We start from the raw sequence: 56,739 nt of genomic DNA, 5'->3' as shown, positions 1-56,739 counted from the left end.
AACTGGTCGCTGCGCCCGGCCAAGACCTGATCAGAGCTCGGGCGGCGGCGGCGCTGGACGGTCGGCGTCCGGTGGCCCCCACGGCAGCCCGTACCGCTCGCAGGCGCGGCGCAGCTCCTCCAGATCGGGCGGGAAACCCACCTGGCGCAGCACCCGCCCCGCCGGGCTCCACACCACCAGCCGCGGCATCCGGTCGGCCGACTCGTCGATGCCGACACCGCCCACCCGGTCGCGGGTCAGATCCCACTCCACCCGGCCGCGCCGCGTCACCACCGCCAGGCCGGCCGTCGACACCCGCAGCTGCGCCCGGTTGCGGTCGTACAGCCAGTACCCGGCCAGCCCGATCAGCACCCCGGCGGGCATCGACCAGCTCGCCGTCACCGCGAACCCGCCCAGGTCGGGCCCCAGCCAGACCGCGCCCAGCACCGCCACCATCTCGCACAGCAGCATGCTCACCAGGTAGGTGCCGACCCGCGACCTGCGGGTCGCGTCCAGCAGCGAGCCGGGCGCGCTCGCCGGGCTCTCCGGTGCCTCCGCCTCTTCGGGCTCGGCCGCCGCGGCGGCCTCGGCCCGCCCGCCGGACACGGCCGCCACTGGGGCCGGCTCTGGCTCCGCCGACAGCGTGGCGACCGCCGAATGGAACGCCGCGCTGAGATAGGCGTCGTACTCGGCGTCGGTCACCGGCAGCCCCGCCCGCCGCGCCGACTCCCGCAGATCCGTGCGCGCGATCCGCAGCGCCGACAGCGGCGCCGCGAAGAACTCCTCGCCCTCGGCGTCGTACAGCCGGACCCAGGCGTGCCCGGCGATGGTCAGCAGCTCGATCCCGCCGATGCGGTCCTCCGGCATCCGCAGCACCACCTCGCCCGCCGCGTCCGCCCAGCCCAGCCCGCCGTCGGCCACCACCAGCCGGCCGCCCGGCACCCGCGCGAAGATCTCCGGCAGCCCCTCCAGCCCGTACTCGGGCGTGCGCGGCGGCCGCCGCCCCGGCGTGATCACCCGGTGGCCGTGGTCGTCGAGCGCGTGCGCGAGCTGGAAGGCGTCCAGCCCGTGCGCCGGCAGCCGGGCGACCATGCGCAGCCGGTGGTCGAACGCCAGCACCGCCGGCTCGGCCCGCCGCGGCTCCCCCGACAGCGGATCGGCGCGCAGCCCCGGCCCGACCACCAGCGCGGCGATCGACCCGGCCTGCACCCGCACCGGCCGCCTGCCGCCGCGCACCTGGAGGCCCGCGGCGGAGATCGTCCACTGGATCCGGACGGCGCGCAGCAGCCGCCGCCGCGCCGCCAGCATCCCCGTGATCGCGGCCAGCGCCCAGCAGCCCGCCGCCAGCCGGGCCCCGAACCCGCCGGCGCCCTCCACCGCGATCCGCACCACCATGACCGCCCCCAGCGCACCGCTCAGCGCGCCCAGCAGCGCGATCCGGCGCCGGCTGGGCAGCGGCTCGGGCGTCGCCAGCCGGGCCTCGCCGGTCTTCTGCGGCCCGTCCTCGGCCGGCTCGTGGGCGGCGGCCAGCAACCGCGCCTCCTGGTCGAGCAGCCGCTGCTCGGCGACACTATGGCGCGGCAGCCCCAGCGCCATCGCCTCGTCCGGCACCGCGCCCGGGTCGGCCCCCGCCGCGTCGGCCAGCTCGGCCGCGTCACCGTCCAGCAGCTGGAACGGGATGCCGATCCGGCGCGCCGTCACGAAGAAGGGCAGCAGCTCCATCCCCATCGAATCGAGGCTGCCCACCGCCGTACGGCCGAACTTGTGGACGACCGTGAGCACCCCGTCCCCGGTCGTGACGGCCAGGCTCTCGATCCGGGACCGCTCGTACCGGACCATGCTCAGCCCACCCGGACCGATCCGCTCCAGACCCGTCTCCGACAGCCGCCAGTACGGCCGCGGCCGCCGCCGCCGCGCCTCCGGGGCCGCGCCCAGCAGCCACGGCACCGCCACCACGGCGACGATCAGCGACACCCACAGCCAACCCGGACGGATCGGCATCAGGGCCAGGACCACCGCCAGCAGGGCGAACGGCCCCACGGCCACCGGACGCCACCGCCCGCCCGGCCCGCGCAGGCCCACCAGCTCATGCTCCACAGTCCGCATCCTCACACGGGTCCGGGCGGGCCCGTCCTCTCCTCGTAACGATCCGACCGCGACCGCACCCTTTTCCCGCCCGGAGGTCAGGTGCGCCGCACGCCCCCGTCATGATCGCCTGCGCACCACCAGGAAGCCGATCACGCAGGCCACGCCCAGCGCCGCGAACAGGCCCATCGACTCCGACGTCGAGTCGCGGCGGCCCTTGTCGGCGTTGCCGTCCGGGGCCGGTGAAGGGCTCGGCGGCAGCGCCGACTTCGGCAGCCGCACCCGGTGGACCTTCTGGTTCGCGCCCTCCGACCCCGACAGCAGGTACCGGCCGTCGGCCGAATAGGTCACCGACTCGCCCTGCTCCTGCGAGGGCAGCCCCACCGACGTCAGCGACCTGCCCGGACGGCCGTTCCCGTCCACGTCGTAGACGCGGGCGCCGAAATAGGTGCGGATCGTGCACGTCCGCCCGTCCGGCGCGAACGCCGCGTCCGTGACGAGGCCCGGCGCGTCGGCGATCCGCCGGAGCCGGTTGCGGCTTCCCGTGCTCAACTTGGCCGGGGCCTCGTAGATCGCCGCGCCGTTGAACAGCTTGCTGACGACGTAGAGCCGGTTCGTCCGCGGATTGATCATCAGCGCCTCCGCGTTGCGCGGCCCGTCCTCGTAGGTGAACCGGAAGGCGGTCGCCCGCAGCGTCCGGGTGCGCAGCTGCTCCGGCTCGGGGATCCGGTACACGGTGACGTACGGCCAGGCGCCGCCCATGTTGTCGCCGATGTCCGCGACGTAGATCGCCGGGCGCCCCTGCCCGTCCCGGCCCACCGCCATCGCCTCCCAGTCGCGGGCACCCGCGCCGCCGAGCGTCAGCACCGCCTTTGTGGACCCGTCCGGGCCCAGCGCGAAGATCTGCGCGACGGCGCCGGAGTCGTTGTGGGTGTAGGTGATCCCCGGATGCCGCCGGCTCGTCGCGAGCCCGCTCGACTCCGTGATCCGCGGATCGGAGACGGTGAAGGAGTCCTTGCCGTCATCGGCCGCCGCGGGCGGCCCGCAGAACACGCAGGCCCCGACGATCAAGCACGCGGCACCGGCCCGGAGCGGAAACGACGACATGCTCTGATCATCCCCCGTTCCGCGGCTGATCACGTCTCCTCAGCCGAGCAGGGCACCGACGACCACGGCCAGGATCAGCGCGGTCAGCACGGTGGGCAGCAGCCAGCGAGGCGCACGGTTCACGGATCCGAGCTTATTCGCCCGTACCGGCCACTCGAACCGCCCCCGGACGCCCAGGAGTGCGTCAGGCCTTGAGCCGAGCCCAGACCCATTTGCCGCCCCTGGGGTCGCGGGTGCAGCCGGAGCTGTCGGCGAGGCAAGACCGGCCCATGATTCCCAGAGCATTCGTCAAGCACGTCCTGGGGTCATAAGTCAAGCATCTCCTGAGCTTAGACAGCGGTGGCATGGTTGCGTGTTCCACCTGGCTTGGCACGGTAATCCCTGTATCGAATCGCGTGCCCGCGTACCACAAACAGGGAGATCTCCAATGTCGAACCTCATTCGCAGCGCCAAGTACCACGCCGAAGCCACCAGCGTCGTCGCTTGTATCGTCAGCGTCGTCATCGGCGGCGGCGTCGTGGCCTTGGCCTGCAACACCGTGGACGGCGACTTCAACTTCGTCACGTACGCCGTCGTCACCTTCATCTGCGCCGTTGTCGGTGCCGTCATCGCTGCCGTCAACGGCCGCATCATGTGCACCCTCGTCGGCTACCGCTACAGCTGGCTCGACTTCTGGGTCGCCGTCTCCAGCATTGCCGTCGGCGCCGTCATCGGTGGGTTCTTCGAGTTCCCCTACATCCCCGACGTCGTCTTCGGCTTCACCTTCGGCCTGTGTGTCGCCTGCGGCTCCTTCATCGCCTTCCTGGCCGAGGGCGACTAGAGCCCCATCCGCAGGGGCCCGGCATCCATAGCCGGGCCCCTGTTCCGTTGGGGTCTGTCCAGTTATCCGTACAGTCCCTATTCCACCGACATTCGTCTCGGGGAGCTGGCGAAGGGTGAGTGCGCGGTTCCACCACTCGCCGATTCCTTGCGCTGGTGGCGCCAGGGGCATCCCGAAAGGAACAGAAGCGTTGAATCTGACCGTCTACTTGGGAATGCAGACGTTCCACCCGGTGACCTGGCCGCAGGCGAAACGGATCATCACCGACCTGGTTGAGCAGCCAACGCATCTGAGAAGCGCAGAGTCGTCAGAGGACAGCGTTCCCGCGTCCGTGCTCAAGGTATTCGCCGAGCTTCCGAAGCCCGACTGGCCCCATGGCGGCCAGACTGCGGAGTTCACTCTCTCCGCCCCGAGCCACGAACCAATCGCATTTCTGCCGCGTTTCGACAGCTACCTCCACGTCGCAGTCAATCCCGAAACCGGCTACGGCGCCCTCAAATGGATGGTCACCGAAGACTCCACCGTGTTCATCGATTCGCACATCGCCGATCAGGTATGGCTGTCAGACAGCCCCCGCCCGCCCATCACCGATCCCAACGTCTTCGCCGACCCCGGCTATCCCCGCTACCACCACCCCCGAAGCACCCTGCCGATCAACCGGATCCGTGCTGCGGTCGAGGAGTTCTGCCGCGCTGCGACCGGACACCGGCCAACCTGCATCGACTGGACTCCGGGCAAGCTCGATGGTGAACGTCTCGACACACCACGGCCGAGGGACGAGTCCGTCGACCGCTGTCTCGACCCGTGGTGCGAACAGGACTGCGGCCCCTCACATCACTGCTGACCGACGAGCGCCGGGCCACCGATCAGCAAGAGTTCAAGACCGGACTGACGGCCTCGCGATCCTGCCAACCCCCTGGCGACCACTGGTCTGCGTGACTGAGGTAAGCGCGCGGGCGAAGGCGCGGGTGGCGGCCGTCTCGCGATCTCGGTGCCGGACCAGTCCGAGGACCGAGGGGGCCAGGCCCGCCACGTCCACGAACGTGACGCCGCGGCGCCCCCGGTGCTGCTCGGCCGTGGAGCGGCACAACAGCATGCCGCCCCGCCCCGCGGCCACCAGGGCCATCCCTTCTTGCAAAGTGCTCATGACCGGCCCGCGCGGGATCGGCGTCCCTCCCGGCGTCGTCGAGGGCGACTGCGCGCGCCGCCAGTACCGCGGCGCCGGTCCGTCCATCTCTATGAGCGGGAGACCGGCCAGTTCCTCGGCCTCCAACCCCTCCCGTCGAGCGAACCGGTGGCGCGTGGAGACCGCGACCGTCTGCGGCTGCTCGGAGAAGGCCGGGCCGAGGAGGAGATCGTCCTCCTTTACCGGGAGCAGCACCACGGCGGCGTCGACCTCGTGCCGCCGGACCGGGCCGAACGGGTCGGTGAACGGGATCTCCACGATCTCTGTGGCACAGTCCGGGTACCTGTGCTGGAACAACGAGATGGCGTCCATGACCTCGTCGCCGGCCGTTCCCTGGAAACCGATGCGCAGAAGCCCGTTCACGCCCCGGGCCGCCTCTCGCGCACCGTCGAGCGCCGCCCGCAGCCTCTCGTAGGCCGGACGTGCGTCGGCCAGCAGCCGTTCTCCCAGGGGAGTGAGGGCGACGCGGCGGCTCGTTCGCTGGAAAAGCCGCGCCCCGACCCGGCTCTCCAGGGAGCGGATCAGCTGGCTGACCCGGCTCTGGGAGAGACTGAGCTGCTCTGCGGCCCGTCCGAAGTGCAGTTCGTCGGCCAGCGCCAGGAAGGCCTCCAGTTCGCCGATCTCCAGGACGCCCACGCCGCCCTCCCCGTTCTATGAGCCCGGCTCATAGAAGGATGAATGATCGCCCGTTGTTCCCGCGTGCCCCGCCCGATTGCCTGGGAAACATGACATTGGTCGACGAAACCCCAGTACAAGCCCGGCGCGGATGGGCAGGCACGGCGGCGCTCGCCGCCGCGACGTTCACCGTGGTGACGTCCGAGATGCTCCCGGTCGGGCTGCTCACCCCGATGAGCGACTCACTGCGCACCACCGAAGGCATGGCTGGGCTCACCCTCACGATAACCGGCCTGGTCGCGGCCGTCTCCGCGCCGCTGCTCACCGCGCTGCTGCGGGCCTACGACCGCCGAACGGTCCTGTGCGCGCTGATGGGCGTCCTGGCGCTCGGTAACGCCGCAGCCGCCTGGTCGCCCGACTTCGCCGTCATGGTCGCGGCCCGCGTACTGGTGGGCATCGGGATGGGCGGCGTGTGGGCCATAGCGGCGCCCCTCCCGGCCCGCCTCGTCCCGGCCAAGTCGGTAGCGTCCGCGACCTCGCTGGTCTTCAGCGGGATCGCCGTCGCCTCCGTACTGGGCGTCCCGGCCGGCACGTACCTGGGCGCCCTGCTGGGCTGGCGCGCGGCCTTCCTGGTAGCAGCGGCGCTCGCGGTCCTGGTCCTGCTCGCGTTGGCTTTCTTGCTGCCTGTCTCGCCTCCCGAACGGAGCGTCCCCCTGACCGGCGTCTTCCGGCTGCTCGGTGACGCTCCCGTGCGCACCGGCCTGCTGGTCGTGGCCTTCCTCGTCACCGGGCACTTCGCCGCCTACACCTACGTCAGGCCGGTACTGGAGGACGTCTCGGGGGCCGGAGCGGCGACCATCGGCACGCTCCTGCTCGTCTATGGCCTCGCGGGCGTGGCGGGCAACTTCGCCGCGGGCGCCGGTGCCAACCGCTCGCCCCGCCGCACCCTCCAGCTCATCAGCCTCGTCCTCGGCCTGACCGTCCTGGTGATCCCCGCGGCCGCAGGCCCCCTCCTGGCAGCCGCCGTCCTGATGGCCGTGTGGGGCCTGGCGTACGGCGGCGTCTCGGTCGGCACGCAGACCTGGCTGCTTGCCGCCTCCCCTGATGCCCGCGAGGGCGCCTCATCCCTCTTCGTCGCCGCGTTCAACACCGCGATCGCGCTGGGCGCCCTGACCGGCGGCCTGCTGACCGACACGATCGGCATCACCGCACCGATGTGGCTGGGTGGAGCCTTGGCCCTTGGCGCCCTCCTCACCGTCACCGCCGGCCGCGCCCCGTCCGGGCGGCCCTGACCGGCCCAGGAACGCCCGCGCCACCGCCGACAAGGCGCCGACCGCTACGTGCACTGGTCCACCGGCACCGCCCGCCTCCTCCCGCGCCTGCTCAAAGGCCGGATGCTGGCGCTCCGGGCGGCACGTCGGCTGGCAACGGCCGTCGTCGGCGGGTGAGCATGAGTCTTGAACCGGCCTCGGATGAGCTGCATCTCATCCAGCATGTGCGGATTGTTCGGGTTGCTGCGTTCCCCTCGCGCCGGTCGTCCTGAGCGGGCCTCGGACGCCCTGGTGATGCTGGGCATGTTCGCCGAGGAACGCGGCACCGACTCGGCGGGCATCGCGCTTGTCACCGGCCGTCCTGTCGGTGGCGCCGATCTTCCGGACGGCCACACCGGCGACCGCAACTCCGACCTCCGGTACGCCGGAACCCACGTGGTCAAGGGGCGCGGCGCGTTCTCCGCCATCTGGCGCCCCGACCTCCTTGCCGGGCTGGACGCGTCCCCCCTCGTGATCGGCCACACCCGCTGGGCCACCCAGGGCTCGCCGTTCCACCTGGCCAACGCGAGCCCGCTGATCGTGGACGGCGTCGTCGCGACCCACAACGGCGATATCGAGGCCGGCGACCTGCGCGCCCTGTACCCGCTACCGCCCGCGACCGGCACTACGGACAGCGAGCCGATGTTCCAGCTCCTGGCCCGCCGCCGCACCCCTGCCGACATCGCCGCCGCGCTGAGCACCGTGGTCGGCCGCGCCGCCCTGGCCTGGACCGGCCGTGGCCGCCCTGACCGCGTCCACCTGGCGAGGGCCGCCCTGAGCCCGCTCACCATCGCCGTTGATACCGACCAGAACTTCTTCTGGGCGTCCAACCCACGCTGGTTCCGCGAGCTCGAACGACACAGCAGCATCCGCTTCGCCAGAACGGCCATGCTCCGCGAAGGCACCTACATCCAAGTGGGGCTGCGACTCGGCCGCCCTCGCCTGCTGGCCTACAGGACCTTCACGCCCACGGCGAGATCCTGGGACCTGGACGACCGGGTCTGGACGGGCTTCACTCAGGCCGACATGGAGCAGGACAGGGCGAACCTGCTCCATCGAGTCGTCGCCCCACCCCTGCTCCCCACCGCCGCCTAGGCCATACTGCACCGGATGATGTCCGAATCGACCAGGGGGACCGGGCGGATGAGCAGCGTCCTCAAGATCCTCTACCTGACCGTCCACGTGGCCCTGTCCGCGCTGGTCGCCCTCCTGATCTACGGCGGCTTCGTGATGGCCGACTATCGCGACGGCAGCAGCACCACCCCGGGCGGCATCCTTGCAGGGTTCGTGACCTTGCTGGCCTGCGGGATCATGGTCGTGCCGCTGATCGCCGCCGTGGCCACCAAGTGGGTGAGCCGCTGGTGGCTGGTCCCGCACTGGCTCTTGGGCGGAGCCTCCCTGGCCCTGACCGTCTACGCCTGGATGTTCGAGGAGGTCGGCTCCTCCGACCTGAGCTGACCCAGGCCCACCTCAGCCCCGCTAAGGGCGGAGCCCCAACGGGGGTGCGCCCGCCCCGCCCGGGCGTCGCCCTCTGGGGGCGAGGGGCGGGGCCCCATGGGGGTGTGGGGGTGGCCCCCCCAGGTAAACTTAGAGGCGTTCGACCACGTAGTCCACGCAGGTTGTGAGGGCTTCCACGTCTGCCGGGTCGATGGCCGGGAACATGCCTACGCGGAGCTGGTTGCGGCCCAGCTTGCGGTACGGCTCGGTGTCGACGATGCCGTTGGCGCGCAGGATCTTGGCCACTGCGGCGGCGTCGACCTCGTCGGTGAAGTCGATCGTGCCGACGACCTGGGAGCGCTGGGCGGGGTCGGTCACGAACGGGGTGGTGAAGGAGGACTTCTCGGCCCAGGTGTAGAGGCGCTGAGCGGAGTCGGCGGTGCGGGCGGTGGTCCAGGCGAGGCCGCCCTGGGCGTTCATCCACTCGATCTGCTCGGCGAAGAGCAGCAGGGTGGCGACGGCCGGGGTGTTGTAGGTCTGGTCCTTGGCCGAGTTGTCCACGACGGTCTTGAGGTTGAAGAACTCGGGGACGTAGCGGTCGGAGGAGGCGATCTCCTCGATGCGGGCGAGCGCGGCCGGGGAGGCGAGCGCGACCCAGAGGCCGCCGTCGGCGGCGAAGCACTTCTGGGGGGCGAAGTAGTAGACGTCGGTCTGGGCGACGTCGACCGGCAGGCCGCCCGCGCCGGAGGTGGCGTCGACCAGGACGAGGGCCTGGTCGGCGGTGGTGCCGGCGGGCCGCTCGATGGGCATGGCGACGCCGGTGGAGGTCTCGTTGTGGGTGAGGGCGTAGACGTCGACGCCCTCTTCGGCGCGCGGCAGCGGGTGGGTGCCGGGGTCGGACTTGAGGACCGACGGGTCGGCGAGCCAGGGCGCGCCCTGGGTGACCTTGGCGAACTTGCTGGAGAACTCGCCGAACGTCAGGTGCTGCGACTTCTCCCGGACGAGCCCGAACGCGGCGGCGTCCCAGAACGCGGTGGTGCCGCCGTTGCTGAGCAGGACCTGGTGGCCCTCGGGCAGCGAGAACAGCTGGGCGAGGCCCTCGCGGACGCGGCCGACCAGGGACTTCACCGGCTTCTGGCGGTGCGAGGTGCCCAGGTAGGTCGAGCCGCTCTCGGCGAGGGCGGCGAGCTGCTCGGGCCGGACCTTGGACGGGCCGCAGCCGAAGCGGCCGTCGGCGGGCTTGAGGTCGTCGGGAATGACAATGCTCTCGGTCACTCGTACGAGGGTAGTTGACCTGCGCCGGAGTTCGCGGGTCGGGTTCGCATACCGAGACGCGCGTCACCTGCGGCGGCGGAGTGCCCAGGCGGCGAGGGCGGCGAGTCCGGCGAGGCAGAGCGCGGCGATGACGGCGGGCGGGTAGATCCAGGGGTCGTCGCGGCGGCGGGCCTCGAGGGCGGTGGCGATCGAGTCGTAGGCCAGGAACGCCAGGAGGAGCGCGACGGCGGCGAGGGTGATGCGGCCGGAGATCGCGTTGGTGCGGGGCTCTTCGCGGCGTTCCTCGGACGCCCGTGGTGCGCCGACCGAGGGCGCCGGGCCGATGTCGCCTTCGAGGGGCTCGTCGTCATCGGTCATGCATCAATGATGGCAAGGACCTTCCCAAGCGCGCCGGATGCTGGGTTTGATCGAGGTCGTCGAGCGTGGGGGAGGCGGCGCGTGAGTTCGGGACCCGGCGCGGAGCGCTTGGAGGGCGTGCTCAGCCTGTTCGAGCGGATCCGCGAGCGACCGCGGCGGCGGGCCGGTGACCGGCTGCGCCCGCTGCTGATCACTTTCGGGACGGCGGCGGAGACCCGGCAGGTCTCGCACGCCCTGGTGGAGCGCTGCATGGCGGACCCGGGGCCGTACGCGCACATCACCTCCGACGTCCCGGCGTTCACCGATCTGGCGCTGCTGCTGCGGTACGTGAGCCGGGAGCTGTCGGCGCACCGGCCGCGGTTCGAGCCGGGGCTGCGGTTCCCGATGCTGAGCATGGTGCTGTGGTTGCTGGAGCTGCGCCGGATGCGGCTGGAGCAGCGGGGCCGGGACGGGGACCGGCGGTTCACCTCCGACGCCCAGCGCCGCCTGTGGCAGCTGGCGGGGGAGCTGGAGGCGGCCGCCGAGGACAAGGACCGGCGGACGCTGCTGGGCCGCGGGATCCTGCGCCGGCGGCAGATCGTGGTGCCCGCGGAGCGGCCGGGGCAGCAGGGGCGGCTGGCGTCGGCGCTGTCGCATCTGGAGCAGGTCGCGCCGATCGGGGTGGCGCTGGTGGCGCTGATCAGCGCGACCGCCGCGAGCACGCTGGACCTGGCGGCGGCGATGCTGGCGGGCGGGGTGGGGCTGTCGTTCGTCTTCGGGCAGGTGCTGGCGCGCACCCGGGACCGGGCGGGGCGGCGCCGCTACCGCTGGTTCACCTCGTCCGAGCAGACGTACCTGCGCGGCAACCGCTCCAGCGACTTCCTCGGGTTCGCGCTGGACGTGTTCTACCGGGAGGAGGCCGACCCGGGGACGCCGCTGGACGGCGATCTGGAGCGGCTGCTGGTGGCGGCGTTCCTGCAGGATCTGCGGCAGTCGTACCGGCGGACGATCTGGCGGGCCGCGTGGGCGCGGGTGCGGTACCCGGCGGTGGTGATCGACCTGCTGCCCGCGGACCATCCGGGACGGGCCGCGTGCCGCCGTTTCGTCGAGCGGGTGGAGGAGCTGCGCCGGGCCGAGGAGCGGTTCGATCCGCTGGTGGTGGCGGTGGCCACCGGTTCGGCGGAGGAGGCCGCCGAGCTGGCCGGGGCGGTCCGTTCGGCGCCCGCCGAGCAGGTCGTGGTCGATCTGGGCGAGGTGCGCGAGCAGGAGGACGGCCACCGGTTCTGGGCGGCGCACCTGGCCGAGCAGCGGCGGGTGGCGGTGCTGGGCACCCGCCGCGAGTTCCGGGTGGACGTGGGGAGCGGCGACGGTTCGTCCACCGAGCCGGTGTACCGGGGGCGCCGCCGGCCGGTGCTGACGCATCCGGCGCTGCCTTGGGTCATGGCGGCGGCGATCCTGGCCGCGTCCGTGTCGGTCATCTCGTTCCAGGCGGTGCGGTACTGCGCGCCGTTCACGGTGTGGCACGCCCCCAATGGCGAGTGCGTCGGGATCAGTGACGGGGCGTATGTGTTCAACGACCGGCTGGCGGGGGTGGAACGGCGGATCCGGCGGGCCAACGAGCAGGTCGTCGAGTCGCACAAGCCGTATGTGACCCTGGTGTACCTGGGGCCGATGACGACCGACCCGGGCAACCGCAATCCCGAGGCGGACCTGCTGGCGGGCAACCACGGGGAGCTGGTCGGGCTGTCCATCGCGCAGGAGCGGCACAACCGGGCGAGCGGGCAGCCGCTGCTGCGGATCCTGCTGGCCAACACCGGTTCCCGGTTCCGGTACGCGGGCGCGGTAGCGCGGCGGATCAGGGAGCGGGCGGCCGAGGACGGCACGATCGTGGCGGTGGCCGGGTTCGGCCACAGCCGCGTGCAGACCGGGCACGCGATCGACGAGCTGTCCAAGTCCGCCCTGCCGATGATCGGGACGACCAACACCTTCGACGGGACGAGCCAGGCCAGGGGCCGTTTCTCGCCGTACTACTTCCGGTTGGCGCCGCCCAACCGGCGGCTGGCCGAGCACGCCGCGTTCTGGGCGCGCAACGGCCAGGCGGGGGTGCGGGCGCGCAGCGCCGACGTCTTCTACGACACCAGCCCGGGGGACCTTTACAGCAGGAACCTCGCCGAGGACTTCGCGCGGGCGTTCGCCCCGGGGAGGGTGAACATGCGGTCGTACTCGGATCGGAGCCAGGTGCCGGCCCGGGTGCTGGAGGCGTGCTCGAACCCGGCCGACCTGTTCTACTACGCGGGCCGTTCGGACGAGTTCAGGTCGTTCATGAACCGGCTGGCCAACACCGACTGCAAGGGGCGGCGGGTCGTCCTCGCGGGCGACGAGGTGACCAAGTACGTCAGCGACAACGCCGGCGACATCGGCCGTACGGATTCGATCCGGCTCTATTACAGCCCGCTGGCGGCCAAGGAGGCGTGGACGGAGCGGTGGGTGGGCGCGCAGCCGCTCCAGCTGTTCTACAGCGCGTTCGATCCGGTGGTGGAGGAGCTGGTGGGGGCGGGCGCGTCGGCGAACGTGCGGCCGTCCCGCACCCATGCCGCGCTGGGGTATGACGCGGCCCGCACGGTGATCAGCGCGGCCGAGCGGATCTACGGCGACCAGAACCGGACGCTGCCGACGGCGGCGGCGATCCTTTCCGAGCTGACCGAGCCGGGCGAGGGCGCGCTGCCGCAGGGCGCCACCGGGCTGCTGCGGTTCGGGCCGCGCGCGGAGGGCCATCAGATCCGGGCCAAGCCGGTGCTGCTGACGACGGTCGGGACGGACGGCCGGCTGCGGGCGGTGGCGGTCTGCGGGGAACTGGTCCGCGGCGGCCGGGGCACGCCGGGCGCCTGCCCGCCCGGCTGATCGAACGTGCAGGCCCCTGGAAAGTTCCAGGGGCCTGCAGCGCGTGTTCTTGTCTAGGTTCGAGGGCGGGCGGGAGGAAGTAGGAAGGCTGTTCGGGTCAGCCCGCGTTGCGCTTGAGGGCCTCCGCCGCTCCCGTGACGTCGTCGATGTTCCGGGTGCCGGGGCCGACGTACTTGGCGCTGGGCCGGACGAGCCGTCCGGTGCGCTTCTGCTCCAGGATGTGCGCGGCCCAGCCGGCGGTGCGGCCGCAGGTGAACATGGCGGGCATCATCGCGGTCGGGACCTCGGCGAAGTCCAGGATGACCGCGGCCCAGAACTCCACGTTGGTCTCGATCGGACGGTCCGGGCGGCGCTGCCGCAACTCGGCCAGCGCCGCGTCCTCCAGGGCCTTGGCGGCCTCGAAGCGGGGGGCGCCCAGTTCCTTGGCGGTGCGGCGCAGCACCCGGGCGCGCGGGTCCTCGGCCCGGTAGACGCGGTGGCCGAAGCCCATCAGCCGGTCACCGGAGTCGAGGATGCCGGCGACGACCTTGTGGGCGTCGCCGAGCTGCTCGACCCGCTCGATCATCGGCAGCACCCGGGCGGGGGCGCCGCCGTGCAGCGGCCCGGACATGGCGCCGATCGCGCCGGAGATGCTGGCCGCCACGTCGGCGCCGGTGGAGGCGATGACGCGGGCGGTGAAGGTGGAGGCGTTGAGCCCGTGCTCGGCGGCGGACACCCAGTAGGCGTCGATGGCCCGGACGTGCTTGGGGTCGGGGTCGCCGCGCCAGCGGATCATGAACCGCTCGGTGATGGTGGTGCCCTCGTCGATGTGGTGCTGCGGCACCATGGGCTGGGAGACGCCGCGGGCCGACTGGGCCACGAACGACAGCGCGGTGACCGAGGTGCGGGCCAGGTCGGCGCGGGCCTCGTCGTCGGTGATGTCGAGCAGCGGGCGCATGCCGTAGGCCGGGGCCAGGATCGGCAGCGCGCTCTGCACGTCCACCCGGACGTCGCCGGAGGTGACCGGCAGCACGTGCGGCTCCGCCGGGGCCAGGCCCGGGTCGAAGCTATTGTCGACGAGCAGTCCCCAGGCGTCGCCGAAGGAGACGCGGCCGACAAGGTCCTCGATGTCGACGCCGCGATAGCGGAGGGCGCCGCCCTCCTTGTCGGGCTCGGCGATCTCGGTCTCGAAGGCTACGACCCCCTCGAGGCCGGGTTTGAAATCGGACATGTGTCCTGCCTTTCGTCTCCCAGAGTGATAAGGCGGTGCCGTGCCATTGAACCTTGTCCGGTTCTACTGATGAGTACCCAGGTCCCTATGAGATGCACAAGCGCAGGTGAGAGGGGCGTACGCGGTGGAAAAACCGACACCGGATCCGGCCGGTCTCCGTAAAACCTACGAGGGCGGGGAGTTGGCGGAGACAACTCTTCCGGCCGACCCCCTCGACCTGTTCGCCGCCTGGTTCGCCGACGCGGCGGGTCTGGCGGCGCTGCCGGAGCCCAACGCGATGGTGCTCGCGACGGCGTCCGCGGAAGCTTCCCCCAGTATTCGGACAGTTCTCCTCAAGGGTTACGGACAGGACGGGTTTCGCTTCTTCACCAATCTGACCTCCCGCAAGGCCCGGGACCTCGCGGCGAACCCGAGGGCGGCGCTGGTGTTCCCGTGGCATTCGATGCACCGCCAGGTGATCGTCGACGGGCCGGTGGCCGAGCTGCCCCGGGAGGAGGTCGCCGCCTACTTCCGGACCCGCCCGTACGGGTCGCGGCTGGGCGCGTGGGCCAGCGAGCACCAGTCGGCGGTGATCGAGGGGCGCGAGGGACTGGAGCGGCGGTGGGCCGAGCTGGCCCGGCGCTGGCCCGATCCGGCCACGCGGCCCGACGCGCCGCAGGCCGGCGAGGAGGGCGACGACACCGTCCCGCTGCCGGACTTCTGGGGCGGGTTCCGCCTGGTGCCCGAGTCGATCGAGTTCTGGCAGGGCCGTCCCAACCGGCTGCACGACAGGCTCCGCTACCGGTGCGTGCCCCCGGGCACCCCTGGACGCGACGCGGTATGGAGGGTCGAGAGACTTTCTCCGTGAAAGCCGCAATTCGTCAGTGGGTCCGAGGTATCGCCATCGACGTCCGGCCCCTGCGCTCGCTGCCGTTCCGGCGGCTGTGGCTGGGCCAGGGCGTGTCGTTCGTGGGGTTCCAGGTCACCGCCGTGGCCGTGCCCGTCCAGGTGTACGACATGACCGGGTCGTCGCTCTGGGTGGGCGCGCTGGGCGTGGCCAACCTCGTCCCGCTGATCGTCTTCGGGCTGTGGGGCGGCTCGATGGCCGACCACATGGACCGGCGCGGGCTGCTGCTCATCTCCTCCGCCGTGACCTGGGTCGCGACGCTGCTGCTCCTGCTCCAGGCGCTGCTCGGGGTGGACAGCGTGGCGCTGATCATGGCATTGGTGGCGGTCCAGGCGTCGGGGTTCGCGGTGGCCTCGCCGACCCGCAGCGCGATCATCCCGCGGCTGCTGGACCGTTCCCTGGTCCCGGCGGCGAACACGCTGGCCTTCACCGCCGGCACCGTCGGGATGCTGGCCGGACCCATGTTCGCCGGGGTCATCCTGGCCCGCTGGAACTACTCGGCCGCGTACGCGCTGGACGCCGCGCTGTTCACGGCGGGCCTGTACGCGGCGCTGCGGCTGCCGCCGATCCCGCCGCTGGGCGAGGTCGCCGGCTCGCCCGGCCTGCGCTCGGTGATCGAGGGCCTGCGCTACCTGGCCACCCAGCCGGTGCTGATGATGTCGTTCGTCGTGGACATCATCGCGATGGGCGTGGCGATGCCGCGGGCGCTGTTCCCCGAGGTGGCGGAGACCCGGTTCGGCGGGGGCGAGGCGATCGGGTGGCTGAGCGCGGCCATCGCGTTCGGGGCCTTCGGGGGCGGGCTGGTCTCCGGCTGGATCGGCCGGGTGCACCGGCAGGGGATCGCGCTGGTCGCCGCGGTCGTGGTCTGGGGACTGGCCGTGGCGGCGGCCGGGCTGGCACGCGACCTGTGGCTGGTGGTGCTGCTCCTGGCGGCCGGCGGCGCGGCCGACCTGGTGACGTCGGTGTTCCGGCAGACGATGCTCCAGACGTACGCGCCGGACGAGTTGCGCGGACGGCTCCAGGGCGTCTTCATCGTCGTCGTCGCCGGCGGCCCGCGGCTGGGCGACGTGCGGGCCGGGGCCACCGCGGCCCTTGCGGGCGCGACCGCGTCCTGGGTGGGCGGGGGGCTGGCCTGCGCGGTGCTTGTGGTGGTCGCGGGACTGTGCGTCCCGGCCCTCCTCCGGTACGACACCCGGACGTCCACCATGAACGTCCCCGAGAAGCGGGAACCGTCCCCGGAGGCGCCCGCCGACCGGTGCTCCAAGCGACACGACTAGACGAGAGCGATGGCGGCCACCCTTAGGTCTTCGACCAGCCCTGCGAACGTCGCCTCGCGGTCGTCGGCGCGCAGCACCGCCGACGGGTGGATCGTCGCGAGCAATCGGACGCCGGTGTCCTCTCCTCGGCCGCGGGCGGTCTCGTCGGCGACCCTGGCCGCGGACGGGGTGCCGATGAGGTCGAGATCGGGCAGGGGGAGCAGTTCGCCGCGCTGCTTGGTCACCCGGAACGAGGACCCCAGCAGCGCCTTCCCGGCCGTCGCGCCCAGCGCCACGACCACGTCCGGCTCCAGGACGCGCAGCTCGGCCAGCAGCCACGGCCGGCAGGCCCGCATCTCGCCGATGTTCGGCGTCTCGTGGATCCGGCGCTTCCCGCCGCCCTCGGGCCGCCTGAACTTGAAGTGCTTGACGGCGTTGGTGACGTACACGTCCCCGCGCTCGATCCCGGCCTCCGCCAAGGCCTCGTCGAGCACGCGTCCGGCCGGGCCCACGAACGGCTCGCCCCGGCGGTCCTCCTGATCTCCGGGCTGCTCGCCCACCAGGACGGCCCTGGCGTGCTCGGATCCGGAACCGAAGACGGTCTGCGTGGCGTCCTTATAAAGGGGACAGCCCTGGCAGCCCGCCGAGGCGCGGCGCAGCGCGTCCAGATCCTCCCGTGACTCCGGGTCGTCGGGCAGGTACGGGGTGGCGTCGGCGGAAGAACTCGCGGTCATCGTGCGTTGGTCCGTACCCGCACACCCGGGGATATGCGCGCTTGGCCTCCCTGAACACGGCGGGCGAAGTAGACTCGAGTTTCACAAGACTGGAGGGAGCTGTGACCTCACACGGCCTGATCGATACCACGGAGATGTATCTCCGGACGGTCTTCGAGCTCGAAGAAGAGGGGATCATTCCTCTCCGCGCGCGCATCGCCGAGCGGCTCTCGCAGAGCGGCCCGACGGTGAGCCAGACGGTGGCGCGGATGGAGCGCGACGGGCTGCTGCGGGTCGAGGGCGATCGCCACCTGGAGCTCACCGACAGCGGACGCGGGCTGGCCACCCGCGTGATGCGCAAGCACCGCCTGGCCGAATGCCTGCTGGTCAACGTGATCGGCCTGCCCTGGGAGGACGTCCACATCGAGGCCTGCCGGTGGGAGCACGTGATGTCGGAGGAGGTCGAGCGGCGCCTGGTCGCCCTGCTCGACAACCCCACCACCTGCCCGCACGGCAACCCCATCCCCGGCCTGGACGAGCTCGGCGGCCACGGGGAGGAGGCCGCGCCCGGCCCCCTGTCGGTGATGACCGCGGTCGCCTCCGAGTCCGGCGCCCCCGCGGTGATCCGGCGGATCAGCGAGCAGGTGCAGAGCGACAGCGACCTGATGCTTAGACTCAAGCAGATGGGGATCCAGCCCGGGCGGGAGGTGACCCTCCGGGAGAGCGACGACGGTGTGCGGGTGACGTGTGACGACGAGGGCGGCAGTCCGGCGACCGACCTCCCGAAGGACATCGCCGAGCACGTGTTCGTCAGCAGGCGATGAGCCCGGCGCGACCCGGCGGGGGCACCGCCGGCCCCCCGGCGATGGACCGCTCTATACCGAAGATCTCCATACCGTCGTGCCGATCTCGCGTATCCCCGCGGCGACTTCGTCGTTCAATACCGAAGAGGCACGCGCGGCGTTCGCGGTGCGACGCCCGGTGAGCGCGCTCCCGGGGTCGCGTGCGGCGCCGCCTGCCACGGCGGCGGCAACGGCAAGGGCAATGACGGCGGGAACGGCATCGGGAGCCGGACGGCAGTGGCTTCGGTAAGCAGGGTGAGCACATGAAGCGTTGGGGGGAGTCGCCGTTCGACGCACACCTGCCGCCCGAGACCGTGCTGAACCAGATGGAGATGGCGGTCATCGTCTGTGACCGGTTCAGCAACGTCATCTACGGCAACGCCTTCGCGCGGCAGTTGTTCGGCTTCGGCGGCGAGGACGTCATCGGGCAGTCGGTGCTGTCGCTGGGCATCGCCGAGGAGGACCACGAGCAGGCCACCGAGCTGGCCCGGCACGTCCTCAAGGGCAACGTGTGGGAAGGCACGTTCTGCAACCTGCGGGCCGACGGCACCACCGTCTACACGCGCGCGCACGCCGTGCCGCTGCGCCACCCGTCCGGCGCCGTCGACGGGATCGTGATCTTCGCCCGGGAGGCGCTGCGCAGCAACCAGCGCGAGCAGGACCGCTACGGCCTGCTGGAGCGCATCGGCGAGCGGCTGAGCGGCTCGCTGGAGCTGGAGACCACGCTGCGCCGGGTGGCCGACACGCTGGTGCCGCAGTTCGCCGACCACTGCTTCATCGACCTGTACAGCGGCGACCGGCTCTACCGCCGGGTCTCCCGGCACGCCGGCTCCTGGGAGCCGCCGCCCGGCACCTGGGCCGAGGTGGGCGAGCCGGTGTCCTACCCGCCCGGCCACTTCAGCGCCAAGGCGATGACCCGGCGCGACGCCGTCCTGGTCGAGGACATGGTGCAGCACCGCTTCTCCGCGCCCAGCGAGTCCAGCAAGCGGCTGGGCGACGAGATGGGCGTCACCTCAGTGATCTCCGCGCCGCTGCTGGTGCGCGGCGAGCTGCTGGGCGTGATGAGCCTGGCCCTGTCCAACCTCAGCCGCCGTCCCGACCCGCACTACGACGGCTTCGACCGCGACCTGCTGGGCGCGATCGCGTCCCGGGTCGCGCTGGCCGTCGACAACGCGCTGCTGTTCGAGGAGGAGCGGGAGACCGCGCTGGCCTTCCAGAAGCACCTGCTGCCCGGCGAGCGGCCGCCCCGGCTGGACGGCCTGCAGATCGCCTGGCGGTACGAGCCGGCCCGCCCGCTGGAGTCGCACGGGCACGGCATCCAGACCCAGGTCGGCGGCGACTGGTACGACGTGATCCCGCTGTCGGCGGGCCGGGTCGGCCTGGTGATCGGCGACGTGGAGGGCCGCGGGGCGCGCGCCGCCGCGGTGATGGGCCAGCTGCGCGCCGCGCTGCGCGCCTTCGCCCAGGACGACAAGCCGCCCGCCGAGATCCTGCGCAAGCTGGACGAGTGGGTGCGCACGATGACCCGCCCGGAGCGGATGAGCTCGGGCTGGAACAGCGACGACCTGGTCCGCCCCCCACTGGTGTCGTGCACCTACTTCGTGTACGACGCGTGGTCGCGGGTGCTGGAGTTCGCCAACGCCGGGCACGATCCGCCGCTGCTGATCGTCGACGGCGAGGTCAGCGAGCTGCCGTTCGAGAGCGAGGGCGCCATGCTGGGCGTCCGCGCGCCGGGCATGGGCGGGGAGATCTTCTTCACCGAGGAGACCGCCGAGCTGAAGCCGGGCGCCACGCTGGTGCTCTACACCGACGGCCTGGTCGACCGGCGGCCCCGGGAGGACGGCGACTACCACACCCGGGAGGAGTCCCGGGAGGCCGTGCGCGCGGCGATCGCCGAGGTGGCCGGCGGCGACGTGGAGGCCATCGCCAGGGCCGCGTACGAGGCGGTGCCGGGCGAGATCAACGACGATGTGGCGATCGTGGTGATCCGTACCGCGGGCGAGGAGCTGGCGGTCGAGGAGCGCACCTTCCCGGCCGAGCCGATCATGGTGTCGGAGGCGCGCCGGATGGCGGCCGACGCGTTCGCCGCGTGGGGGATGCTCGACGAGCAGGCCGAGCTGGCCTGCCTGCTGGTGTCCGAGGTGGTCACCAACGTGGTGCTGCACGCCACCGCGACCCCGCAGCCGCGCCGCGAGCTGGTACTGGACGGCCCGCCGCTGGTGCGGTTCAACACGGGCGATTTCGACACGGGCGACTTCCCGTCCGAACCGGGCTTCGACGAGGACGACTGGAACCTGGGCGCCGACCTGGGCCGGCGGGAGCCGCCGACCAAGGAGTTCCGGCTGCGGCTGCGGCACGGCGCGGACGCGATCTGGGTCGAGGTGTTCGACTCCGACATGCGGCTGCCGCGGATCCGCAGCGCGGGCGAGACCGACGAGGGCGGCCGCGGGCTGTACCTGGTCGACCAGCTCGCCACCCGGTGGGGGGCGCGGCCGACGCCGAACGGCAAGGCCGTCTGGTTCGAGCTTCCCGACGCCCCGTGACGCCGACCCCGTAGAACGTCCCGGTACGTCCAGGAACGCTCTGAAACGCCGTGAAACGGCTCAGGGGACGAGGACGGCCGCCCCGGTGAAGGCGCCGGCGGCCAGGTCCTCCAGGGCCCGGTCGGCGTTGTCCAGGGCGTACCGGTGGGTCGTGACCTTCACCGGGAGCCGGGACGCCAGCCGCAGGAACTCCTCGCCGTCCGCGCGGGTGTTGGCCGTGACCGAGCGGACCTGCCGCTCCTGGAAGAGGTGGCGCTCGTAGTCGAGCATCGGGATGTCGGTGACGTGGATCCCGGCGATGGCGAGGGTGCCGCCCCGGTCGAGGCGGCGCAGCGCGGCCGGGACCAGTTCGCCGGCCGGCGCGAAGACGATCGCCGAGTCCAGCGGCCGCGGCGGCGCCTCGTAGGAGTCGCCCGCCCAGGCCGCGCCCAGCTCCAGGGCCAGTTCGCGGGCCGCCCGGCCGCGGGTGAGGACGTACACCTCGGCGCCCTCGGCCAGCGCGATCTGCGCGGCCAGGTGGGCCGAGCCGCCGAACCCCCACAGGCCCAGGCGCCCGCCCGGCGGCAGTTCGGCGCGGCGCAGCGCCCGGTAGCCGATGATCCCCGCGCACAGCAGCGGCGCGGCGGTCACATCGTCGAGCCCGGCGGGCAGCGGGTAGGCGAAGGCGTCCACGGCCAGGGTGTACTCGGCGTACCCGCCGTGCGCGTCCCAGCCGGTGTAGACGGAGGCGGGGCAGAGGTTCTCCGCGCCGCGGCGGCAGAACCGGCACGCGCCGCAGGTGCCGCGCAGCCAGGCGACGCCGACCCGGTCGCCCGGTTTGCGGAGGCAGCCCGGCCCGGTCGCGACGACCTCGCCGACGATCTCGTGCCCGGGGGTCACGTCCGGCAGGTGGACGGGCAGATCGCCCTCGGCCACGTGCAGGTCGGTGCGGCAGACGCCGCAGGCGAGCACCCGGACCAGCAGCTCACCGGGCCCCGGCTCGGGCCTGTCGCGCTCAACGCGCCGCAGCGGCGCGTCCTGGATCGGTCCCGGCTTCCCCACCGCCCAAGCCCGCATGCCCTAACGGTACGCGGTATTTATGCAATCCCGGCCCAGGGCGCTCGCCTGGCGGCTCGCACCCTGACCGTGCTTGGACGAGTGCGACATCGCTTCGCGATCTGCCCGGTGAGGGCATCGCCCCACCGGCCAGGTAGCGCACTCGCGCGGTGCCTGAGGCCACCTTGAGAGGTGTTAGATAGGTTCGGCCGCGACATGCGCCCAGGACTGGGTGAACCACAACTCGCCGCCGATCAGGCGGGGTTTGGCGCCGGTCCGGGGGCCGCCGTCGATCTCGTCGAGCAGCGCGGCGCGGATCCGGTCGGCGGCGCGCGGGTCGCGGGCGCCGGCCAGCCAGGGCTCCAGGGGACGCTCCACGGTGAAGACGTCCAGCCGCCGGATGCTGGCGCCCGCGGAGGTGATCAGCTCGGTGATCGCGGCGATGGACGGGGTGCCGGGATGGTCGGGGTCGCGCAGCCGTTCGATCCGGTCGCGGTCCGGCTGGGCCAGGTTGCCGCGCACCAGATCGGCGATGATCAGCCGTCCGCCGGGGCGGCACACCCGCAGCAGCTCGCGCAGCACGCGCTGCGGGTCGCCGAGGGTGAACAGCGCGAACCGGGTGGTGACGAGGCTGAAGCTGCCGTCGCGGTAGGGCAGCGCGGTGGCGTCGGCGCGCACCCGGACCGGGTCGGGCGTGCCGCGATGGTGCGCCGCGATCTCCTCGAGCGAAGGGCGGGGCAGGTCGCCGTCGTGCGCGGTGACGGCGCTTCCCCGCCGGGCGGCGTGCCCGTCGGCGCCGCCGCTGTGGTCGTGCCCGCGCGCGGGGGGCCCGTGTGGCTCCAGTTCCCCTGCGATCCGCACCGGGCCGGTGCCGAACATCACCGTCGACATCCGCCCGCCGCCGCGTCCGACGGATCGGCGCGGCAGCGCGTCGACCGCCGTGACATGGCGGACCTGGGGGCCGAGCGCCGCGGGCATCGGCCCCGCCCCGCGGGCGACGTCCAGGCACACGTCGTCGCCGGCGGGTTCGGTGAACTCCAGCAGGCGCCGGAGATGCGGGGCGATCGGGGCGCCGGGCTCCTGGGTGATCGTGGCCGGATGCGGCACGTCTGCTCTCCCTCGGCTCCGGGTGGCTTCGTGGTGACGGGGTACGGAACGCTCACGCCGCCGGAGCGCGAGCCGGCGGCGTGAGCCGGGGTCGAAGCCGGTCTCGAGGGATAAGACTCCCGGGCCGGGGCGTTTGTTCGCCTTGTCGGGAGAAGTTTGCCCGCCCCGGGGGGAGAAAGCCTCCGACAAAACGGTCGCCGCCACTAGTTCATGCTCTGGCCCCAGAAGAGCAGCACCACCAGCACGAACACGATCATCACGCTGGCCCGCGCGGGCACCGGCAGGCGCATCCGCGCCGCCGCCCAGCGGACGCAGAACGAGCCCAGCAGCGTGACGACGATGAGGGCGAGGATCCCTTCCATGGCCACCTTCGTTCGAGCGTTCGGGGGGTCCTGGGGTGGGGGCGGGGCACGGGCTTTCGCTATGAAGCCTAGACGGCCGCGCCCGCGAGCACGGGTTCCCGGCCGGAAGTAAGGAGGGAGTTACCCGCCGGTCGAGTTCCGTTCGGTACGGGGATAGCCTCACCCCGTGGCAGATGCGAAGGAAGACCAGGACCAGAAACGCGACCGCGTGGACGATCTCATGCTGCACCTGGCCCGGGGCCGGGTGGCGCTGGGCGCCGTGGCGCTCGCCGCCCCCGGCCTCACCGCGCGCCTGACGGGCATGGGCGGCGGCAAGGACGGTGCCGCGAGCCGCGACCTCGTCACCCGGATGTTCGCCGCCCGGGAGATCGCGCTCGGCGCCGCCTACCTGATCGGCACGGACTCCGACCGCAGGCTGCTGGCGCGCCTCGGCCTGATGGTCGACTCCCTGGACACGCTGAGCGGCACGCGTTCCCGCAAGGGCCTGCCACTGCCGATCACCGCGGCGGCGGTCGTCGGCGCGGGCGGCTGCGCCGCGCTGGGCGCCGCCAAGGTGGCCAAGGACCTCATCCGCTAGCCCGCGTCCTGGTGCCGGACCCCGTGCGATGTAATCTCATACCGACTGACCGAATCTGACTCGGTTTCGGGACGGAACCCAACCCCACATTGGAGGCGCAGTGGCCGAGGCGTACATCGTCGGCGCGGTCCGTACCCCCGTCGGCACCAAGAAGGGTGCTCTCAAGGACGTCCACCCCGCCGACCTCGGGGCGCATGTGTTGAAGGAACTGGTCGACCGCACCGGGGTGGACCCGTCCGCGGTCGAGGACGTCGTCATGGGCTGCGTCATGCAGGTCGGCCCGCAGGCGCTCGACATCGCCCGCACGGCGTGGCTGTCGGCGGGGCTGCCCGAGGGCGTGCCGGGCGTGACCATCGACCGCCAGTGCGGGTCCTCCCAGCAGGCCATCCACTTCGCCGCCCAGGGCGTGCTGTCGGGCACCCAGGACCTGGTCGTGGCGGCCGGCGTCGAGCAGATGGCGATGGTGCCGATGGGCTCGTCGGTCGCCATGGCGCTGGAGAAGGGCATGCCGTTCCCGTACGGCGAGGGCTGGGCCGAGCGCTACGGGAAGCAGGAGATCTCGCAGTTCCGCGGCGCCCAGCTAATGGCCGAGAAGTGGGGCTTCTCGCGCACCGAGCTGGAGGAGTACGCGCTGGAGAGCCACCAGCGCGCGAGCAAGGCCATCGAGGCGGGCTACTTCGACCGGGAGATCGCCCCGATCGCCGGGCTGGCCAAGGACGAGGGCGCCCGCCCCGACACCACCATGGAGAAGATGGCCGGGCTCAAGCCGCTGCGCGAGGGCTGGGCGCTGACCGCCGCGGTGGCCTCGCAGATCTCGGTCGGGTCCTCGGCGCTGCTGCTCGCCTCCGAGGAGGCCGTCCGGCGGTACGACCTGACCCCGCGGGCGCGGATCCACACCCTGGCGCTCACCGGCTCGGACCCGGTCTACATGCTGACCGGCCCGATCCCCGCCACCGAGAAGGCGCTGGCCAAGAGCGGGCTGAAGATCGACGAGATCGACGTCTTCGAGGTGAACGAGGCGTTCGCCCCGGTGCCGATGGCCTGGGCCAAGGACACCGGCGCCTCGCTGGAGAAGACCAACCCCAACGGCGGCGCGATCGCGCTGGGCCACCCGCTGGGCGCCACCGGCGGCGTGCTGATGGCCAAGCTGCTGCACGAGCTGGAGCGCACCGGCGGCCGCTACGGCCTGCAGACGATGTGCGAGGGCGGCGGCCAGGCCAACGCCACCATCATCGAGCGGGTCTGACCCGCGCACGGACCCGGCCGGGCGGGGCTCATCCGGGCCCCGCCCGCCGGCGTCCGCTAGGAGGGGCATGTTCGAGACGGTCCTGTACGAGGTGGCCGAGGGCGTCGCGCGGATCACGCTGAACCGGCCGGAGGCGCGCAACGCGCTCAGCGATCAGATGGTCGACGAGCTGCTCGAGGCGTTCGGGCGGGCGCGGGCGGACGACGCGGTACGGGTGATCGTGCTGACCGGCGCCGGAGACCGGGCCTTCTGCGCCGGGGCCGACCTGGGCGGGCTGGGCCAGGCCCAGCGGGAAGGCCGGTCGGTGGCCGACCCGGACGCCGTCCGGGCGAGCGCCCCGTACCGGTTGTTCACCGCGTTCCCCGGGCTCGGCAAGCCGATCATCGCGCGGCTGGCCGGGCACGCGGTCGCGGGCGGGCTCGGGCTGGCGGCGGCCTGCGACCTGGTGATCGCCGCCGACGATGTGAAGCTGGGCACGCCCGAGGTGAACGTGGGCCTCTGGCCGATGATGATCATGGCGATCGTGAACCGCAACGTGCCGCCCAAGCACGCGTTCAAGCTGTACTACACCGGGCAGCGGATCAGCGCCGCCGAGGGCCGGGAGATCGGGCTGGTCACCGAGGTCGTCCCGCGCGCCGAGCTGGACGCCCGGGTGGACGGGCTCGCCCGCGTCATCGCCGCCAAGAGCCCGCTCGGCCTGCGCAAGGGCCGCGAGGCGTTCTTCGCGATCGAGGGCCGTCCGCTGGAGGACCAGGTGGCGCACCTGCTGGGCGAGCTGGTGGAGCTGGCCGGGTCCGCGGACGCCAAGGAGGGCATCAGCGCGTTCCTGGAGGGCCGCGAGCCGAACTTCCAGGGCCGCTGACCCTCAGGCCGTGGTGAGGCTGAGGGTGCGCTGGATGCGGGCGGCGGTGGCCTGGATGCGGTGCACCGACGCCTCCATCTTCGGCAGCTTGCTCGCGCGGCACGAGATGGCCAGCGCGCCCACGACGCTGCCGGTGGCGTCGGTGACGGGGACGGCGGCGCACCCGGTGCCGAGGGCGTACTCCTCCTGGTCGAAGGAGACCTCGGCCGGGGAGGCCAGGAGCCGCATCAGCCGCCGCGGCTCGGTGATCGTGTGCGGGGTGAGGTCCACCAGCGGGTGCCGCGCGAGGTAGTCGCGGCGGCGGTCCTCGCTGAGCTGGCCCAGCAGGCACTTGCCGATGGCGGTGGCGTGCGCCGCCTCGTCGAAGCCGACCCACAGGTCGACCCGGGGCGCGCGGGGGCCGTCGGCGATGTCGATGATGCTGATCTCGTCGTCGACGTGCATGGCGAAGTAGGACGCGGCGCCCAGCTCGTCGCGCAGCGCGATCAGCGCGGGCCGGATCCGGGCCAGGACCTGCTGGGTCTTGCTCTGGTCGTGCAGCGTCTCCACCCGGTCGCCGAGCACCCAGACGCCGTCCGAGAGGCGCGTCGCGTAGCCTTCGTGCGCCAGGGTGCGCAGCAGGTGGTATGCGGTGGCCAAGGGCAGGCCCGCCTCGCGCGCGAGTTGCTTGGCCGGGGCTCCGTTGGGATGGGACGCCACCGCTTCCATGAGTCGCAGCGCGCGCTGTACCGAGGCGATGAGAGTTGGTCTCCGTGTCTCATCCATCACGCACAGCGAACCCCTCTGGCCTCGTACGGTCAAGGCCTTTGGTGACACTCACCATATTGGATCACTTCTTCCGCTTCCAGGGCGGTGGGTTCGGAAAAGTCGGCGGTCGGATCCGCGGTGGTCGGTGACGGCCGAGACGGTATGGAACGGTCCTTTCGGGAGGGGCTCAGGAGTCTCCATTCCGGTCTGCGACATCGTTGTTACTGGACGTCCCCAAGCGCCTGCCAAAACCCGATCTAAGCCGAATGGAGGGCCTGTCCAAGGGTACGACCCGGGAGTAACTTACGGGTGACGCACGCCGCCGCCGAGGAGCCGGCATGAGCCAGACCACCATGGGGAACAGCACGGGCGGGGCCGTGGACGAGCGCGCCGCCCGCAAGGTCGCCGAAGAGGCGCGGGAGGCCGAATGGCGCCTGCCCAGCTTCGGAAAGCAACTCTTCCTGGGCGATTTCCGGCTCGATCTCGTCCATCCGCATCCGCGTCCGGACGATGAGTCGCGGCGCAAGGGAGAGGCGTTCCTGGAACGCCTGCGGCAATTCCTCGCCACCGAGGTCGACGCCGCCCGGATCGAGCGAGAGGCGCGCATTCCGGACGAGGTGGTCCGCGGACTGCGCGCGATAGGCGCGCTCGGCATGAAGATTCCCGAACGATACGGCGGCCTCGGCCTCAGCCAGCTTTACTACGGCCGCGCCCTGATGCTCGTCGGGTCGGTGAATCCGGCGCTGGGCGGGCTGCTGTCGGCGCACCAGTCCATCGGCGTCCCGCAGCCGGTCAAACTGTTCGGCACCGCCGAGCAGAAGGAGACCTGGCTGCCGCGCTGCGCCAAAGAGATCAGCGCGTTCCTGCTGACCGAGCCCGACGTGGGCTCCGACCCGGCGCGGCTGCGCGCCGTCGCCGTGCCCGACGGCGACTCCTACGTCCTGGACGGCGTGAAGCTGTGGACCACCAACGGCGTGGTCGCCGACCTGGTGGTGGTGATGGCCCGCGTCCCGAAGTCGGACGGGCACCGGGGCGGTATCTCGGCGTTCGTGGTCGACATGGACACCCCGGGCATCACGGTCGAGAACCGCAACGCGTTCATGGGGTTGCGCGGCCTCGAGAACGGCGTCACCCGCTTCCACCGGGTACGGGTTCCCGCCGCGAACCTGATCGGGACCGAGGGGGCGGGGCTGAAGGTCGCGCTCACCACGCTCAACACCGGCCGGCTGTCGCTGCCGGCGATCTGCGCCGCGGCCGGCAAGTGGGCCACCGGGATCGCCCGCGAGTGGAGCCGGGAGCGCGTCCAGTGGGGCCGCCCGATCGGCGCGCACGAGGCGATCTCGCGCAAGGTGGCGTTCATCGCGGCCACCGCCTACGCGCTGGAGGCCATGCTCGACCTGTCCGGCCAGCTCGCCGACGACGAGCGCAACGACATCCGGATCGAGGCGGCGCTGGCCAAGCTGTGGGCCACGGAGATGGCCTGCCGGATCGCCGACGAGCTGGTCCAGGTGCGCGGCGGGCGCGGCTACGAGACCGCCGAGTCGCTGGCCGCGCGGGGCGAGCGCGGGGTGCCGGCCGAGCAGCTGCTGCGCGACCTGCGGATCAACCGGATCTTCGAGGGCTCCACCGAGATCATGCACCTGCTGATCGCGCGCGAGGCGGTGGACGCGCACCTGTCCGTGGCGGGGGACATCATCGACCCGGAGGCGACCCGCGAGCAGAAGGCCCGCGCGGCGGCCCGCGCGGGCGGTTTCTACGCGCGCTGGCTGCCCACTCTGGTGACGGGCGCGGGGCAGCGGCCCGGGGCGTACGCCGAGTTCGGCCCGCTGGCCCGGCATCTGCGGTACGTCGAGCGCGCCTCCCGCAAGCTGGCCCGTTCGACGTTCTACGCGGCCGGCCGCTGGCAGGGCCGCCTGGAGTACAAGCAGGGCTTCCTCGCCCGCATGGTCGACATCGGCGCCGAGCTGTACGCGATGAGCGCGGTGTGCGTGCGCGCCCACGCCGACGCGCGCTCCGGGGCCGCGCCGCTGGCGAGCGGCGTGGAGACGGTCCCGGGGGTCTCGGCGCTGCGGCTCGCGGACGCGTTCTGCCGCCAGTCGCGGGTGCGGGTCCAGGAGCTGTTCGACGGGCTGTGGCGCAACACCGACGCCCTCGACGGCAGGCTCGCCGAGCAGGTCCTCGGGGGCGAGTTCACCTGGCTGGAGGAGGGCGTGCTGGACCCGTCGATCCCCGGCCCGTGGATCGCGCCGACCGAGCCGGGCCCCAGCGAGCGGTACGGCGTGCACCGGCGCATCGGCTGACCGTCCCGCACCCGGCCTGGAATGTACGCGCGGTGTCACCATATGAAAACTATCTGCCTGTGAATGGTGCCTTTGGTGGATATGTTGCAGGAATGCAGTGACGGGACACCCGACGCTTACATCGCACAGGGAGAGGAGGCCGGGTCCATGCTCAGCGTGATCGTCGACGACACGCACGACCCGGCTTGGAATCTGGCGCTGGACGAGGCGCTGGCCCGCTCCGGCACCTCGACGCTGTTCAGGATCTGGCAGAACGCCCCGAGCGTGATCGTCGGCCGCTTCCAGGACGTCGACCGCGCCGTCGACGTCGCCGGATGCGCCCAGGACGGCGTGCGCGTCGTGCGCCGGGCCAGCGGGGGCGCGGCGGTCGCCACCGGCTTGGGCACGCTCAACTTCACCCTCGTCCGCGCGGCCGGAGGCGTGCCCGGCCGCGCCGACGCGCGGGCGTCCGCCACGGCTCCCGCAGGCCCCCGTTCCGGAGCGCCGACCGATCTCGACACGCTCGTGGCCACGGCTGTCGAACGGTTCGGCCCTCCGGCCCCGGCGCTCCGGAACGGGACCCTCCAGACCGCGCGGCTGCGCACCCGGCACGCCGAACTCCTCCACACCGCCCTGCAGGTCACCCCGGCCGGGCCCGAGGCGCGGCACCGCGTCCGGTCCGGCGGACAGGAGACCGCGCCGCCCGCGCTCGCCGACCTCGGGGTCGACGCGCCCGTCGACGCGATCGCGGAGGCCGTGCTCACCGCCGCCGCCGACGAATTCGGGACCGTCCGCGCGCGGCGTCCCAACGCGCTCGAACGGGCCTGCCGCGACTACCTCTACGCCACCCGCTACAGCGACCTGACCTGGCATCTTCTCGGCGGCGCCGACGCGCCCGGCCAGGCCACGGCGGGCACCCGGGGCTGAACCGGGCCTGTCCGGGTAAGGGCTGGTCGGAGGGCGAAAACGACGGCCGCGGCGCTTGGACGCGGTCCCTGTGGATAGACTGACCGACCTTGCGCCCGAGAGCCGGCCCGTGTACGCGAAGATGTCGGCCCGCCGGCCGGGCGAACGCCAAGCGGAACGCCAGCGAGCGCCGAAACGCACCCAGCGAGCGGGAAGTAATGCAGTCACCAGGTCAGAAGAAGTCCATCACCGGAACCCTCCTCAACCTCGTGAGCAGCGGCTCACAACCACGTCCACAGCGCGCAGTGCCGACCGCGGGGGACGGGGAGCTCGTCCAGCCGGCGGCCGGGGAGGGCGCGCTGGAGAACCACCTCGGCGGTGACGAGGCCCGCAACTACCGCAAATACGAGTACGAGACGGTCGCCCCGCACGTCGGCCGCTCGCTGCTGGAGATCGGCTCGGGGCTGGGGCACTTCTCCGAGCAGTTCAGCGGCCGCCTCGACTACCTGGCCGTCAGCGACAACGACCCCTACTGCGTCGGAGAGCTGCGCAAGCGGTACGCCGACGCCGACGACGTCGAGGTGCTCGACCTGGAGCTGCCCGCCGAGGTCAACATCCGGCAGAAGGTCGACACCGTCGTCATGATGAACGTCCTGGAGCACATCAAGGACGACGTGCAGGCCCTGCGCGACCTGGCCGCGGTCACCGAGCCCGGCGGCCGGATCGTCATCTGGGTGCCCGGCTACATGCAGCTGTACGGCGACTTCGACCGCAAGGTCGGGCACGTGACCCGCTACACCCCCGCCACCCTGGCCGCCTCGGTCCGCGAGGCCGGGCTGCTGCCGGAGGTGCTCAAGCCGATCAACTTCCTGGGCGGCATCGCCTGGTGGGTCGCGGTGCGGCGGGGCAGCGTCGGCTACCCCGACCCGCGCCTGGTCAAGATCTACGACCGTACGGTGGTGCCGCTGACCCGCGGCATCGAGCGGGTCGTCCGGCCGCCGTTCGGGCAGACCGTCTTCTGCGTCGCGCGCGTCCCGCGCTGACCGCCCCGGGACGGCCCTGACGGCACCGACCGGCCGTCAGCCCGTCCGGGACGGCTTGAAGAGGGCGAGGCGGTGGGCGGTCGCGGCGGCCTCGCCCCGGCTCCCGACCTCCAGCTTCGCCAGGATGTTGGAGACGTGCACGCTGGCGGTCTTCACCGAGATGACCAGCGCCGCGGCGATCTCGCGGTTGCTCTGCCCCTCCGCGACCAGGCGCAGCACCTCGAACTCGCGCGGCGTCAGGCCCAGCGGCGCCGCCTCGTCCCGGCGGCGCACCCGGAGCCCGGTCTCCTCGATCCGCGCGCGGAGCGGGTGGGCGGCCAGCTCGGCGGCCAGCCGCGCGGCACGGTCCAGGCGCTCGGCCGCCGGATCGTGCTCGCCCCGTGCCAGCGCCGCGTCCGCCGCCCCCAGCAGCGCCTCCGCCCGCTCGAACGGGCGGCCGAGCGCCTCCCAGGCGGCGGCCGCGGCGTCCCAGACCGCCGGGTCGGCCTCGCCCCGCACCCGCGTGGCCTCCGCCTCGAACGCCAGCCGGTAGGCCTCCTGCGCCGGGCCGCGCGTGTCGAGGTTCGCCACCCGCGCCTGGATCTGCGGAAACGCGGGCTTGTCGTCGATCGTCGCGGCGTCGCCCAGCTCGGCGCACGCCGCCGCGCCCACCACCAGGACCGGCCAGGCGAACCGGCCGTCATCGGGCAGGCCCGGCATGTCGACGACGCGGCGCACCGCCGCCAGCGCCTCCCGCGGCCGGCCCTCGGCCATCCGCAGCCGGGCCTCCAGCCGGAGCGTGGCGAAGAAGTCCTGCGCCTTCAGCCACTGCATCTTCAGGTCAATGATCTCGCGGGCCTCGGCCAGCCGGTCCCGGGCGGTGGCCAGGTCCCCGCGGGACAGCGCGATCTCCCCGTCCAGCACCCCCAGCGAGGTGCGGGTGGTGACCGCCGGGTCCTGCTCCACGGCCTGCCGCAGGACGGTGCGCGCCTCGTCCCAGCGGCCCAGTGACACCAGCGGCTCGGCCCGGTTGATGCCCAGGAAGGCGCCCTGGGTGCGGGCCACACCGTACTCGCGGGCCAGCTCCATGCCGCGGTGCGCCACCTCGACGGCCGCCTCGTGCCGGCCGGCGCCCTCCAGGAAGTGCGACTTGATCACGGCCATCCGCAGCAGAACGCGGGGAGTCCCGGCCCGCTGCGCGAAGGCCTCCGCCTCGGTCAGCGCCGCCTCGCCCGCGTCGTAGTCGATGTCGACGCAGAACCGCGTGATGCGCGCGTCCACCTCGGCGGTGAGCGAGCCGATCCGCTGCGCGATCTCCAGCGCCTCCTCCGCCGCCTGCCGCGCCACCTCGATGTCGGTGGTGAGACGCACGTAGCCGGCCAGTGTCGACAGCGTCCGGGAGCGCAGCTCGGTCGGCGGATCGGGCGGGATGCAGCGCACCGCCTCCTGCAGGTCCTCCACGAAGCCGGGCCGGGCTATCTGGTGGCGCATCCGGCCGCGCAACTCCAGCAGCGCGGCGCGCCGCGGCCCGGTGCCCTCGCCCAGGCCGATGGCCTTCAGCGCGCTGGTGGCGAGCTTGATACCGGGCTCGAACTCGCCGGCCAGGTCGGCCGCGGTCGCCGCCTGCTCCAGCACGTCCAGGTGGCCGGCGCCGATCCGGTCGGCCGCGTCCGGCACCCGCTCCCACAGCTCCAGCACGCGCGACAGCATCGCGAGCTGCTCGGCGTACGCCAGCGCCTTGCGCGCCTCGCCCGCCGCCCGCCACGCGCTCACCAGCGCCCACGTCACGTCGTGCGCGGCCAGCCAGTGGTGGCTCAGCTCCACCCACAGCCGCCGCGCCGGGACGAGGCCCGGATCGTCCTCCAGCGCCTGCGCGTACCGGGTGTGCAACCGGGTGTTCTCGCCGGGCAGCAGATCGTCGTGGACGGCCTCGCGGATGAGGGCGTGCCGGAACGCGTAACCGTCGCCGTCTACGACCAGGACGTTGGCGGCGACGGCGGGCCGCAGCTTCCGGGTCAGCCTGGCGTCGTCCAGGCCCGACACGGCCGACAGCAGCGCGTGCTCGATGCGGGTGCCGCCGCCGCTGGCGTCCCGCAGCACGTCCTGGGTCTCCTCCGGCAACCGCTGGAAGCCCGCCAGCAGCAGGTCGCGCAGCGACTCGGGCAGCTCGCCCTGCTTGCCGCCGCCGTCCGCCTCCAGCAGGAACTCCACGAACAGCGGGTTGCCCTCGCTACGCGCGTGGATCCGCTCCACCAGCGCCGCGGACGGCTCCTCGCCGAGCTGCCCGGCCACCAACCTGGCCACCTCGCCGCGCGACAGCCGGGTCAGCTCCAGCCGCCGCACCCGGTCGACCCGGGACAGCTCGGCCAGCAGCGGCCGCAGCGGATGCGTGCGGTGCAGCTCGTCGGTGCGGTAGGTGACCACGATGAGCAGCGGCGCGGCGTCGGAGTTGCGCACCAGGAACGCCAGCAGGTCGCGGGTGGACCGGTCGGCCCAGTGCGCGTCCTCGATCACCAGCACGACCGGGCCGCGCTCGGCCAGCCGCTCCAGCAGGATCAGCACCAGCTCGAACAGCCACGCCCGCTCCTCCCCGGACGCCGCGTCGGTCTCCGGCTCCCCGAACTCGGGCAGCAGCCGGGCCAGCCCGGCGGTGTCGCCGCGGGGCAGCAGCTCGGCCACGCCCCCGGTGCCGATGTCGCGGACCAGCCCGCGCAGCACGGTCGTGAACGGCGCGAACGGCAGGCCGTCCGAGCCCAGCTCCAGGCAGCCGCCGACCAGCAGGCGCGCGTTCCCGCCCCCGGCGCCGCGCTCGATCGCGCCGGCGAACTCGCGGATCAGCCGCGTCTTGCCCAGCCCGGCCTCCCCGCCGACCAGGACCGCACCCGGCGCGTGCGCGAGCGCCTCTTCCAGATCCCCAAGCTCGACCGTCCGCCCGACCAGCATGGGGCGGCCCGTCACGCGCTGCACACTGACCCGCCCACACGTCCGACGGCTCGGCTCGCATCGCTCACGCGGCCTCCTCGCCTGGCGGCTCGGCCATGCGTGAGCTTCACTGCTGTGCTTCCCGGTTCGCATCGCTCACGTCTCCAGGATGCCAGGTGGGTCCGACAAACCCGGACGAATTTCGGTGGGGCTACCACCCCTGGCCGCGGTGCTCGTCCAGGGCGGCGACCGGGCTGGGGGAAAGTCCATGGTGGACGGCGGTACGGAACGGCGCGCCCACGGTCCCGTCCGCGATCACGCCGCGCGCCTGGAAGTTCCGGGACGCCATCATCTCGGCCCGGTCCAGCACCGGCGCCACGGGCGCGCCCGCCGCGTCCAGCAGATCGACCGCCTCGTCCCGGGTGAGCCGCGCGACCGCGTCCGCCACCGCCGTGTCCAGCTCGCGCAGCCGTCCGAGCCGCTCGGTGAACGGCACGTCCGCGTGCTCGTGCAGGCCCAGCGCCCGGCAGGCGGCCCACCACAGCCGCTGCTCCGACACCACGCCCAGCGCGATCCGGCGCCCGTCCTTGGTCGCGTACACGCCATAGCCCGGGACAGGGCCGCCTCCCGTGCTGGAGGCCATCTCGGGCGCCGTCCCGACCCAGTGCGCCATCACGTCCGCCATCCCCAGGTCGACGCGCTCCCCGATCCCGGTCGCCCGCGCCTTGAGGCAGGCCGCCGTGACCGCGAACGCGGCCATCGTCGCGCCCGCCATGTCGGCCACGGGCAGCTCGTGCGACGGCCCGGCGTCCTTGAGGGCCCCGGCGTACGCGCGGTAGTTGACGTCGTGCCCGGGAACCGTCGAGAGCGCGCCCTCCGCCCCGTACCCCGAAAGCGAGCAGTAGACCAGCCTCGGATTGACCGCCATCGCCGCCTCGTGCCCGACCCCGAGCCGGTCCGCCACCCCCGGCCGGAACCCCTCCACGAACACCTCCGCCCTGGCCGCCAGCTCCAGGCACCGGGCCAGGCCGTGCTCGGTCTTCAGATCGAGCACGATGGAGCGCTTGTGCTGGTTGAGCAGGTCGAAGTGGCTCCGGAACATCCGCATCGGCTCGCCCCCGGGCGGCTCGACCTTGATGACGTCCGCGCCCTGCTGGGCGAGCAGCTGGGTGGCGTACGGCCCGGGCCGCCACATGGTCAGATCCAGTACGCGCAGCCCGTCCAGCAGTCCCATCGACCCTCTCCCGTGCGCCGCCGATCAAGGACCACGCTGGCGTGCCGCGGGCATTCAGTCAAGCGAGCGCTTGGTTTTGTGCCGCGCTCCTCGTCGCCGGCTGCGCGGTCGAGGGAGGCGCGTCGGCGGCAGGCGAGAACCGGTCCCCTTCGACCCGGTCAGCACCGGACGAGCGCCGTCCGCTCAGTAGCCGCCGGCAGGGCGCATGGCGTCGAGGAGGCGATGCATGTAGGCGCGGAAGGCGTCGCGCAGGCCGGGGTCGTCGGGTCCGAGCACGGATCCGTCGAGCAGGTGGACACCGCCGATCATGAATCCCCGCAGGCACCAGTTGAAGACGTTCGCCGTCAGCCGGTACTCGGTCCGATCCAGGAGTTGGGTGCCGTCAAAGGCCTCTTCGAGGAGATCGTGCAAAGGGGCGCTGTAGCGTTCTTCGATGTCGGTGAGGTCCGCCGCGTCCGACAGTGAGCGGTGCGCCCACAGGAACAGCACTTCTGGGTGCTCGAAATAGAAGTCCAGTTGGTAATCGACCAGCTGGTGCAACCCGTCCACATCCGGTTTCACCCGGGCCAGCGCCTCACGGGTCGCCCTGGTCAGAAGGTCGTTGGTGTACTCCATGGTCGCGCGGTAGAGACCGGACTTACCCCCCGCTTTCAGCACGGTCCCGTGGTCGACTCCCGCGGCTTCGACGAGCATGTCCGTGGTGGTCGAATCGTAGCCGAGACTCGCGAAGAGCTGCAGTGCCGTCTTCCGCAGACGGGCCTCAGCTTCGCCATCAAAGCCCTCAAAACCCACGTTCCACACCGTAACCCGGACAACCTCCATCCCGCCTATCGACCGTATAAAGCCTATATTGCCAAAATTTGGCAAAACATTGCCGCCCGGCGGCCCTGCGGGCGACCACGGGGCGTCCAGGCCGATCTGGATCGATGGTCGTCGGCCAACGTGCCCACACCCATTTCCCCTCGGGTGAGGTGAATTCGACGCCTCGTTCGTCCGTGAGCGCTATGACGATCGGGAGCCCTAGGCAACGGCCAGGTGAGTCTTCTGCGGCGCTCGCTGTATACCTTGCGGGCACAGGTCGCGGCGCGCACGTCCCGATCAGGCCACCGGGCGGCCGCGGCGCCGCCGCCATCCGCAAGAAGGGAACGCGACGTCTAACATTCATCGTCCATTCGCCGACCTTCGCAGTCAGTGCTTGATCGGTTACCTAGGATCGTTCAAAATAAGCGAAGGAGGCGTGCGCGTGACCCCGCAGACCGATTCTGGGCCGAGTGCAACGAAAGAGCCTATCGGGCAGCGGGAGGTGCCGAGTTGGCCTGAGTTCGACAGTCAGGGGGGAGGGGGTTACGAGGTTGACCACGGAGAATTGCGGGCGATAGCGACGCGTCTCGTGGTGGACCTCAATGAACTCGGGGTGGATATTCCCGGGGCCTTTGAGAATCCCCCCTTCAACGCCGGAAACTGGGCCGGAGCCGAGCAGGTTTCGAAGGTGTTCCGCGGTTTTTCGGATGATCTGTACTGCTACAGCAGCGACGCGATGGTCGAATGCGTGGTGGCCGCCTGCGGCATCGGCACCAGCGGCGAGACCTACGATATCACCGACAACTTCGAATGGCTGACGAGGCAGTCGTTCTGGAATCGGCATCTTGCCGACACCCGCACCTGGAGTGTCGGCCAGCAGAGAAGCAGCTGGAGCAGCCGTGCGGACGGTTACCAGGTCACTGCTTCCTATCCGGCCGCCTACCTTCGCGTGCAGAGCGAGAACCTCGCGATGGAGCACAACTATGACGGCCTCTCCAAGGAACAGGTCTGGGATCTGCTGGCGACGGGTGACGAGAACTCGATGACCGAGTTCTCGAAGAAAATGAATGAGATCGCCGACGACCTGGATTGGCTGGCAGGCAGGCTGGGCTCCACCGCGAAGCAAACACATGAGGTTTGGCGCGGTTCCGCGGCAGAAGCTGCACGGGGGGCGCTGAAGAAGATTTACGACGGCATCCTGCCGTTGGCCGGCACCTACAGTTCGCTCGGTTCGCTCGCTCAGGTGGCCGCCGAAGAGATCGGGACCGCCAAGAAGCAGTTCGAGCACGTGGTGGCCGACGAGAACTGGTTCACCGACATGTTCGAAGACGATGACGACGCGTCGGCCCGGGAGTACCTCAAAAGCATCGACCGGCGGCTCAACGCCAACGTGCTCACCCCCTTCCCCAAGGATGTCAGAATCGAACTTCCAGGCCTGATCGGCCCGGCGGACCGAATTCCTTACCACGTCTGACAGTGCGCTGAGTCGTAGTTCGGCGGTCGTCCCGAGAGAAGCTCGTCGTGTGCGTGGGGTTCGGCGTGGACGCCTACCACGGTGTCAATCACTCGCTCGTGCTGGAGAACCTCGCGGCCCTGGACGCCGCCGGGGCCTATCTCGGGGCGTTCTCGATCCCGCGCGACAGCAGGGAGGCGGCGCTCTACCTGGACGCGGTCGAGTACGCGCATGCCGCGACCCGGGATCGCCCGAGCATCGTGAACGGCTCGATCGCGGCGGCCGTCCGGGGGCAGTTCGGGAACGTGCGGTTCACGTCGCGTACCGACGGCGGTGAGCTGTTCATCAACCCGCTGATGGCCATGTACTTCGCCGTCGACCTCGACGGGCTCGCGCGCCGTTCGCTTTATCTGGAGCGGCTTGAGGGCACCCGGTTGATGCGGCAGATCAGCTCGGTCATCGAGGACTTCAGGGACGAGGTCGCGGGCCGCGCCCGCCTGCCCCGGCAGTATCCGCACTGACCCGGTGCGCCCAAGGGGCGTTTGGTGCCGGAGCCGCCCGTGGGCGATGCTGGGGGCGTGTCAACGGAGACTCTTACCGCGGGTGGCGGAGCGGCGGAGCTGCGCGCCTTCCTGCATGGTCTGCCCGGTGTGGACCAGGTCGGTGCGGAGGAGCGGGCGGCGCGGTTGGCGGCCCGTTCGATCAAGACCTCGGCGAAGGCGGAGGCGATCGATCTGGCGGTCTCGATGGTGGACCTGACCACCTTGGAGGGCGCGGATACGGCGGGGAAGGTCCGGGCGCTGTGCGCCAAGGCCGTCCAGCCCGATCCGGAGGACCCGGCGGTGCCCAAGGTGGCGGCGGTGTGCGTGTATCCCGATCTGGTCGCCGTCGCGGTCGACGCGCTGCGCGGGTCGGGGGTCGGGGTGGCCAGCGTGGCGACCGCGTTCCCGTCCGGCCGGGCGCCCTTGGAGGCCAGGCTGGCCGATACGCGGGCGGCGGTGGCCGCCGGGGCGGCCGAGATCGACATGGTGATCGATCGGGGCGCGTTCCTGGCCGGTGACTACGGCAAGGTGTTCGAGGAGATCGTCGCGGTGAAGGACGCCTGCGGCGACGCGCATCTGAAGGTGATCTTCGAGACGGGTGAGCTGGTCACCCTGGACAACGTCCGGCGCGCCTCGTGGCTGGCGATGCGCGCGGGTGCCGACTTCATCAAGACCTCGACGGGGAAGATCTCTCCGGCGGCCACGCTGCCGGTCACGCTGGTGATGCTGGAGGCGGTGCGGGACTTCCGCGATCGGACGGGCCGCCAGGTGGGGGTCAAGCCGGCCGGGGGGATCCGCACCACCAAGGACGCGATCCGGTATCTGGTGCTGGTGAACGAGACCGCCGGGCCGGACTGGCTGACGGCGCGCTGGTTCCGGCTGGGCGCCTCCAGCCTGCTGAACGATCTGCTGATGCAGCGGCGCAAGCTGGCCACCGGCGTCTACTCCGGCCCCGACTACTTCACCTTGGACTGACCATGGTTTTCGAGTACGCGCCGGCGCCCGAGTCGCGGGACATCGTCGACATCCGGCCCTCGTACGGGCTGTTCGTCGGCGGGGAGTTCACCGACGGGCACGGCGAGCCGTTCAAGTCGATCGACCCGTCCAACGAGGAGCCGCTGGCGGAGGTCGCGTGCGCGGACGCGGCCGATGTGGACCGCGCGGTGGCGGCCGCGCGCACGGCGTTCGACTCGGTGTGGGGCCCGATGCCGGGGCGGGAGCGGGCCAAGTACCTGTTCCGGATCGCTCGGATCGTCCAGGAGCGGTCCAGGGAACTGGCGGTGCTGGAGTCGATCGACAACGGCAAGCCGATCCGCGAGTCGCGGGACGTGGACCTGCCGCTGGTGGCGGCGCACTTCTTCTACTACGCGGGGTGGGCCGACAAGCTGGGTCATGCCGGGTTCGGCTCCGATCCGCGCCCGTTGGGCGTGGCGGGGCAGGTCATTCCGTGGAACTTCCCGTTGCTGATGCTGGCCTGGAAGATCGCGCCGGCGTTGGCGTGCGGGAACACGGTGGTGCTCAAGCCGGCGGAGACCACTCCGTTGACGGCGCTGGCGTTCGCGGAGATCTGCCGGCAGGCGGAGTTGCCGCCGGGCGTGGTCAACATCGTCACCGGTGCGGGCGAGACGGGCCGGGCGCTGGTGGAGCATCCCGGCATCGACAAGGTGGCCTTCACCGGGTCGACGGAGGTGGGACGGCAGATCGCCCGCGCGGTCGCGGGCACGTCCAAGCGGCTCACCCTGGAGCTGGGCGGCAAGGCCGCCAACATCGTCTTCGACGACGCGCCGCTGGACCAGGCGGTGGAGGGGATCGTGAACGGGATCTTCTTCAACCAGGGGCACGTGTGCTGCGCGGGGTCGCGGCTGCTGGTGCAGGAATCGATCGCCGAGCCTCTGCTGGAGTCGCTGAAGCGGCGGATGGGCACGTTGCGGGTCGGCGATCCGCTGGACAAGAACACCGATGTCGGAGCGGTCAACTCGGCCGCGCAGCTGGCGAGGATCCGCCACCTGTCACAGGTCGGGGAGCAGGAGGGCGCGCAGCGGTGGGCGCCGCCGTGCGAGCTGCCGCAGCGGGGGTTCTGGTTCGCGCCGACGCTGTTCACGGGGGTGGCGCAGTCGCATCGGATCGCGCGGGAGGAGATCTTCGGGCCCGTGCTGTCGGTGCTGACGTTCCGCACGCCCGAGGAGGCGGTGGCCAAGGCCAACAACACCCCGTACGGCCTGTCCGCCGGGATCTGGACGGAGAAGGGCTCGCGGATCCTGTGGACGGCGCAGCGGTTGCGGGCGGGGGTGGTGTGGGCCAACACCTTCAACAAGTTCGACCCGGCCTCTCCCTTCGGCGGCTACCAGGAGTCGGGATATGGCCGTGAGGGCGGCCGGCACGGGCTGGAGGCCTACCTGCATGTCTGAACGGTTGAGCGTGCGCAAGACCTACAAGCTGTTCATCGGGGGCGCCTTCCCCCGCTCCGAATCCGGCAGGACGCTGGTGGTCAACGACGCCAAGGGCCGCTTCGTGGCCAACGCCTCCCGTGCCTCCCGCAAGGACGTGCGCGATGCGGTCGTCGCCGCCCGCAAGGCGTTCGGCGGCTGGTCCGGGCGCACCCCCTACAACCGCGGCCAGATCCTCTACCGAGTCGCCGAGATGCTGGAAGGACGGCACGCCCAGTTCGTCGACGAGCTGCGCGCCGCAGGGCTGGGCAAGAGCGCCGCGGTGGCCGAGGTGGACGCGGCGATCGACCGGTGGGTGTGGTACGCGGGGTGGGCCGACAAGCTCGCGGCGGTGAACGGGTCGGCCAATCCGGTGGCGGGGCCGTTCTTCAACTTCTCCACGCCCGAACCGACCGGGGTCGTCGGGGTCATCGCGCCGGATTCGGCGGTGCTGGGGCTGGTGTCGGTGCTGGCGCCGGTCATCGTGTCCGGCAGCACCTGCGTGCTGGTGGCCTCCGAGCCCGCGCCGTTGCCGGCCATCACGCTGGCCGAGGTGCTGGCCACCTCCGACCTGCCAGGCGGGGTGGTCAACGTGCTGACCGGGCGGCGTGCGGAGCTGGCGCCGTGGTTGGCCTCGCACATGGACGTCAACGCGCTCGACCTGGCCGGAGTCTCCGCGGAGCAGGTCCAGCCGCTGGAGGAGGCGGCCGCGGGGAACCTCAAACGGGTGCTGCGGCCAGAGGTCACGGACTGGGCCGATGAGCCTGGAACGGGGCGGATGACCGCGTTCCTGGAGACCAAGACCGTGTGGCATCCGGTGGGCATCTGAGCCTTCATCAGCGGAAATGCGTGTAGAGCGGCACGATCTGTGGAATAGATCTCCCCGAAACTGATCATCACGGGGGGGAGATCAGTGCCTACCAAGACGACATCGCGTACGACGTCGCGCCGAGGTACGGCCGCGCGTACGACGAGCACGAAGAGCGGCAGTGCCGCCAAGCGCGCGACGCCCAAGCGGACGAGCGCGGCAAGGGCGACGGCGGCACGGACCACCGTCCGCAGGACCACGGGCACCGCGTCCAAGTCCGCGGGCACGACCAAGCGCGCGGGCACGGCGTCGAGCCGTGGCACCACCGCGCGCAGGACCACGGGCGGCACGACGCGCGCGAGCACGTCCGGGACCGCGCGCAAGAGCACGACGGGGAGGACCACGACCCGCACGACGGCGGCGACGAGCCGGAGCTCGGCGGCCGCGGCGACCAAGGTCACCAAGGCGGCGAGCGAGGCGAAGGCGGCCGCGACGAAGATGAAGTCGGTGGCGACCAAGGCCACGTCCTCGGCCAAGGCCATGACGGCCATGACCAGGGCGATGACCACGGCCACGAAGGCGATGACCGACGCGTCCAAGGCGATGAACGCCGCGGCGAAGGCCATCACCACGACGAGCAAGGCGACGCCGCGGGCGACCACGACCCGCGCCGCGGGCACGCGCACGCGCGCCGCCGGCACCCGCGCCACGGGCACGCGCACACGCGCCACGGGTACCCGGAGCACCGGTACGCGTGCGAGCGCGTCCCGCAGCACGGGGACGCGCGCGACCAAGAGCACGGCCTCGCGCAGCACGGGCACACGAAGCACGGGCACACGAAGCACGGGCACACGAAGCACGGGCACGCGAAGCACGGGCACGCGGAGCACGGGCACGCGGAGCACGGGCACGCGGAGCACGGGCACGCGGAGCACCGCAGCCCGGTCGCGGAGCACGGGCACCCGGAGCACCGCGTCCAAGAACTCCGGCACACGGAGTTCGGGTGCACGCGGCTCCTCGGGCACGCGGAGTTCCGGCACAGCCCGTGCGACGTCGCGGTCCAAGCCGGCGGCCCCGGCGCCGCTGGTCGAGCCCAAGACCGAGCCGAATTCGATGCAGCACTCGACGGAGACCAGCGGCGGATTCCTCATGGGCATCACCGGGCGCGGCGCTCGGAACGGCTGAGGGCCGGTTCCCGGCGGCGGAGCCCCATCCCGCCGGCGCGGCGCGGCCGCGCACGTGGGGGACGGGGCTTCGCCGGGCATGCCCGCCGCGACAGATCAGCGGAGGAGCACATGGACGACAAGGAGATCCTGGCGCACATCGGCGAGTTCGTCGCCGACGAGCAGCGGCTGCGGGAGCGGCACCAGCGCGGGGAGCTGACCGACGAACAGGAGCGCGTCCGGCTGGAACGGCTGGAGGTGGCCCTGGACCAGTGCTGGGACCTGCTCCGGCAGCGCCGGGCGCGGCTCGGCGCGGGGCAGGACCCCGACGAGGCCGAGGTCCGTCCGCCGGGCGAAGTCGAAGGCTATCTGCAGTAGCCATGGGCGGCCATGAGCGGCGCCTGCGGTTCGGGTACTTCCTGAGGCCGGAGGCGGATGCGCCGCTGCTCGACATCGCGCGCCGGGCCGACCGGTACGGGCTCGACCTGCTGGGCATCCAGGATCATCCGTACCGGCCGCGGTCCGTGGACGCGCACAGCCTGATGGCGGCCGTGCTGGGCGCCACGAAACGGATCCGGGTGTTCCCGGCGGTCTCGTGCCTGCCGCTGCGGCCGCCGGCCCTGCTGGCCAAGGCGATGGCGACGCTGGACCTGGTGAGCGGCGGACGCGTCGATCTGGGGCTCGGCGCGGGCGCTTCCCGGGACGGCATCGAGGCGTACGGCGGGCCGAGTCTGACGGCCGGGGAGGCGCGCACCGCGCTGGAAGAGGCGGTGCTGGTCATCCGGTCGCTGTGGGACGGGGACCGCGGCGTGCACTTCCACGGCGAGCACTACCGGCTGGCAGGGGCGGTACCGGGACCGGTGCCGGCGCACCCCGTCGGGGTGTGGCTGGGCGTGACCGGGAACCGCTCGCTGGAGCTGGCGGGACGGGTCGCGGACGGCTGGATCGCGTCGTCGGCGAGCGTCCCGCTCGGAAGGCTGGTGGAGGCGCAGCGGCGGATCGACGAGGCGGCCCGGTATACGGGACGCGATCCGGCGGAGATCCGCCGGATCTACATCCTCGACGGCTCGTCCGGTCTCGTCGGCGGCGACACCGCCCGGTGGGCCGGCGAGATCGCCGAGCTGGCCCTGGGATGCGGCGTCGACTCGTTCCTGTTCGACGGCGACCCGGAGTACCTGGAGACCTTCGCGTTGGAGATCGTGCCGGCGGTCCGCGCGACCGTCGTCCGCGAACGCGCCGACGCCTCCGTCTGACCCGGGCGAGACCTCACATGCGCTCGGGCGTGGGGACGCCCAGCAGCCCCAGGCCGGTGACCAGGGTGCGCAGCGTGGCCGCGCACAGCGCCAGCCGGGACGCCTTCGTCTCCTCGTCGGGCGCCTTCAGCACCGGGCAGTTCTCGTGGAACGTCGTGTACACCGACGCCAGCTCGAAGACGTAGCCGGCGAGCCGGTGCGGCTCGGCGTTCGCCGCGGCCTGCTCCAGTGCCGCGCCGAAGCCCAGCAGGTGCAGCGCCAGCGCCCGCTCGGCCTCGTGCCCGATGACGATCGGGCCGGCGGCGTCCTCGGGGGCGAGCCCGCCCTTGCGGAAGATCGACCGGATCCGGGCCGCGGCGTACTGCAGGTAGGGGCCGGTGTTGCCCCTGAACGCGATCATCCGGTCGAAGTCGAAGATGTACTCGCTGTCGCGCGCCACCGACAGGTCGGCGTACTTGACCGCGCCCATCCCGACCGCCTCGACGATCGACGCCCGGGTCGCCTCGTCGAAGCCCTCCTCGCGCTGGATCTTGTCGTACTCGACGCCGGCCCGCTCGACGGCCTCGTCCAGCAGCTCGATCAGCTTCACGGTGCCGCCGGCCCGGGTGCGCAGGATCTTGCCGTCGGTGCCCAGCACGTTGCCGATCTCGGCGTGCTCGGCCACGGTCCCGCCGTCCAGCCAGCCCGCCATCCGGGCCACCGCGAACACCATCTGGAAGTGCAGCGACTGCGGCGCGCCCACCACGTAGACCATCCGGTCGACGTGCTCGGTGTCCACCCGGTACCGGACGGTGGCCAGGTCGCTGGTGGAGTAGTTGAAGCCGCCGTCGCTCTTGCGGATGATCACCGGGAGCGGCTCGCCCTCCCGGCCGGTGAAGCCGGGCGGGAACGCGCACAGCGCCCCGTCGCTGATCACCGCGATGCCCTTGGCCTCCAGCTCCTCGGCGGTCGGGGCGAGCATGTCGTTGTAGAAGCTCTCGCCCTTGATGTCGGCGTCGGTCAGCGTGATGCCGAGCCGCTCGTACACCGTGTTGAAGTAGCGCTTGGAGGCGTCCACGAGGACCTGCCAGAGCCGCACCGTCTCCGGGTCGCCGGCTTGGAGCGCGACGACCCGCTGCCGGGACCGGCCGGCGAACTCCTCGTCGGAGTCGAACTTGGCCCGGGCCGCCTGGTAGAAGGCGGTCAGGTCGCTGACCGAGGAGTCGTCGCTGGCGGCCGCCTCCTCGCCGAGGTCCAGCAGGTGCTCGATGAGCATGCCGAACGGGGTGCCCCAGTCGCCGACGTGGTTGTCCCTGACCACCTCGTGGCCGAGGAACTCCAGGATCCGGGCGATGGCGTCGCCGACGATCGTCGTCCGCAGGTGCCCGACGTGCATCTCCTTGGCGACGTTGGGCGAGGAGTACTCCACCACGACCTTCTGCGGCGCCGCGGCCGCCGGGACGGCGAGCCGCTCGTCCTCCAGCACCCGCTGCGCCTGCGCGCCGATCCAGTCGTCCTTGAACGTGATGTTGACGAAGCCCGGCCCGCTGACCTCGACGCCCGAGGTCAGATCGGCCACGTCCAGCCGCTCGACGATCTCCGCGGCGACCTCTCGCGGCTTGCGGCCCAGCTTCTTGGCCAACGGCAGGGCGACGTTGGCCTGAAGGTCGGCGAACTGCGACGGCCGGATGACCGGGTCGGCGTCCGCGTACGACGGTCCGAAGGCGGCGGCGAGCGCGGCCTGGACCCGGGCGGCGATGACGAGTTGCGGATCGGGCATGCCCCAAGGTTATCGGCGCGGCGGGGTGCGTCCGCTAACGCATTTCCGCGGATCCTGCGATCAACGCTCGGACGGGCCCTGCTCGGCGGCCTCGGCGGTGCGCTCCGGAGCGTCGCCGGCCTCCTGGACGGGGGGCTGCTCGCCCGTCTCCGGCTCCCGCTCCCGCTCCTCGGCCTTGGCCGGCGGCTCCTTGTCCTTGTCGCCGTGCATGAGCCGTCCCAGCCTCGACGGGGTGCGGGTCGCGGCGATCTGCTCCCGGATCCGGTCGACGATCCGTCCGGCGGCCAGATCGTGGGCGAGCAGGCAGGCGGAGGTGATGGCACGGGCCCGGGACGCGCCGTGCGCGATCACCACGGTGCCGTTCAGGCCGAGCAGCACCCCGCCGCCGTAGGTCTCCGCGTCGAGCCGGTCGCGCAGCGACAGCAGCCTGCGGCGCTGCAGCAGCGTCCCGAACCGGGCGGTGCGGCTGCCGGACATCGTCTCGCGCAGCTCGGAGAGCGCCATCCGCACCGTCCCCTCCATGGTCTTCAGCGCGACGTTCCCGGTGAAGCCGTCGGTGACCACGACGTCGACGGTGCCGGCCAGCAGGTCGTGGCCCTCCACGTTCCCGGCGAACTCGACGCCGTGCTGCCCGCCGGACAGCAGCTCGTACGCCCGCTTGGTGACCTTGTCGCCCTTGCCCGCCTCCGCGCCGATGTTCAGCAGCCCGACCCGGGGCCGGGGCAGGCCGAGCAGGATCTGCGCGTACGCGGTGCCCACGGCCGCGAACTGCACCAGCGTCTCCGGCTTGACGTCGGCGGTCGCGCCCGAGTCGAGCAGGACGGTCGGCTGCGGCCGGGTGGGCAGCGTCACGGCGATCGCCGGCCGGAGCACGCCCTGCTGGCCCTTGAGCCGCAGCCGGGCCGTGGCGACCACCCCCGCGGTCGTCCCGGCCGAGACCAGCGCGGACGCCCGGCCCTGCTTGATCAGGTGGCAGGCGATCGCGATGGACGAGCGCGGCTTGCGCCACCCGGCGAGCGCGCCCTCGCCCATGTCGAGGGCCTCGTCGGCGTGCACGATCGGGATCTCGCCGACGATGCCATGCCGGTCCAGCTCGCGGCGGATCCGCGGGGCCTGCCCGACCAGGACCAGCCGGACCCCGTGCGCGCGGACGGCCGCCACCGCCCCCTCGATGACCGCCTCGGGGGCGTGGTCGCCGCCCATGGTGTCGACGGCGACGGGCGCGGGACGGTCCGGCGCCGGGCGCGAAGGCCCGCCCGTGCCGGTCATGGCGGCTCCAAGTGGGTGAAAGTACGTCGATGGCCGCAATAAGGCAGCTCACCGCATCCTTTCATTTGTGGGGGGCCGACCCCCCACACCCCCCGGTCCTGCGCTCAGTCGGCCTTCAGGCGGCAGTCGTTGCCCAGGCAGTCGGCGTTCTGCACGACCGGGCGGCCGTCCACGAGGATCGTGTAGTGGTGCGCCTTGGTGCGGTCCTCGCCGGTTCCGATGACCTGGACGGCGCGCTTGTCCGCGGTGGTGCCGTGGCAGCCCGCGCGCAGCTTCAGCTTGTTCCAGCCCGGCATGTCCTGGCATGACAGCGCCTTGCCCAGGGTGATGCCCCGCTTGCGCAGCTCGTCGGTCGCGCTGCCGGCGAGCGAGGCGCGCAGGGCCGCCTGGGTCGGGTAGCGCAGTTCCTTGGAGTCGGTCAGGAGGACGTAGGCGATCCCGGCCGCGACGCCGGCCAGGACGAGGCCGGTGATCCCGGCGACCAGAACCCTCACTCGCGTGATCTTCACAGGACGTAGGTCGCCCGGGAGCGGGCGCGCATGCGCCGCCGCCCGAGGTTTTCCGCGGCTCATGGCAAGTCCTTGCCCGGCCTCGAAGATCGGGCTACCGGCAGCCGCGGCCCAGGCAGTCCTTGCGGACCAGGTGGTGGCCGTTCACAGTGACCGTGTACGACTCCCGGGGGCGGGCGGTGTCGGCGGCCGTGGCGTCGCCCGTGACGACGACGCGGGCGCCGGTGACGGTACGGCCCGTGCAGTGCACCCGGACGATCGATTCGCTGCCCGTCTCGGGCATCGTGCAGTCGGGGCGCCGGTCCATCCGTACGCCGATTTCGTCCAGTTCGGCGATGGTGCCGTCGGCGACGGCGTTCCGGTAGGCGCCTTCGGAGATGTGCTGCATCATCTCGCAGCCCGACAGCGCGAGGGGGAGCACCGCGAGCAGCGCGCAGACCAGGGCGCGCCGGATCAATGGAGCACCTGGGCGACGGCGGCGGCGATCGCGTCCGGACGGTCGAGCTGGAGCATGTGCTTGGCGCCGGGGAGTTCGACCTGCTCGCCGCGCGGGCTCATGGCGGCGAGCCGCCGGTGTCCTTCGGCCCAGTCCTGGGCGCGTCCGGGCCCTCGTACGTCGCCGAGCGCGGTGAGGACGACCAGGGGCAGGTCGGGGAACGGGCGGCGGTCGCGGAGCGCGGCCAGGTCGGCGGCCATCTCCCGGTAGGCCAGTTCCTCGGCCGCGATGGTGCCGATCACCGTGCCGCGGCCGTAGACGTCCCGGACGGTCGCGGCCGGGACGGTGTCGTCGCGGTCGCTGGTGAAGCGCAGGACGAGCCGCCGCGCGGCGGGGGCGCCGAGCCGGGCGATCCGGGTGACGCCCAGCGCGCCGCCGAGCGTCTTGGTCAGCGGGGTGAGGGCGGCGGCGACGCGGGGCCCGGCGCACGGGTCGCGCTCGTAGCTGGGGTCGACGAGGACCAGGCCGTTCAGCAGTTCGGGGTGCAGCCGGGCGAGGGCCTCGGCGGCGAAGGCGCCCATGGAGTGCGCCAGGACGGTCACCGGGGCGCCGATCTCCTTGGCCAGGTCCGCCATGATCTGGACGTCCCGGCGCAGGCTGGGCGGCGCGTGCGCGGCGGGGCTGCGTCCGAGCCCCGGACGGTCGTAGACGACCGTGCGGTGTTCGGCGCGCAGCAGTTCCACGGTGGGGTCCCAGTCGAACCAGGCGCCGCCGAGGCCGGAGCCGATGAGCAGCGGGGGGCCGTCGCGGCGGCCGGTGTCGACGAGGTGAACCTGTTCGCCGCCGGCGTTCGCGACCCTGACGGAGGTGTCCGCCATCACGCCGCCCGCCTTCTCATGCTGCTCGGCTGTCCGTGCCGTCTGCCTTCTCATGGGGTGCCCTCTCGCGTGCAGGGGGAGTGCCGCCGGCCTCGGCGCGGTTCCCGCGCCGTTCGGCGTACAGCGCCCAGGCGATGGTGAGCAGGCCCAGGATCAGGATGCTGATCTGGAGCCGCTGGATGATGCCGAGCCACCGGCCCAGCACCATCGCCAGCAGCGTACCGATTGCGCAGACGATCTCGATGACGGCCAGCAGCCAGCCCCAGCGGGCGAGCGCGGGCCACCAGCCGTAACGGCGGGCGGCGATGGACAGGGAGAACAGCGCGACCACCCCGAAGATGATCACGAGGCTGCTGGTCACCGCGTGGAAGGAGTGCGAGAAGCTGACCTGCTCGGCGCGTTCGCGCAGGGCGCAAAAGCTTTCCAGGCTGGGCGCGCAGTCGAGGGGGAAGACCGCGTCGCCGATGGCGCACAGCCCGAACAGGGCCAGGAAGATCCAGCCGACGACGGCCCAGGGGCGCCGCCGCAGCGTGGTCAGCGCGATGATCGCGACGGTGACGGCCAGCGAGCCGGTGACGAAGTCGCCGCCGCTGTAGACGGCGTGGTAGGGCTGGTCGGCTGCGGACAGTTCGCTGACGTAGGCGTTGATGCTGTCCTGGGACGGGCTGAGCCAGTGCTCCAGGAAGAAGGAGCTGTAGGCGACCGCGGCGACCAGGGCCAGTCCTGCCGTGAGGGTGGGAGTGGAACCGGGTCCGTCCGGTTTCCTTGACGCTTTCACCTGGGCTCCTCACCCTGAGTTCCGGTCGAGCTACTCGCAGCATAGGGGTGAGGGCGAGTGCGTCGGACGCGGGCGTCGCTCACGTCCCGCAAGAGTCAAAAGTGGGCAAAAGTCCGACACGCCCATCTAGAGGCGATTTGTCTTGTCAGGGGTTGACCAGCATCTTTGTACCGGCATAAGGGTAGATATTCGGCATAGTGAGGGTTCAGGCGCTTCAATGGGGGTGGCCTGGGCCAAAGGGATCATCGTCCGTGACGACGCGCGGCCCCAGGGTACGCGCGTGCCCCGCTACTTCAAGGAGACCCAACACGTGACACTGGTGAACGACGCGGCTCCCGCGATGCGATCCTCCGGTCGCAAGTTCCGCGCCTTCACGGCGAAGCACCTCGACGAGCTCACCGCCCGGGCAGGGCTGTCCGAGCGGGAACGGCTGGAGACCCGGGCCGTCGCCACGGTCCTGCCGTTCCGGACCAACGCCTACGTCATCGAGGAGCTCATCGACTGGTCGGCCGCCCCGGACGACCCCATCTACCGGCTGGTCTTCCCGATGCCGGACATGCTGCCTGCCGCGGACGTCGCACGGCTGGCCGACCTGCTCCGGAAGGAGGCACCGAAAGCCGAGATCGACGCCGTGGCACGCGAGGTCCGGATGGGGCTCAACCCCCATCCCGCCGGGCAGATGGAACTCAACATCCCCAGCTTCGGCGACGGCAGGATCCCCGGGCTGCAGCACAAGTACGACGAGACCGTGCTGTACTTCCCCAAGCAGGGCCAGACCTGCCACGCGTACTGCACCTACTGCTTCCGCTGGGCGCAGTTCGTCGGCGAACCGGACCTGAAGATGGCCGGGGACGACTCCCAGCAGCTCCGCGACTACGTGCTGGCCCACCCCGAGGTGACCAGCGTGCTGTTCACCGGCGGCGACGCCATGATCATGGGCGAGGGGGTGCTGCGCCGCTACGTCGAGCCGCTGCTGGACATCGAGCAGCTGGAGTCGATCCGGATCGGCACCAAGTCGCTGGCCTACTGGCCGCAGAAGTTCGTCACCGATCCCGACGCCGACGGCATGCTCCGGCTCTTCGAGCAGGTCGCGGAGTCCGGGAAGAACCTGGCCTTCATGGCGCACTTCACCCACCCGCGCGAGTTGGAGCCGCTGGTGGTCACCGAGGCGATCCGGCGCATCCGCGACACCGGCGCCGTCATCCGCACCCAGGCGCCGCTGATCCGCACGATCAACGACGACCCCGGGGTGTGGAACACCATGTGGCGCACCCAGACCCGGATGGGGATGGTGCCCTACTACATGTTCGTGGAGCGGGACACCGGCCCGCAGGACTACTTCGCGGTCCCGCTCGGGCGCGCGTACGAGATCTTCCGGGACGCCTACAAGGACGTCTCGGGCCTCTCCCGTACGGTCCGCGGCCCGTCCATGTCGGCCACGCCCGGCAAGGTCTGCGTGGACGGGGTACTGGACCTGTTCGGCGAGAAGGTCTTCGCCCTGCACTTCATCCAGTGCCGCGACTCCGAACTCGTGGGCAAACCGTTCTTCGCCAAGTACGACCCCGAGGCCGCCTGGCTTGACGACCTCAAACCCGCCTTCTCCGACCGCTTCCCATGGCAGTCCTGACGAGGTGACAGGTGGCGGGTCCGCCCTGAACGGGCCCGCCGCTTGACAGCGGTCTGCGAGCCGTCTGACAGACAGCCCAGGCAGCGTGGCCCGCATGCTGTTCATCGAACTTTTCGTACCTCAGAACGCCCTCGACGCCGATCAGTGCCGGCGGGTGGCGCAGAGCCTGCTGCGCCACACCGCCCACGACGCGGAAGAGGAGATGGAAGGGCCGTCCGCGGGCATCTTCGCGTCCCAGTTCCACGTCGTGGTGCACCGGCCGGAAACATGGGTGGTGGGCGAGCGCCCGGTGGGGCCGGGCGACCCGTCCCCCTACATGGTGCGCGTTCACGCGCCCGGGCCCTGGCGCAAGGACATCAGCGCGCACATCATCGGCGCTTTCACCAAGGCGATCACGGACGTCGCCCCGGACGCCGTCGTCCAGATGCACGTCCTGGGCGTTCCGGAAGGGAGCATCGGTGTCCAGGGCAAGCCGATGACGTCCGCCGAACTCGTCGAGATGATGAACGATCCCCTCAGGCAGGCCTACGCCGAAGGCAAGGCGCTCATGGACCCCATGTGCGGCATGCTCGTCGAGCTCGGCAAGGCCCCGGCCCTGGAGCACGAGGGGACGCTGTACGGGTTCTGCTGCGAGGGCTGCCGTACCGAGTTCATCGCGAAGAAGGAGAAGGAGGCCGCGCGCGCCGGTACCGGCTGACTCAGTGGCACAGTGGGCCTATGCGCGTCGGCATCCTGGGCCCTCTTGAGGTGACGGCCGGCGACGGCACCGTTGTGCGGATCGGCGGCGCGCGGCTTCGCGCGCTGCTGATCCGCCTGGCCCTGGACGCCGGGCGCGTGGTCACGGTCGACGCCCTCTGCCACGCGCTCTGGCCGTCCGCCGAGGACGGTCCCGACAATCCGCCGCACGCCCTGCATTCGCTGGTCGCCCGGCTTCGCCGTGCCCTTCCCGACGGCTCGGCACTGCTCTCCCTGCCCGCCGGTTATCGCCTGGACCTCCCCTCCGAAGCGGTGGACGCGCGCCGCTTCGAGACCCTCGCCCACGAAGGCCGCCAGGCCCTCCGCGGCGGCAGACCCGGCGAAGCCCTCACGCTGCTCACAGCGGCCTTGGAGCTGTGGCGGGGCGAGGCCCTCGCCGACGCCGCGCCGCGCCACCCCTTCGCCGCCAACGCCGCCGTACGGCTGGACGAGCTGCGCCTGAACGTCCAAGAGGATCGCCTGGACGCCGCCCTGAACGGGGGCACTGCCCCGTCCGCCCTCATCGCGGAACTGGACGGGCTGACGACCGCGCACCCGTACCGCGAGCGGCTCCGCCACCTGCGCATCCGGGCCCTCTTCGCGGACGGCAGGCAGCCCGAGGCCCTCACCGCCTATGACGAGTACCGGCGGTTCCTGGCCGACGAACTGGGCACCGACCCCGGGCCCGAGCTCCAGAACCTCTACCTGACCGTCCTGGGGAACAAGAGACCGGCCTCCGGCAACGTGCGCGCGCCCCTGACCAGCTTCGTCGGACGCGAACGGGAGCGCGCCCGGCTTCGCGGCCTGCTGGCCGGGAACCGCCTGGTCACCCTCGTCGGCCCAGGCGGCGTCGGCAAGACCCGCCTCGCCACCACGGTCGCCGCCGGCGCCTGGCTGGTGGAGCTGGCCCCGGTGACGGACCCGGACGAGGTCCCCTACGCCGTCGCCGCCGCACTCGACCTGCACGAACCCGGCCGCTCCGCCGACGTCGTCCAGCGCCTCGCCGAATCCCTGTCGCCGGCCGAGACCCTGATCATCCTCGACAACTGCGAGCACGTGATCGACGCCGCCGCCCGGCTCGCGCACGAGCTGCTGGGCCGCTGCCCGGACCTGACGATCCTCGCCACCAGCCGCGAACCGCTCGCCATGGCGGGCGAGACGCTGTGCCCCGTCCCGCCGCTGGACGACGACCAGGCGAGCCGCCTCTTCGTAGACCGAGCCGGCGCTGCCAGCCCCGGATTCGCCTCCGGCCCGCACGTGCCCGCCATCTGCCGCCGCCTCGACAACCTCCCGCTCGCGATCGAACTGGCCGCGGCCCGCCTGCGCTCCATGCCACTGGAACACCTGGCCGCCCGCCTGGACGACCGCTTCCGCCTGCTGACCGGCGGCAACCGCACCGCCCTGCCCCGCCACCGCACGCTCCGCGGCGTCGTCGCCTGGAGCTGGGACCTCCTCACCGCCGCCGAACGTGACGCCGCCGAACGCCTCGCCGTCTTCCCCGCCACGTTCTCCCCGTCCAGCGCCCAGCACGTGGGAATCGCGCTGGAAACCCTGGACGCCCTGGTCGACAAGTCCCTGCTCCAGCTCGACGGCACCCGCTACCGGATGCTGGACACGATCCGCGAATACGGCCTGGAACGCCTGGCCGAGACCGACCGCTTCGGGGCGTCCCAGGATGCGTTCGTCTCGTGCTTCCTGACCCTGGCCGAACTCGCCGAACCCCACCTGCGAGGCCCCGAACAACTCGTCTGGCTCAACCGCTTGGACGCCGAACGCGACAACCTCCTCGCCGCCCTGCACCGGGCCTGCGACTCGGGAGACACCGATTCCGCCGTCCGCCTGGGCGCCGCCCTGAGCCTCTACTGGACGATCCACGGCGACCACACAGAAGCCACCAACCGGCTGCGCACCGTCCTGGAAATGCCAGGCACAAGCAGCCGGCGCCTAACGGCGTTGGCGGGTTTCCTCTTCAACGCCAGCTTCGCCGGTGAACTGGCACAGGCGAAGGACTTCCCGGACGCACCACCCCTGGACGACCCGACCGGAGCCCACGTCCAGGCACTGAAAGCCCTATCCACAGGAGACATCCAGGGCGGCGTCCAAGCCCTGGACCCGCACCTGGCGCACGCCGACCCCTGGACGCGCGCCATGACCTGGCTGATCCGCTCCTTCCTCCACGGCGCCCAAACGGGCACCGCCGCACAAGGCCGCCAGGACCTGCGCAACGCCGTGACCGCCTTCCGCGAATCGCGCGACCGCTGGGGGCTGTCCATCTCCCTGGCCTCCGCCGCGTTCGCCCACTCCGCCACAGGAGACTTCGACGCCGCAGCCGCCGCCTTGGAAGAGTCGACGGAACTCATCCGCGAACTGGGTGCCGACAACCAGCAGCAGATCTGGCTGGCCATGATCCGAGTCCACAGCGGAGACCTGGACAAGGCCCAAGCCGAGCTACAGGACGTTCTGGCCGACACGACATCGCCGCATCAAATAGCCCTGGCCCGCGTCCTCCTGGCCGACCTGGCCCGTCACAGGGGCGACCTAGAGGAAGCAGCCCGCGAACTGGCCCTCGCCGCCCCCGAGACCACCGACCCCCCGTCCCGTGCCCTCTACCTGGCCGCCCAAGGCCACCTGGCCACGACCACGGGTGACCTGACAGCCGCAGAGAAAAGCTTTCAAGAGGCCCTTGCCATCGCCGCCATCATGCCCGACATGCCCATGGTCGCCGAAGTGGCCGTCGGCCAGGCCCGACTCCTCTTGCGCCAAGACCACCCCTGCCAGGCCGCCGAGATCCTAGGCGCCGCACACGCGCTACGAGGCGGCCCAGACACCCGCCATCCCGACGTCCACAACCTGACCGAGGCCCTGAAAGCCCGCCTGGGCACCCCTGCCTACGAATCCGCCTACGAACAAGGCCGCACCCACCAGGCCGCCTTCAAGCTCATCGTTTCCTCAGGCGCCGGTGAGTTCGTTGGGGGAGTGCGGCAACTGCGCGGTGAGCGTGACCTTTCCTGAGTCGATGTCGATGGCGTGCAGTTTCTTGCCGGCGGGGTCGGTGACGTAGGCGGTGTGGTCGCGGACGTAGAGGGTGGGGCGGGGCTGCTGCCACTCCAGCGGTTCCCGCCACTCGTCCATGACCTTGATCTTCTTGGTGACCTCGGCCCGCTCGGGGTCGATGACATGGAGGGCGCCGTCGGTGCCCAGGACCAGGGCCTCGCTGTGCGGACCGCGGCCCAGGGAACGGAAGGTGTAGCTGGTGCCCAGGTCGACCAGTTCCAGGTCACCGGACCGGGTGTCGATGAGGGAGACCCGCTCGGGCCGTTCGAGTTCGGCGTCGGGGTCGGTCTTGTAGTCGCCCAGGACGACGGGGGAGTCCTCGTGGCCGGCCTGGTTGCCGATGCGTCCGTACCGGTCGGGCGCCCGGACCTTGGTGATCTTGCCGTCGCGGTAGAGCAGGGCGCCGTTCTCGCAGCCGATGACCACGGTCCCGTCCTTGGCCGCTGCCTCGCCGTGCACGCCGGGGCAGTCCTCGCTGCGGGCCACCTCCTCGCCGTTGGTGCCGAGCACCTGGATTCCCGGGCGTTTCTCCTCGTCCCCGAGCGTGATCAGCAACCGGCCGCCGGCCAGGGCGACGGCCACGCCGTGGTGGGGATGCTGTGCGGTGTGGGTGGTGGACGGCGGGAGCCCGGCGCCGAGCCCGCGGGGGTCGAAGACGGTGGCCTTGCCGGCGCCGTCCGAGAACAGCACGGTCTTGCCCGCGTGATGCACGACGTGGCCGGGCTTGGGCGCGGTGAACTCGTCCTTGGTCAGGGTCGCGCCCGCGGCGTCGAGGACGCGGAAACCGGTGGCGGTGGAGACCATGACATGGCGGCCGTTCCCGGCGGGGTTGACCCGGTTGAAGCCGGGGAGGGGGATGCGCTGGACGGCCTTGAGCGTCTTGGCGTCCAGGATGAGCAGGCCGCCGTCATAAGTCGCGACGAGCGGTTCGCTCACCTTCACCGCGGCGGGGGCCGGCGCCTTGCTCCGCCCGCCGGGGTCGCCCTGTCCGCAGGCGCTCAGCGTGAGCGCGACCGCGACCATCGCGCCTGGCAGTACGCGTGACATCGCCTCGTTCATTGCTGCTCTCCTTGTTCTGTCGTGCCGCGTCATCGTCCGGTGAGGCCGGAGGTGATGGCTTCGGCGTTGGCGCGCATCATCCGCAGGTAGGTGGGGGCACCGCCGCCCGCGCCGGTGAGCGATTCCGTGTAGAGCGGGATGACCTTGATGTTCAGCCCGGTCTCCCGCGCCATGACCTGGGCGAGCCGGTCCGGCTGGGAGGAGTCGGCGAAGACCGCGGGGACCCCGGCCCGGCGGACCGCGTCGGCCAGCGATCTCAGGTCCGAGCCGCTGGGGGAGGCGAGCGTGGTGCCGCTGGGGACGATGGCTCCGATGACCGTGAATCCGTAGCGCCGGGCGAGGTAGCCGAAGACGTGGTGGTTGGTCACCAGGTCGCGGTGGCCGGCTGGAATCGTCGCGAACCTCTGCCTCATCCAGGCGTCGAGCTCCCTGACCCGCTCGCCGTAGGCGGCCGCGTTGGCGCGCACCTTCGAGGCGTCCACCCCGGGGACGCGCCGGACGACCTGGCCCGAGATGAGATCGACGGCCTTGAGCGCCCGGACCGGATCGGTCCAGAAGTGCGGGTCGGGCTGCCGTGCGGTCTTCCCGCCGGTGTAGGGGAGCGGGTCGACGCCCTCGCCCACGGCGAGGGAGGCCACTCCTTGCCGGCGCGCCGCCTCGACGTTGCGCGCCACACCTTCTTCCAGGCCGAGGCCGTTGTGGACGAGGAGGGCGGCGTTCTCGACGCGGGCGGCCTCCTGGGCGGAGATGCCGAACGAATGAGGGTCTGCGCCGGGCTTCATCAGGACGGTCACCTCGGCCTGGTCGCCCACGATGGCGCGGGTGATGTCACCGAGGATGTTGGTGGTGACCACGACTCCGGCCCGCTCGGAGCCCGATGCGGAACAGCCCGCCAGGGAGAGGCAGAGCACGGCCAGGATCGCGATGAGGCGGCGCCGTCGTGCGGTCACCATCCGGTCTCCACCATGTGGCCGGGGGCGAAGGGCAGGTCGAACGTCCGGGCCAGGCGCAGGTCGTCGTTGTAGTCGATCTCGTGGACGGCCTTTCCGGCGGCGTCGTTGACGTAGGCCCGCGCGGCGTCCACCTCGATCACCGCTCCGGGACCGGCGCCGTCGAGGATCCGCTTGGACGCCTTCTGCCTGCCCGTGGCCGGGTCATGGGAGCGCATCGTGCCGTCGCGGCCGAGCAGGAGGACAGGGGCGTCCTCGCCCACCGCGTTCACCGCCAGCGTGGGACCCGAGCCGACGCGGTTCCATTTCCTGGCGGCGAGGTCGAGCACCCAGGCGCCCTTGTCACCGGCTCTGGCCGCCAGCACGGGCGATCCCGGGCGGTGCCGGAATTCCGTCGCGCGCTCGTCCGCCGGGACCGCGCCGGGGTAGGCGATCTTGT

51 protein-coding genes (2 of these 51 only partly in view) are annotated in these 56,739 nt (G+C 71.9%); 28 read left to right on the top strand and 23 right to left on the bottom strand.

Annotated elements, in window-relative coordinates; translation table 11 throughout:
* Positions 1-30, top strand: the final stretch of a protein-coding gene (thpR, locus tag ABD340_RS29205; RefSeq protein ID WP_344593216.1) for an RNA 2',3'-cyclic phosphodiesterase. 546 nt of this gene lie to the left of the window's left edge; the window shows 30 of its 576 coding nt (coding positions 547-576); its start codon lies beyond the left edge, outside the window; its stop codon occupies positions 28-30.
* Here the strand turns inward: thpR and ABD340_RS29200 are convergent, their stop codons facing one another.
* Positions 31-2,085 (bottom strand): hypothetical protein, encoded by a 2,055-nt coding sequence (locus ABD340_RS29200; RefSeq protein ID WP_344593214.1) that lies wholly within the window; start codon positions 2,083-2,085, stop codon positions 31-33.
* Positions 2,086-2,184: 99 nt separating this feature from the next.
* A complete protein-coding gene (locus ABD340_RS29195; protein ID WP_344593213.1) occupies positions 2,185-3,171 on the bottom strand; it encodes a hypothetical protein in 987 nt (328 codons plus the stop codon).
* Positions 3,172-3,598: 427 nt separating this feature from the next.
* Here ABD340_RS29195 and ABD340_RS29190 point away from each other — a divergent pair, with 427 nt between their 5' ends.
* Positions 3,599-3,991, top strand: a complete 393-nt coding sequence (locus ABD340_RS29190) for a hypothetical protein (protein WP_344593212.1) — start codon at positions 3,599-3,601, stop codon at positions 3,989-3,991.
* A gap of 190 nt (positions 3,992-4,181) precedes the next feature.
* A complete protein-coding gene (locus tag ABD340_RS29185) occupies positions 4,182-4,835 on the top strand; it encodes an Imm1 family immunity protein (RefSeq protein WP_344593210.1) in 654 nt (217 codons plus the stop codon).
* A gap of 33 nt (positions 4,836-4,868) precedes the next feature.
* On the opposite strand, the gene ABD340_RS29180 is transcribed toward ABD340_RS29185, so the two are convergent.
* Positions 4,869-5,813, bottom strand: coding sequence for a LysR family transcriptional regulator (locus ABD340_RS29180; RefSeq protein ID WP_344593209.1), 945 nt, complete (start codon positions 5,811-5,813; stop codon positions 4,869-4,871).
* Positions 5,814-5,902: 89 nt separating this feature from the next.
* On the opposite strand from ABD340_RS29180, the gene ABD340_RS29175 reads away from it, so the two are divergent.
* From ABD340_RS29175 to ABD340_RS29165, 3 genes are all read left to right on the top strand, one after another.
* Positions 5,903-7,084 carry an MFS transporter gene (locus ABD340_RS29175; protein ID WP_344593208.1) on the top strand — a complete coding sequence of 394 codons (1,182 nt, stop codon included), beginning with the start codon at positions 5,903-5,905 and terminating at the stop codon, positions 7,082-7,084.
* Between the two features lie 210 nt (positions 7,085-7,294).
* Complete coding sequence (locus ABD340_RS29170; RefSeq protein WP_344593207.1) at positions 7,295-8,197, top strand: class II glutamine amidotransferase; 903 nt, start codon at positions 7,295-7,297, stop codon at positions 8,195-8,197.
* 48 nt (positions 8,198-8,245) lie between these two features.
* Positions 8,246-8,560 carry a hypothetical protein gene (locus ABD340_RS29165; RefSeq protein WP_344593206.1) on the top strand — a complete coding sequence of 105 codons (315 nt, stop codon included), beginning with the start codon at positions 8,246-8,248 and terminating at the stop codon, positions 8,558-8,560.
* A gap of 129 nt (positions 8,561-8,689) precedes the next feature.
* Here ABD340_RS29165 and serC read toward each other — a convergent pair whose 3' ends face one another.
* Positions 8,690-9,814 (bottom strand): phosphoserine transaminase, encoded by a 1,125-nt coding sequence (gene serC / locus ABD340_RS29160; protein WP_344593205.1) that lies wholly within the window; start codon positions 9,812-9,814, stop codon positions 8,690-8,692.
* A gap of 63 nt (positions 9,815-9,877) precedes the next feature.
* A complete protein-coding gene (locus ABD340_RS29155) occupies positions 9,878-10,171 on the bottom strand; it encodes a hypothetical protein (RefSeq protein ID WP_344593203.1) in 294 nt (97 codons plus the stop codon).
* A gap of 81 nt (positions 10,172-10,252) precedes the next feature.
* Here ABD340_RS29155 and ABD340_RS29150 point away from each other — a divergent pair, with 81 nt between their 5' ends.
* A complete protein-coding gene (locus tag ABD340_RS29150) occupies positions 10,253-13,051 on the top strand; it encodes a hypothetical protein (protein ID WP_344593201.1) in 2,799 nt (932 codons plus the stop codon).
* Positions 13,052-13,148: 97 nt separating this feature from the next.
* Here the strand turns inward: ABD340_RS29150 and ABD340_RS29145 are convergent, their stop codons facing one another.
* Positions 13,149-14,261: a citrate synthase 2 gene (locus ABD340_RS29145; protein WP_344593199.1), complete on the bottom strand. Its 1,113-nt coding sequence runs from the start codon at positions 14,259-14,261 to the stop codon at positions 13,149-13,151.
* 181 nt (positions 14,262-14,442) lie between these two features.
* Between ABD340_RS29145 and pdxH the strand changes: the two genes are divergently transcribed.
* Positions 14,443-15,108 carry a pyridoxamine 5'-phosphate oxidase gene (gene pdxH, locus ABD340_RS29140; RefSeq protein ID WP_344593197.1) on the top strand — a complete coding sequence of 222 codons (666 nt, stop codon included), beginning with the start codon at positions 14,443-14,445 and terminating at the stop codon, positions 15,106-15,108.
* Positions 15,105-16,424, top strand: coding sequence for an MFS transporter (locus ABD340_RS29135; RefSeq protein WP_344593196.1), 1,320 nt, complete (start codon positions 15,105-15,107; stop codon positions 16,422-16,424). The genes pdxH and ABD340_RS29135 overlap by 4 nt, the downstream gene beginning before the upstream one ends.
* Here ABD340_RS29135 and ABD340_RS29130 read toward each other — a convergent pair.
* On the bottom strand, positions 16,421-17,137 hold the full coding sequence (locus ABD340_RS29130) for a UdgX family uracil-DNA binding protein (protein ID WP_344593195.1): 717 nt from the start codon (positions 17,135-17,137) through the stop codon (positions 16,421-16,423). The two genes, ABD340_RS29135 and ABD340_RS29130, sit on opposite strands and share 4 nt — an antisense overlap.
* 101 nt (positions 17,138-17,238) lie before the next feature.
* Between ABD340_RS29130 and ABD340_RS29125 the strand changes: the two genes are divergently transcribed.
* Together ABD340_RS29125 and ABD340_RS29120 are read left to right on the top strand one after the other, a co-directional pair.
* A complete protein-coding gene (locus tag ABD340_RS29125) occupies positions 17,239-17,940 on the top strand; it encodes an iron-dependent transcriptional repressor DtxR (RefSeq protein ID WP_344593193.1) in 702 nt (233 codons plus the stop codon).
* A 281-nt stretch (positions 17,941-18,221) separates the two neighbouring features.
* Positions 18,222-20,501, top strand: coding sequence for an ATP-binding SpoIIE family protein phosphatase (locus ABD340_RS29120; RefSeq protein WP_344593192.1), 2,280 nt, complete (start codon positions 18,222-18,224; stop codon positions 20,499-20,501).
* Between the two features lie 60 nt (positions 20,502-20,561).
* Here ABD340_RS29120 and ABD340_RS29115 read toward each other — a convergent pair whose 3' ends face one another.
* The 3 genes from ABD340_RS29115 to ABD340_RS29105 all read right to left on the bottom strand — a co-directional run bounded on the left by ABD340_RS29115 (position 20,562) and on the right by ABD340_RS29105 (position 23,005).
* Entirely contained in the window at positions 20,562-21,557 is a 996-nt protein-coding gene (locus tag ABD340_RS29115; RefSeq protein ID WP_344593191.1) for a zinc-dependent alcohol dehydrogenase family protein, read from the bottom strand.
* Between the two features lie 174 nt (positions 21,558-21,731).
* Positions 21,732-22,643, bottom strand: coding sequence for a class I SAM-dependent methyltransferase (locus ABD340_RS29110; protein WP_344593189.1), 912 nt, complete (start codon positions 22,641-22,643; stop codon positions 21,732-21,734).
* Positions 22,644-22,846: 203 nt separating this feature from the next.
* Positions 22,847-23,005 carry a hypothetical protein gene (locus tag ABD340_RS29105; RefSeq protein ID WP_344593188.1) on the bottom strand — a complete coding sequence of 53 codons (159 nt, stop codon included), beginning with the start codon at positions 23,003-23,005 and terminating at the stop codon, positions 22,847-22,849.
* Positions 23,006-23,171: 166 nt separating this feature from the next.
* Between ABD340_RS29105 and ABD340_RS29100 the strand changes: the two genes are divergently transcribed.
* The 3 genes from ABD340_RS29100 (at position 23,172) to ABD340_RS29090 (ending at position 25,690) form a co-directional block, all read left to right on the top strand.
* The gene (locus ABD340_RS29100; RefSeq protein ID WP_344593186.1) at positions 23,172-23,582 is read left to right on the top strand and encodes a hypothetical protein; all 411 of its coding nucleotides are present in this window, start codon (positions 23,172-23,174) and stop codon (positions 23,580-23,582) included.
* Between the two features lie 100 nt (positions 23,583-23,682).
* Positions 23,683-24,828, top strand: coding sequence for an acetyl-CoA C-acetyltransferase (locus ABD340_RS29095; protein WP_344593184.1), 1,146 nt, complete (start codon positions 23,683-23,685; stop codon positions 24,826-24,828).
* A 67-nt stretch (positions 24,829-24,895) separates the two neighbouring features.
* Positions 24,896-25,690: an enoyl-CoA hydratase/isomerase family protein gene (locus tag ABD340_RS29090; RefSeq protein ID WP_344593183.1), complete on the top strand. Its 795-nt coding sequence runs from the start codon at positions 24,896-24,898 to the stop codon at positions 25,688-25,690.
* A gap of 3 nt (positions 25,691-25,693) precedes the next feature.
* Here ABD340_RS29090 and ABD340_RS29085 read toward each other — a convergent pair whose 3' ends face one another.
* Positions 25,694-26,455, bottom strand: coding sequence for an IclR family transcriptional regulator (locus ABD340_RS29085; RefSeq protein ID WP_344593182.1), 762 nt, complete (start codon positions 26,453-26,455; stop codon positions 25,694-25,696).
* Positions 26,456-26,775: 320 nt separating this feature from the next.
* Between ABD340_RS29085 and ABD340_RS29080 the strand changes: the two genes are divergently transcribed.
* From ABD340_RS29080 to ABD340_RS29070, 3 genes are all read left to right on the top strand, one after another.
* Positions 26,776-28,737 (top strand): acyl-CoA dehydrogenase family protein, encoded by a 1,962-nt coding sequence (locus tag ABD340_RS29080; RefSeq protein ID WP_344593181.1) that lies wholly within the window; start codon positions 26,776-26,778, stop codon positions 28,735-28,737.
* A gap of 147 nt (positions 28,738-28,884) precedes the next feature.
* Entirely contained in the window at positions 28,885-29,643 is a 759-nt protein-coding gene (locus ABD340_RS29075) for a lipoate--protein ligase family protein (RefSeq protein ID WP_344593180.1), read from the top strand.
* Positions 29,644-29,927: 284 nt separating this feature from the next.
* A complete protein-coding gene (locus ABD340_RS29070; RefSeq protein WP_344593179.1) occupies positions 29,928-30,665 on the top strand; it encodes a class I SAM-dependent methyltransferase in 738 nt (245 codons plus the stop codon).
* 36 nt (positions 30,666-30,701) lie between these two features.
* Here ABD340_RS29070 and ABD340_RS29065 read toward each other — a convergent pair whose 3' ends face one another.
* From ABD340_RS29065 to ABD340_RS29055, 3 genes are all read right to left on the bottom strand, one after another.
* Positions 30,702-33,602, bottom strand: coding sequence for a helix-turn-helix transcriptional regulator (locus ABD340_RS29065; RefSeq protein ID WP_344593178.1), 2,901 nt, complete (start codon positions 33,600-33,602; stop codon positions 30,702-30,704).
* A gap of 175 nt (positions 33,603-33,777) precedes the next feature.
* Complete coding sequence (locus tag ABD340_RS29060) at positions 33,778-34,800, bottom strand: CaiB/BaiF CoA transferase family protein (protein ID WP_344593176.1); 1,023 nt, start codon at positions 34,798-34,800, stop codon at positions 33,778-33,780.
* A 183-nt stretch (positions 34,801-34,983) separates the two neighbouring features.
* Entirely contained in the window at positions 34,984-35,592 is a 609-nt protein-coding gene (locus tag ABD340_RS29055) for a TetR/AcrR family transcriptional regulator (RefSeq protein ID WP_344593174.1), read from the bottom strand.
* 451 nt (positions 35,593-36,043) lie between these two features.
* On the opposite strand from ABD340_RS29055, the gene ABD340_RS29050 reads away from it, so the two are divergent.
* The 8 genes from ABD340_RS29050 (at position 36,044) to ABD340_RS29015 (ending at position 43,246) form a co-directional block, all read left to right on the top strand.
* Complete coding sequence (locus ABD340_RS29050; RefSeq protein ID WP_344593173.1) at positions 36,044-37,075, top strand: WXG100 family type VII secretion target; 1,032 nt, start codon at positions 36,044-36,046, stop codon at positions 37,073-37,075.
* A 47-nt stretch (positions 37,076-37,122) separates the two neighbouring features.
* On the top strand, positions 37,123-37,575 hold the full coding sequence (locus ABD340_RS29045; RefSeq protein WP_344593171.1) for a hypothetical protein: 453 nt from the start codon (positions 37,123-37,125) through the stop codon (positions 37,573-37,575).
* 57 nt (positions 37,576-37,632) lie between these two features.
* On the top strand, positions 37,633-38,571 hold the full coding sequence (gene deoC / locus ABD340_RS29040; protein ID WP_344593169.1) for a deoxyribose-phosphate aldolase: 939 nt from the start codon (positions 37,633-37,635) through the stop codon (positions 38,569-38,571).
* A 2-nt stretch (positions 38,572-38,573) separates the two neighbouring features.
* Positions 38,574-40,004, top strand: a complete 1,431-nt coding sequence (locus ABD340_RS29035; protein ID WP_344593168.1) for an aldehyde dehydrogenase family protein — start codon at positions 38,574-38,576, stop codon at positions 40,002-40,004.
* Positions 39,997-40,851: an aldehyde dehydrogenase family protein gene (locus ABD340_RS29030; RefSeq protein ID WP_344593166.1), complete on the top strand. Its 855-nt coding sequence runs from the start codon at positions 39,997-39,999 to the stop codon at positions 40,849-40,851. Before ABD340_RS29035 ends, ABD340_RS29030 begins: the two co-directional genes overlap by 8 nt.
* Positions 40,852-40,935: 84 nt before the next feature.
* Complete coding sequence (locus ABD340_RS29025; RefSeq protein ID WP_344593165.1) at positions 40,936-42,015, top strand: hypothetical protein; 1,080 nt, start codon at positions 40,936-40,938, stop codon at positions 42,013-42,015.
* 110 nt (positions 42,016-42,125) lie between these two features.
* Complete coding sequence (locus tag ABD340_RS29020) at positions 42,126-42,371, top strand: DUF2630 family protein (protein ID WP_344593164.1); 246 nt, start codon at positions 42,126-42,128, stop codon at positions 42,369-42,371.
* Between the two features lie 2 nt (positions 42,372-42,373).
* Positions 42,374-43,246, top strand: a complete 873-nt coding sequence (locus tag ABD340_RS29015) for an LLM class flavin-dependent oxidoreductase (RefSeq protein ID WP_344593163.1) — start codon at positions 42,374-42,376, stop codon at positions 43,244-43,246.
* A 13-nt stretch (positions 43,247-43,259) separates the two neighbouring features.
* Here ABD340_RS29015 and argS read toward each other — a convergent pair whose 3' ends face one another.
* The 6 genes from argS to ABD340_RS28985 all read right to left on the bottom strand — a co-directional run bounded on the left by argS (position 43,260) and on the right by ABD340_RS28985 (position 48,875).
* Positions 43,260-45,005 (bottom strand): arginine--tRNA ligase, encoded by a 1,746-nt coding sequence (gene argS / locus ABD340_RS29010; RefSeq protein ID WP_344593161.1) that lies wholly within the window; start codon positions 45,003-45,005, stop codon positions 43,260-43,262.
* A 60-nt stretch (positions 45,006-45,065) separates the two neighbouring features.
* Positions 45,066-46,274 (bottom strand): phosphate acyltransferase PlsX, encoded by a 1,209-nt coding sequence (gene plsX / locus ABD340_RS29005; RefSeq protein WP_344593159.1) that lies wholly within the window; start codon positions 46,272-46,274, stop codon positions 45,066-45,068.
* Positions 46,275-46,378: 104 nt separating this feature from the next.
* Positions 46,379-46,768 (bottom strand): hypothetical protein, encoded by a 390-nt coding sequence (locus ABD340_RS29000; protein ID WP_344593158.1) that lies wholly within the window; start codon positions 46,766-46,768, stop codon positions 46,379-46,381.
* A gap of 109 nt (positions 46,769-46,877) precedes the next feature.
* On the bottom strand, positions 46,878-47,240 hold the full coding sequence (locus tag ABD340_RS28995) for a hypothetical protein (RefSeq protein ID WP_344593157.1): 363 nt from the start codon (positions 47,238-47,240) through the stop codon (positions 46,878-46,880).
* The gene (locus tag ABD340_RS28990; RefSeq protein WP_344593156.1) at positions 47,237-48,097 is read right to left on the bottom strand and encodes an alpha/beta fold hydrolase; all 861 of its coding nucleotides are present in this window, start codon (positions 48,095-48,097) and stop codon (positions 47,237-47,239) included. The genes ABD340_RS28995 and ABD340_RS28990 overlap by 4 nt, the downstream gene beginning before the upstream one ends.
* A gap of 16 nt (positions 48,098-48,113) precedes the next feature.
* The gene (locus ABD340_RS28985; protein ID WP_344593155.1) at positions 48,114-48,875 is read right to left on the bottom strand and encodes a DUF998 domain-containing protein; all 762 of its coding nucleotides are present in this window, start codon (positions 48,873-48,875) and stop codon (positions 48,114-48,116) included.
* 340 nt (positions 48,876-49,215) lie between these two features.
* On the opposite strand from ABD340_RS28985, the gene ABD340_RS28980 reads away from it, so the two are divergent.
* The 3 genes from ABD340_RS28980 to ABD340_RS28970 all read left to right on the top strand — a co-directional run bounded on the left by ABD340_RS28980 (position 49,216) and on the right by ABD340_RS28970 (position 54,249).
* Positions 49,216-50,502, top strand: a complete 1,287-nt coding sequence (locus ABD340_RS28980) for a KamA family radical SAM protein (protein WP_425547460.1) — start codon at positions 49,216-49,218, stop codon at positions 50,500-50,502.
* 94 nt (positions 50,503-50,596) lie between these two features.
* Positions 50,597-51,199, top strand: coding sequence for a YHS domain protein (locus ABD340_RS28975; protein WP_344593153.1), 603 nt, complete (start codon positions 50,597-50,599; stop codon positions 51,197-51,199).
* Between the two features lie 20 nt (positions 51,200-51,219).
* Entirely contained in the window at positions 51,220-54,249 is a 3,030-nt protein-coding gene (locus ABD340_RS28970; RefSeq protein WP_344593151.1) for an AfsR/SARP family transcriptional regulator, read from the top strand.
* On the opposite strand, the gene aztD is transcribed toward ABD340_RS28970, so the two are convergent.
* The 3 genes in view from aztD to ABD340_RS28955 are tightly spaced (at most 29 nt apart) and all read right to left on the bottom strand, a layout consistent with a single transcriptional unit that may run on beyond the window.
* Positions 54,187-55,350 carry a zinc metallochaperone AztD gene (gene aztD / locus ABD340_RS28965; RefSeq protein ID WP_344593150.1) on the bottom strand — a complete coding sequence of 388 codons (1,164 nt, stop codon included), beginning with the start codon at positions 55,348-55,350 and terminating at the stop codon, positions 54,187-54,189. The genes ABD340_RS28970 and aztD overlap by 63 nt on opposite strands.
* Positions 55,351-55,379: 29 nt before the next feature.
* Complete coding sequence (gene aztC / locus ABD340_RS28960; RefSeq protein ID WP_344593148.1) at positions 55,380-56,303, bottom strand: zinc ABC transporter substrate-binding protein AztC; 924 nt, start codon at positions 56,301-56,303, stop codon at positions 55,380-55,382.
* Positions 56,297-56,739, bottom strand: partial view of a hypothetical protein gene (locus ABD340_RS28955; protein WP_344593146.1) — the end only. It continues 706 nt past the right edge of the window; 443 of the gene's 1,149 nt are visible here — the last part of the coding sequence; its start codon lies beyond the right edge, outside the window; its stop codon occupies positions 56,297-56,299. Before ABD340_RS28955 ends, aztC begins: the two co-directional genes overlap by 7 nt.

The organism is Actinomadura vinacea, from assembly GCF_039532545.1.
GTDB lineage: Bacteria > Actinomycetota > Actinomycetes > Streptosporangiales > Streptosporangiaceae > Spirillospora > Spirillospora vinacea.
Note: the sequence above shows the minus strand (reverse complement) of the source record. Positions and strands in the feature narration are given on the sequence as shown.

What these genes read in the sequence shown, in the direction of transcription:
- ABD340_RS29020 (WP_344593164.1), top strand. Translation starts at nt 42,126, where the DNA reads ATGGACGACAAGGAGATCCTGGCGCACATCGGCGAGTTCGTCGCCGAC.
- ABD340_RS29015 (WP_344593163.1), top strand. Translation starts at nt 42,374, where the DNA reads ATGGGCGGCCATGAGCGGCGCCTGCGGTTCGGGTACTTCCTGAGGCCG.
- ABD340_RS29035 (WP_344593168.1), top strand. Translation starts at nt 38,574, where the DNA reads ATGGTTTTCGAGTACGCGCCGGCGCCCGAGTCGCGGGACATCGTCGAC.
- ABD340_RS28970 (WP_344593151.1), top strand. Translation starts at nt 51,220, where the DNA reads ATGCGCGTCGGCATCCTGGGCCCTCTTGAGGTGACGGCCGGCGACGGC.
- ABD340_RS29090 (WP_344593183.1), top strand. Translation starts at nt 24,896, where the DNA reads ATGTTCGAGACGGTCCTGTACGAGGTGGCCGAGGGCGTCGCGCGGATC.
- ABD340_RS29145 (WP_344593199.1), bottom strand. Translation starts at nt 14,261, where the DNA reads ATGTCCGATTTCAAACCCGGCCTCGAGGGGGTCGTAGCCTTCGAGACC.
- ABD340_RS29075 (WP_344593180.1), top strand. Translation starts at nt 28,885, where the DNA reads ATGCTCAGCGTGATCGTCGACGACACGCACGACCCGGCTTGGAATCTG.
- ABD340_RS29105 (WP_344593188.1), bottom strand. Translation starts at nt 23,005, where the DNA reads ATGGAAGGGATCCTCGCCCTCATCGTCGTCACGCTGCTGGGCTCGTTC.
- ABD340_RS29200 (WP_344593214.1), bottom strand. Translation starts at nt 2,085, where the DNA reads ATGCGGACTGTGGAGCATGAGCTGGTGGGCCTGCGCGGGCCGGGCGGG.
- ABD340_RS29120 (WP_344593192.1), top strand. Translation starts at nt 18,222, where the DNA reads ATGAAGCGTTGGGGGGAGTCGCCGTTCGACGCACACCTGCCGCCCGAG.
- plsX (WP_344593159.1), bottom strand. Translation starts at nt 46,274, where the DNA reads ATGACCGGCACGGGCGGGCCTTCGCGCCCGGCGCCGGACCGTCCCGCG.
- ABD340_RS29030 (WP_344593166.1), top strand. Translation starts at nt 39,997, where the DNA reads ATGTCTGAACGGTTGAGCGTGCGCAAGACCTACAAGCTGTTCATCGGG.
- ABD340_RS29195 (WP_344593213.1), bottom strand. Translation starts at nt 3,171, where the DNA reads ATGTCGTCGTTTCCGCTCCGGGCCGGTGCCGCGTGCTTGATCGTCGGG.
- ABD340_RS29060 (WP_344593176.1), bottom strand. Translation starts at nt 34,800, where the DNA reads ATGGGACTGCTGGACGGGCTGCGCGTACTGGATCTGACCATGTGGCGG.
- ABD340_RS29085 (WP_344593182.1), bottom strand. Translation starts at nt 26,455, where the DNA reads ATGGATGAGACACGGAGACCAACTCTCATCGCCTCGGTACAGCGCGCG.
- ABD340_RS29130 (WP_344593195.1), bottom strand. Translation starts at nt 17,137, where the DNA reads ATGACCGCGAGTTCTTCCGCCGACGCCACCCCGTACCTGCCCGACGAC.
- ABD340_RS29175 (WP_344593208.1), top strand. Translation starts at nt 5,903, where the DNA reads ATGACATTGGTCGACGAAACCCCAGTACAAGCCCGGCGCGGATGGGCA.
- aztD (WP_344593150.1), bottom strand. Translation starts at nt 55,350, where the DNA reads ATGAACGAGGCGATGTCACGCGTACTGCCAGGCGCGATGGTCGCGGTC.
- ABD340_RS29165 (WP_344593206.1), top strand. Translation starts at nt 8,246, where the DNA reads ATGAGCAGCGTCCTCAAGATCCTCTACCTGACCGTCCACGTGGCCCTG.
- aztC (WP_344593148.1), bottom strand. Translation starts at nt 56,303, where the DNA reads ATGGTGACCGCACGACGGCGCCGCCTCATCGCGATCCTGGCCGTGCTC.
- ABD340_RS29080 (WP_344593181.1), top strand. Translation starts at nt 26,776, where the DNA reads ATGAGCCAGACCACCATGGGGAACAGCACGGGCGGGGCCGTGGACGAG.
- ABD340_RS28980 (WP_425547460.1), top strand. Translation starts at nt 49,216, where the DNA reads ATGCGATCCTCCGGTCGCAAGTTCCGCGCCTTCACGGCGAAGCACCTC.
- argS (WP_344593161.1), bottom strand. Translation starts at nt 45,005, where the DNA reads ATGCCCGATCCGCAACTCGTCATCGCCGCCCGGGTCCAGGCCGCGCTC.
- ABD340_RS29115 (WP_344593191.1), bottom strand. Translation starts at nt 21,557, where the DNA reads ATGCGGGCTTGGGCGGTGGGGAAGCCGGGACCGATCCAGGACGCGCCG.
- ABD340_RS29190 (WP_344593212.1), top strand. Translation starts at nt 3,599, where the DNA reads ATGTCGAACCTCATTCGCAGCGCCAAGTACCACGCCGAAGCCACCAGC.
- ABD340_RS28990 (WP_344593156.1), bottom strand. Translation starts at nt 48,097, where the DNA reads ATGGCGGACACCTCCGTCAGGGTCGCGAACGCCGGCGGCGAACAGGTT.
- ABD340_RS28975 (WP_344593153.1), top strand. Translation starts at nt 50,597, where the DNA reads ATGCTGTTCATCGAACTTTTCGTACCTCAGAACGCCCTCGACGCCGAT.
- ABD340_RS29155 (WP_344593203.1), bottom strand. Translation starts at nt 10,171, where the DNA reads ATGACCGATGACGACGAGCCCCTCGAAGGCGACATCGGCCCGGCGCCC.